The sequence below is a fragment of the Paenibacillus amylolyticus genome (genome assembly GCF_051136285.1).
Taxonomy (GTDB): Bacteria; Bacillota; Bacilli; order Paenibacillales; family Paenibacillaceae; genus Paenibacillus; species Paenibacillus amylolyticus_F.
The window spans coordinates 1,730,146-1,787,816 of record NZ_CP194938.1 but is presented as its reverse complement, the minus strand read 5'-3'; the positions used below and the strand labels follow the sequence as shown (position 1 = coordinate 1,787,816).

The following is a 57,671-nucleotide window of genomic DNA, read 5'->3' as shown; positions in this document are numbered from 1 at the left end:
TTGGAAGTTGGTGAGAGGCTTCTGCTTCAAGTGAAGACGATGTGTATGCAGGAGAACATTCCATTATCGCAATTTTTGCTGGCTGTATATGTGGTAGTCCTTTCCCAATACGGCAAAGAGGAGGAACTCATCGTAGGAACTCTTTTAAATGAGATTTCTGCCAATATTCTACCACTCAGAATGAATTTGGACAGTCATAGCAGCTTTTCCGATACTTTGCGGGAAGTGAAGCTACATCTTGGCAGAGCCCGCTTCAACGGAGATGTTTCTTTCGAGAGATTAGAGGGAATTGTTGCACAGGGGCATAGCAAACGGTCCTTATTCGATGTTGTTTTTGTATATGCTGAGGATCAGAGGAATGATGTGGAGAACAAGCTGATCTTAAGCGGTGAGCCTTGTCCTGGAAATCCGGAAATCGTTCTTGTTTGCGAAAATGCGGGAAATAAGCTGCTGCTACAAATAAGTTACTGCATGGAGCTGTTCGAAGACATAACGGTCCAACGATTAGGCGGGCATTTCATGCGTGGTTTAAATGAGTTTTCGTTGAACATTGGTCAGATTCCGGCGAACTCCACGTTTACCACTGAAGAGGAAACAGCTTGGATAGAGGATGTCATTAACAATACAGGAGCGGTTTATAACGAAGAACAAACCATCATTGATCGATTTATGGAACAGGTTGATAAGCGTGCGAATAGCACGGCGCTTGTCTTTGCAGACAAGAGGCTGACATACTTCCAGTTAAATGAACGTGCCAATAAGCTGGCACATTACTTGGCGGAGAATGGAGTCGGTCCGGATAAGGTTATAGGGATCATGGTGGAGCGAAGTCTTGAGATGGTTATCGCCATTCTAGGTGTACTAAAGAGCGGTGGGACCTACCTTCCGATCGATGTTGATGCTCCAAGAGACCGAATAGAGTATATTCTTGGCCATGCCAGAGCAGATGTCTTGCTGGTTAGTGAAGAGACTGAAAGCGGCAACGCCGGATCATACAAAGAAATACGTATCGATTCTCCGGCAATTGCCGAAAAGAGTGCAAACGAACTTTCGGTTAGGATCAGTCCAGCAAACCTTGCTTATATTATTTATACCTCCGGTTCAACCGGCAAACCCAAGGGCGTAATGGTCAGTCATGGAAACGTAAATAACTTCCTCAACTGGGCTATTCAGCACTTCTCCCTTAATGAGACAGACAAAATGATGCTAATAACTGCAATCAGTTTTGATATTTCGGTGCTGGAAATATTCGGATCCCTGCTGTCTGGAGCTGAGATGCATATTATGAGCAGGGAGCTACTATATGATCCACCTGCATTCAGGGATTACTGCCGGAATAACCTGATTACCGTATGGCACTCGGTACCATCATTAATGATCCAGTACTTGACTGAATTCGATGGCGAGCATATGGAAGCCTTCGAGATTGGAACCTTGAGGCATATCATGCTGGGTGGGGAAGCGTGGAGCAAAGATCTAGCTCGCAGGATAAGAACAGTCTTCGAAGATGTTCAAATTACTAATGTATATGGCCCTACAGAAGCCACAATTTGGGTGACCAGTCACCTTGTTGGCGAGCAAGACCTGGTGGATAACTCCGTTTTGCCAATTGGTAAACCAATACGAAATAATAAAGTGTATATTCTAGATGATGCAGGGAAACTATGTGGTGTTGGAATCCCTGGGGAAATTTGTATTCATGGGGATAACGTCACACGTGGATACTTGAATAACGAAGAGAAGACAAGAGAAAACTTCTCCCTTCACCCCCAATACGGTAATTTGTACAGAACCGGCGATCTCGGGAAATACACAGGTAGCGGGGCCATTCATTATCTAGGACGCAAGGATAATCAAGTGAAGGTCAGAGGTTACAGAATCGAATTAGGTGAAATTGAAAATGTTCTGGCCGAAAGTCAAGAGATACAGCAATGTGCCGTCGTGGTAATAAAAGACGAAGAAGTGAACAGGTTGGTCTGCTACTATGAAGCAAAGGAGAAGCTGACAGTTGAAACGTTGCGGGGGAGATTGGCTGAGAAACTTCCAGACTATATGCTTCCTTCTCAATTCATAAGCTTAACCAAACTTCCTTTAACCCCAAATGGCAAAGTAGACCGCAAAGCACTAACGGCGTATGAAATAACGGGAAGGCCCGCGTTGGAAAGTGAGTACGTCGAACCTGTGACGGACAATGAGAAGATCCTCGCCCAAATATGGAGCAATGTCCTGGATGTCAAGAAAATAGGAATAAAGGATAATTTCTTCGCAATGGGAGGAAATTCAATTAAACTTGTCCAAGTATTGCTTCAATTAAAGGAGTACAACTTGGAAACAACCATAATGGACTGCTTCAAGTACAGAACAATTGAGGAGTTGAGTGAGCATCTAAACATCCTCCAAGAGATAGAAGATCACCGCTCAGCGTCACAACCAGCACTTGAAACGCAGTCAGAGACCAATAGCAACTCTGAACCAGTAGTCGAGTTAGCGAGTATCGAGCCATTTACAAGCATCTTCTATAAAGAGTGTTTTTATAATGCCTATTTCCCAGTCGTTAATCACTTTAAGGGAAATATAGATTTATTCTTGGCCAATGACGTCGTGTCATACAAAACAGGCGAGCTAGGGAACACTGACTTGGATGTCGAGTTTGCGTCCGTTCGGGATTTTAATGAAATACAACAGATGGCCGGTTTATCGGTGGTGGCTTCAAACTGTACCCATCATGTTGGCTATAAAGTGATTCAATCTTTATCCGAAGGAAGACCCGTAATTATTCCGGTTGATTGCTTCTTCGAGACGATTAGGCCAGATTTGTATAATAAAAATCATTGGCCGCATACTCTCCTAATATACGGTTATGACCTGAATAAGAGAGTATTCCAGGTAATCGAGCATGACGATATTAATAGTCTCGCATATAGAAAACAGGAAATTGATTTTAATGTGTTAGAAGATTGCTATAATGGATTTAACAAGTATTTTGGGGCAAGTGGTGAACATAACTACTATGAATTCTTTGCAAGCGAAGAGAGAAAAGTTGGAACAGCTTCATTAGCCAGAGAGATGTATATGGCTAATCTTGTATCGTCCAGAGAGATGATATATAAGGGTCTGTTAAAATTACAGAATTTCAATTCAGCCTTTGCAGAAGTGTCAAAAGAGGAATTGTCGGTAAAAAGCACTAATTTCGATAGGATTCCTTTCGGCATCAACAATATTATCAATTCAAAGAAATCGGAAATCTATAAATTCGACAGATTCTTTGAAGGAGCAACACAGTTAACCTCTCAGCTTGAAGTTCTTATCGCCGAGTGGCTTCAGATAAGATTGCTGCTGGAGAAGTACAAAATAACAATGCAATACAAGAAGAGCTCTTTCGATAAAATCAATCAAAGTCTTGAAAAAATAACGGTGTTAGAATACAAGTATTATGAAAGTTTATACAAGTATATGGACTCGATCATGGAAGCACAGAATAAGGAGGTAATGTATGAGTGATATCGAGTTGAAACTAAGGTGTATCATAGGTGAAATAACAGAGAACAAAGAGGCGGCTTCCGCGCTGGGATTGGAAGAAAATCTTAATGTTACTGTTTTAAACTCAATCAATTTTGTAAAAGTAGTCGTTGCTATAGAATCCGAGTTTAACATTGAATTTGAAGATGAAGATTTGGATATGAATAATTTTGAAAATTTTCAAAAATTAATAAGCTATATTGAGGAGAAGCTCTAGGATACCTGTTGTGCGTCTATATACTCCAGAAATAGGGATTATAGACGCACTTCAACTTGTGCGGAAGCGGCTGCAGATTCACCGATTAAGCCACTTTCCTTCAATTGGAGGAAGAATATGACAAACAATTGCGAAAAAATTAGACCCTACAATGACATGTGGTTGGATTGTGTATCCAATAATTTAGTAGCAATGCTTATCAACGAAAATGAGTCTTATGCCGATTTATCCTGTTACATGGACTCGATGTACTTGAAGAAGGTGTATCAGCAATCCTATAGTTCTGAAGATATTCAAGGGGAACTATTAGCTGAAGGCTTATACTACCCCAAGATCGAATATTCTTTAGAACTGTTGGGAGAATTAATTGACACCAGAGAAGAAGAGTTTGACAGTCTAGATGATGACGTGCACGGATGCATCAAATCAGCACTTGGAGAAGACTGTTTTGTCTTTGTATCGGTGGACCGCTATTTTTATCCGAGCGGATTAAACGCGAATAAGTCCCATCTATACCATCCTACTTTTATTTACGGATATGATTACGAAAATCAGTGTTATAAAGCATTAGAGGATTGTATGGTAATGGGGAGGATTGACTATTTTCGTATACCGTACGGTTCCATCGATGCATCTTGCAAGTTTTTATTGAACGAGGGAAAAAAGATAAGGCTAGGAATTTGTAAAGTGAAGGACACTGCTAAAGAATTTACTCAGAGACTACAGCTGCCTAAGCTGGCAGAGTCATTAGAAAGGCATCTAGCCGGAGGTCAGGTGTATAACAAGGAGTATGATTTATTCTACGACAGTGGAATGGATGCATTATTGACCTATACGAAAGAGTTTAATTACTTGTTCTCGAACTTAAAAGTCGGTCATTTATTTAGTAATCGGGCACTTTCCTATTGTCAGGTGCATATGCGCAATCAAAAGATTGCACAGATTATTCAAGAAAGCTACTGTCTCGATATGGCGCAGATCAAGCATGGTTATTCGGCTCTTTACGAGATGTGGAGACTATTCAAAAATAAAAGCTATTATCTCCTTGAGAAGCAAAAAAAAGCTCCGGGATTGAAACATAGCGATTACTTAGAGTTGAATTCATTGCTGATGGAAATTACTGAGAGAGAGCGGGATACTGCCGATCTGTTATTGCAAGTATGCAGAAGTGTTGGGGGCTAGAATTTACTTATTCTCATGCAGGGGATTGGGTGGTCTGTGCTTTCGATCAGAAGCCAGTCGGCATTGATATCAAGAATATTGCATCTATAAATCTTGATGTGGCGCAGCGTTTCTACACTGAGGAAGAATATGGATATTTTATGCTTAATTGTGATGAAAGATGACACGTGGAACCTCGTGAATGTATTTCTTGATTTAAACGATTCACTTTGCGTAAGCGCTTTCGATTCAAAATCTAAACCTGTCGAGCTAATTTTGCCAAGTTCGTTTCGCTCTTGCCCCTCGTGACTTCACGGATCTCAGGAGGGTGCTTGCCCGATACTGCTGCAAGAAAATCAATGAGGGGGCATTGCTGCCTTGTTAACCTACTAGGGATTGAATGGGTCATATGACGATTTGGATTGGTTTAATTCAAATTGAACGGTGGGCGATATAAAAAAATGGGATATAATGTATTTAATTTCAGCAATGCATGATATTATGAAGTAAGGTATCGTTTAAGCATCATCCTTGGAGTTTGACGACCTAATGTCTAGCAAAACAGACTTTTCATGCATTATATACAGTGGTGATCGTTGTTTTGTTCAAATGGACCTGACAATCTTGTAATTCCGATTGATTTCTTTTTATATAATTACAAACAAAATAGTTTAGGAGGAATCATGAATCTAACAGACTACGGCTTTTTGCCGCAAATGTATTCAACAGACGCAGAGGGAACCTACGCAAGAGTTATAGCTGTACATAAAGGGCATTATAGTCTTTTTACCGAATATGGCGAATGCTCCGCAAAATTGAAAGCCGGTGTCTACTTCAACAATTGTACCGAGGAATTCCCCACTACTGGCGACTTTGTCGAAATTCAATACAACACAAAAGGGGAAAGCCTTATTATAAAAACGCTAAAGCGCAAATCCAAATTTGCGAGAAATGATTCTTCAGGTCATGGAATTGCGTATGCCAAAACAATTAAAGATCAGACGGTTGCTGCTAATTTTGATTTTGTATTCATCATGCAATCCCTTAACCACGATATGAATCGAAAGCGATTAGAACGCTATTTAGCTCTATCATGGCAGTCCGGGGCATTACCGGTTGTAGTATTGACGAAAACAGATTTAATCGAAGACTATTCTGCGACTCTTGCTTTAGTAAAACAAGTTGCTATTGGCGTAGATGTCCACGCTATCAGCGCTAAAACAGGTTACGGCTTAGAAGGACTTGCTGACTATCTAAAGAAAGGTAAGACCGTTGTTTTCCTCGGTTCATCAGGTGTGGGTAAGTCCAGTCTTGTCAACGCTTTGGCCGGTAAAGTGGTGATGTCTGTCCAAGAAATTAGAGAGAATGATAGTAAAGGAAGACACACCACCACGCATCGTCAACTAGTTAGATTGGAGAGCGGCGTAATGGTTATTGATACGCCTGGTATGCGCGAGCTTGGAATGTGGAATGTTTCCGAAGGTTTGGATGAGAGCTTTTCGGATGTTAAGAGTTTTTTAGGACGATGCAAATTTTCGGACTGTAGGCACGAAAATGAGCCTGGTTGCATCATAAGAATGGAGATCGAGAACGGTGGTATTGCCCTTGAACGATGGGAAAGCTACCTTACATTAAAAAAAGAAGCTGCATTTGTTGATGATAAAGCAGCCTATTTACGAGAGAAAGACCATCAGCACGTAACGATGAAAGTGTGGGAGAGGCAGAAGAAAAAGGACGCTCGTAATAACAATAGACATTGATTTTCTCGAGACGTTAAATTAAATTCTTCGAGCACCTCGAAATCCGTCTTTCGAGATGCTCGAAGATGATAAAAATGAAAAACAATTACATAAAATAAAAAGCTTTGTTTGTATGTTCAATATTTTCATAATTACACTCCAGTAATTTATAATGTTGAATCAGTGACAGTGCTGATTTTTCATCCACCCCCGAGCATCCCGCTACTATCGCCAAGTAATGTCTTAACATCCCAGACTGCCAATAAATGAGTTGTTTTATTATCCCTTATCTGATTAAATATTTTCTGATAGAATAATCTTAATGCATCTACATAATGTGAGTAAACAGACCATGTATGGTCGCATTGGAGAAGCGCCTGGATACAGAGACAGCTCCAAAAGAAACGGTGCAAGGGGCAGAGTAGTAGGCAATATTACTGTTCCGTGAAGCAACCTGAAAGTTACACCGCCAGCATGTATATGTTCAGTTCAGTAAGCAAAGCGTCTGAACACCACGCCGAAGGCTAAGAATGTTTTGCTATATGTCAAGAAGAAATCATGGCTGAATGAGGGCGAGAAGCCCCATTTGCCAAAATAAAAGTGGCAGACCGAGACCGGGGCCTCTCGAAAGGAACGATCCTATGACGAAACTAAAAGTATACCAATATGCCAAATGTGGTACGTGCCGTAAGGCTGTGAAATGGCTAGAAGCGAAAGGGCATGAACTGGATCTGATCCCTATTTTTGACACACCTCCATCCAAAGACGAATTAACCGAGCTGATTCAGAAAAGCGGACTCGAAGTGAAAAAGTTTTTTAACACCAGCGGAGAAGTGTATAAGGAGCAAAAGCTCAAAGATAAGCTGCCAGGCATGTCCGAGGAAGAGCAGATTGCGTTACTGGCTTCCAATGGTCGTCTGATCAAACGTCCGGTCGTAACCGATGGAGTAAAAGTCACCGTGGGTTTCAAAGAAGATACGTATGAGCAGGAATGGAACAACGCCTAAAAATTCGCCAGAGCTAAGCCTTGAATTGTTCACAATTCAGGGCTTTTTTTGGTGGAACGGAGGAGTGGCATAATTATGCTCTAAGGAGGGTTGGCGTAACTATGGTATAATGATAGAATGAGTTTCGACATTTAATATACTATTGAAGTTGGTAGCGAAGTTTGTTTATCCAGCTTTCATAGATCAAGGAGAGAATAAATTCAAGTGAATCAACGTAATGAACCTACTTTGTTACTGGTAGATGGTATGGCAGTGTTGTTCCGGGCATTTTATGCAACATCTGCGAGCGGATATATCAGACGTACAAAGGCAGGGCTTCCGACCAATGCAGTCTATGGGTTTATTCGTTATTTTTGGGATGCGGTTCAGACATTTGGACCAAGCCATGTCATCTGCTGTTGGGATATGGGAGGCAAGACGTTTCGCGGTCAGGAGTACGCAGCGTACAAAGGTAATCGTGCTGAAGCACCAGATGACCTTATTCCCCAGTTTGCTCTGATTCGTGAAGTGATGGACAGTTTGAATATTCCGAATATTGGTGCAGAAGGGTATGAGGCTGACGATTGTATCGGGACACTAGCCAAGTATTACACCGAAGAAACCGATATGAATGTAATGGTACTGACGGGAGACCATGATATGTTACAGCTGATTAATGACCGTACAAGTATCATTATTATGAAAAAGGGTCACGGCAACTACATGGTATACAACCCCGAAACGTTGATGGCTGAGAAACAATTGACACCACGTCAGGTTATTGACATGAAGGGCTTGATGGGAGATGCCAGCGACAATTATCCCGGGGTACGTGGAATTGGTGAGAAAACGGCTTTGAAGCTTGTGCAAGAGTATGGATCGATTGAAGGGATTTTAAGCAATCTGGATCAACTCACCCCTTCGGTACGTAAAAAAATTGAGAGTGATCTCGATATGCTGCATCTGTCTCGCAGACTGGCAGAGATTCACTGTGCAGTTCCTGTGGCTTGTACCCTGGAAGGCTGTGAATTGCGTCTGGACCCGGATACGGTGATGGACAAGTTTGAACAACTTGAGATGAAGAGCCTTGGCTCTTGGATGGGAGTGGCGATAGGGTGAGCAACATGATGATGAAAAAAACGAGTAAAAAGTGGTGGACTGGGGCAATGGCCCTCGTCCTCGCACTTCCGGTAGTGCTGTCGGGGGCGGTAAGTGCACCGCAGACAGCGGATGCCAAAGCAGCCATTAGCGTGAAAGTACAGAAAGTGAAAGCAGCAGGACGTAGTTTTAATGTACAGACCGTTTCTATTCCAAAAGGGACACCAGTAACCGTGGGACTGGCTAAGAAACAGGTTGGTCAAACCGCAACATTACCATCTATTGTAAAAGCGTATGGCGCACAAGCAGCAATTAACGGAGCTTTTTTTGAAGCATATCACGGAGCACCAGATCCTTACGGGATGTTAATAGCAAATGGGAAAGTTATACATATAGGAAGATATGGCACATCTATTGGTTTTAAAGCGGATGGATCAGCGATCATGGATTCACTTCAAGTGAGCTTAACGGGCACGGTCACAGATACGGACGGAAAATCACGCAGCTGGTATGCAACATTTGTTAACCGGACACCTTCAGCAGATGCAAGCATCTCGATGTTGTACACTCCAGAACGCGGAGCCAATGTTGGTTTCAAGGGTGGGACAGCAGTGATTATGGAAAAGGGTGTTGTGATCAAAAAAGTGCCTAACACAAATGTAGCGATTCCTAAAAATGGTTCTGTTCTTGTCTTCACAGGTCGGGAGAAGTCCACAGCAGACCGGTTTACGGTAGGCTCAACCGTAGAGATGAATTACAGATATACGAACGCAGCCGGTCAGGAAATTCCTTGGCAGGATGTAGTGACGGCTGTGGGTGCTGGCCCGCGTCTGGTAAAAGACGGTAAGATATCAGTTAATCCGGCAAGTGAGGGGTTCAGAGATCCGAAAATTTTGAATTCGTCCGGCGCGAGAAGCGGAATTGCGATCATGGCTGATGGTTCGGTGATGCTTGCTACAGTATCTGGTGCTACAATAAAAGAATGGGCAGCTGTGATGCAGAATCTGGGAGCCAAACAAGCGATGAACCTGGACGGCGGCGCGTCCTCTGGTATGTATGCGGGTGGCAAGATGCTGACCTCTCCAGGACGATTGTTAAGTAATACACTCGTGTTTGGTGGTTCTGTTCAATAAAAAGTGATTGCAGGAGGTATGATGCGACATGACATTTATACCCGAATCGATAACTGAAGAGGGCAGCACGGCAGTTCTGGCAATTAATGTAGGGCAGCCTAAGCCACTGCCTGGTCAGAAGCATGAAGTGTTGAGTGGTATCGTGAAACATCCTGTCTCCGCCCCGTTGTTTCTGTCATTCACTGGAATGACTGGAGATGCCCAAGCGGATCTGGTGCATCACGGTGGTCCAGATAAAGCGGTCTGTGTATACGATCATAGTCGCTATTCGTCGATTGAACAGCTTATAAATCGTAAGCTGGAGTGGGGGGCATTCGGAGAGAACCTTACCGTTACAGGCTGCACAGAAGAAGAGGTTCGCATTGGTGATGTATTTGAACTTGGCGATGCGCAGGTGCAAGTCAGTCAGCCGAGACAGCCATGCTTCAAGCTTGGTGTAAGATATGATTACAAGGAGTTGCCTGTCTATTTTCAGGAAAGTGGGCATACCGGCTTTTATTTTCGAGTATTGCAAGAGGGAGAGGTGGGGCCAGCATCGCGTTTCAGAAGAATTCGCACAGATGCTGTATGCATGACGATTCTTGAAGCTAACCGGATTATGCATCAAGGGAAGCAGGATGTAGAAGGAATCCGGGCATTGCTGGCTATTCCGGCTCTTTCAGACAGCTGGAGACAGACGTTGTTACAGAGGCTGAGCAAGCTTGAGAGTAACTGAGCCGTACCGCAGAGACTGAGCTATTTTTATTGAGGCATTCGAGTTTCTTTATTTTAAAACCAACGTAGGAGTGAGATCATCATGACAGTTTTAGGTGCGATTGAAGCAGGTGGAACCAAATTTGTATGTGGCCTTGGCACAGAACATGGGAAGGTTCTGGAACGGGTAAGCTTCCCTACGACTACACCGGAAGAGACGATGGCTCAGGTCATTTCTTTCTTCGAAGGCAGAGGCATTGAAGCGCTGGGTGTCGGTTCATTCGGTCCAATTGATCCTATCGAGGAAAGTCCAACCTATGGTTACATCACAACAACACCGAAGCCGCATTGGGGACAGTACAACATGATTGGCAAACTCAAAGAACACTTTGATGTACCCATGACGTTTGACACCGATGTGAACGGAGCTGCTCTGGGTGAAGCCACTTGGGGAGCCGCACAGGGACTGGATAGCTGTCTGTATATAACGGTAGGTACAGGTATCGGTGCAGGTGCTGTCGTTGGTGGTAAAATGGTGCATGGATTGTCTCATCCAGAGATGGGGCATATCATCGTACGAAGACATCCTGAAGATTCATACGAAGGGTTTTGCCCATATCACGGGGATTGCCTGGAAGGTCTTGCTGCCGGTCCTGCCATCAACAAGCGCTGGGAACAACCTGCTTATGAACTGCCAGCAGATCACAAGGCCTGGGAGATTGAAGCGCATTATCTCGCACACGCGCTGATGAATTATGTGTTGATTTTGTCCCCTCAAAAAATTGTGATGGGTGGCGGAGTGATGAAGCAGGAGCATCTGTTTCCGATGGTTCGCAGCAAATTGCAGGAATTACTCGCTGGTTATGTGCAGCACCCTTCTCTTCATGCTGGAATTGACGCGTATGTTGTTCCACCAGGTCTGGGAGATAATGCTGGCTTGTGTGGTTCACTGGCACTGGCGAAATTAGCCTTGGCGAAATAAATGCTTCAGGGATTGACGAATTTTACCAGTGTGGTATGATATGAGTAACAGCATAGTACGGTTAATGAGGAAGCACCTCTCTTGCAATGATTTTGCAGGAGGGGTGCTTTTTTGTGCTGCCTGGACACAGCGACAGAGAGTACTTTTGTTAATCGGACAGGCTGTAACGCCAAAGGAGGGAACAAACAATGGAAGTCATTTTCATGAACAAATTATCCAGAGTGTCGGAGCAGAATGAGGAAATTGCTCAGTTATGGATTGGTGAGGAGGAGAATATCTGGCATCTGGGATGGAGTCAATATGAGGCAGGCGATCGAGAGGATACGATGTGGTATGAAGGAACTTCGTGGGAGGAATTGCTACATATTTATCGTCATCAGCTTGCGATGCAGATGAGCGAAGGATATCGTCCATTAATGCATGGTTTGTATCATGAGAATGAGGATCTGAAACTGCGCAGTTATGCGGGCCAGCGTCTGCATTGTTTTAGTGAATTGTACGGAAACGAGCAATTGTATGAGGAGCTGTGCACATGGCGCAGACAAAAAGCGGCTTCAGATCGAAAGGCTCCTTATTTTGTAGCGACGAATCGTCTGTTGCGGCTAATCAGTGCTTTTATTCCACATACGATGGACGAGCTGATGCAGCTACCGGGTGTTGGTGAGAGTAAAGCCGCAGAATACGGGCTGGAATGGCTGGAAATGACAAGTGGGATCGAACGTTCAAGACCCTTCCCGCTGGACTGGGTGTATACCGTACTGAACGAGGAAGAATATGAAAGCTGGTTATACAAGCAAAAAGAACAAAAATACAAGCAGGAACTGGATAAATTCATCACACGTAAACATGTGCTGGAAGGAATGAAAGAAGGACAAACCATAGAAGCAATCGTGACACGATCCGGATTATCCCGCCGGGAATTAATCGAACTGCTGGAGACGCTGGATCTGGAAGGCTATGATACGGATTCTTTGCTTGATGTAGAACTTGCTGTAATGCCTGAGATTGAACAAGAGGCAGTATGGAATGCATATGAGGAGTTGGGGGATACGTTTCTGAAGCCTGTGTTACATAAAGTTTATGGAGGAGAGCGTCCCGAAGGAGGAAGCTTGGAGCAGGTGTATGAGCGGTTGCGTATGATTCGTATTCGTTTTCGCAGACATGTTGAAACCGAGCGTAATGCAGGTTAGTTTTGAGAAGGATGCTTAAGTAAAAAGACGAAGCGGTTCCTGTGAAGGAGCGCTTCGTCTTATTCAATGAATGGTATGACCTTGCGGATATATCTGGAATTTCAGATCCAATCTTTTTTGCGGAAAATGAAGAACATAGTCAGACCTAGTGTAACCATCAGGCCAATAACCGCATAATAACTATATTTCCAGTGCAATTCAGGCATGTTATCAAAGTTCATCCCGTATATTCCCGTAATCACGGTCAACGGCATGAACACCGTAGTGATGGCGGTAAACACCCTCATGATCTCATTGGCCCGGTTGGCAATACTGGACTGATAGGCTTCTCGCAAGTTGCCCATCAGATCGCGGTATGTTTCGAACGTTTCCGATATTTTTACGGCGTTCTCATAGATGTCACTGAAGTATTTCTGCAGCTGATCATCAATAAGACGCAGATCTTTTTTGTTCAGTGTGTTGATGACCTCTTTTTGAGGACCCAGCACCTTTTTAAGCCACAAAATTTCGCTTCGCAGACCGATAATCTCATTCAGATGTGACTTTTTGGTATGCATCAGAATGTCTTCCTCAAGTTTCTCAATGCGCGCCTCAATTCGATCTCCAACGGTAAAGTAATTATCTACGATCAAGTCAACCAGCAGATAAAGCAGGCGATCAGGGCTGCTGATCTCCTGTTCCCAGAGAATAGGCTTCAATGTACGTAATTCGCTGATCTTTTGTTTCGTAACCGTGATGATAAAATGTCTGCCGAGAAAGAGATTGAGTGCTCTCAGGAAAATTTCTTCATCATCAAAACGAATGCTATTAATAACGATAAAATAATGGTTCTCATAAATTTCAATCTTCGGACGCTGCTCCTCATCACTCAAGCAGTCCTCCACAGCCAGATCATGCATGGAAAAGAGCGGCTGAAGTACAGCCAGATCGTCCACGTCCGCATCAATCCAGTAAAATCCTTCCGCTGGTGGAGTCAGCGCTTGCTGAATGTCATCCACCGGGATAAATACACCATTGTTAACCAACCGGATTTTCATGTTATCTACTCCTTCTGCACCCGCCATCTTGGCGGATTTCTTCATTAATATGGGCGCAAAAGAACAGATCAGCCGGTCGGCAGCGGAGCCTGGTAATCAGGGCTGTACTGCGTTCATCAATCTATAATCAAACGGAAGAAACGTCCCGTTGCCGACATGCTGATGTCAATTCTCTATGCAGTTGTTCGGAATTCGACTGCCAGTTGGGCCTCGGGTCGCCATCCATTTAATATGTCACCTCTCACATAAGGGTTTATAAACACTTGTATAGTATACCCCTGGTCCAGAGTGCTTTCAAGCGCAAAAATGTGTCTATTTCGCGCTCTGAGGCAGTGTATGAAAACAGAGGATGAACGGTTCCGAGTGCAGACCCAAATCAAACAACTGCATCTTGACGTGAGGGCGGTAATGTTTTAAAGTAAAAGTTAATATATTTGAATTATAATTGAATACAGCGAAATCTTATCAAGAGTAGGTGGAGGGACCAGCCCGATGAAACCCGGCAACCGGCGATATAACGCACGGTGCTAATTCTTGCAGCGACCAAGCACCCTTGTGGTGCTGTTGTAACTGAGAGATGAGAGAGGCGCATATCTGTTTACATATGACCTTTCTCGGAATCCGAGAGAGGTCTTTGTCATATGCCCCAACTTCTCAGAGCGTGATTTTGTACCCAATGCGACCTACGAAAAAGGAGGAGTCCACTTACCATGCCAATTAAAATTCCGGATACACTGCCAGCAAAAGAAGTGCTTGAGGGGGAAAATATTTTCGTCATGGACGAATCATCTGCGTACAAGCAGGATATTCGACCGCTACGTATAGCCATACTTAATCTGATGCCTACGAAGGAAACGACCGAAACGCAATTGCTGCGTCTGGTGGGTAACACACCGATTCAAGTCGACGTTGTGCTGGTGCATCCCAAATCTCACACGTCCAAGAACACGTCCCAGGAATATTTAGATCTATTTTACAAAACGTTTGATGAAATCCGGCACCGTCGTTTTGACGGTATGATCATTACTGGTGCGCCGGTGGAGCAAATGGATTTTGAGGACGTGAACTATTGGGAAGAAATTCAGGAAATTTTTGAATGGACCAAAACCAACGTGACCTCGACGATGCATATATGTTGGGCATCACAGGCAGGTTTATACCACCATTTTGATGTACCCAAAGTTCCTCTGGATGAAAAGTGTTTTGGCGTATTTCCACATACGACGAACAAATCTCATGTTGCATTGATGCGTGGGTTTGATGAAGTTTTTAACGTTCCACACTCCCGCCATACCGAGGTAAGACGCGAGGATATTGAGAAAAACGATAAACTTGAGATCTTGGCTGAGTCTGAGGAAGCAGGAGTATTCCTCGTTGCGACCAAGGACGGGAAGCAAATTTTTGCGACAGGACATGCCGAGTATGATCCATTTTCATTAAAATGGGAATATGATCGTGATATTGCCAAGGGATTGGATATTGCGCTTCCGAAGAATTATTATCCAAACGATGATCCATCCCGTGTACCTCCAGCTACATGGCGTGCACATGCTAACTTATTATTCTCTAACTGGCTCAATTACTATGTGTATCAGGAAACGCCTTACGATATTGGCCCACAAATCTAATCGAGATTACAGGAGGATACAGTAATGGATGATAACAAGTTGAAAATGGAAAGCCGTCTAGCTCAAATTGGGTCCATCAATGAACCGGTAACAGGTGCTGTTAACTTTCCCATCTATCAATCCACTGCGTTTCGTCACCCGAAGCTGGGACAAAGCACGGGGTTTGATTACATTCGTACAACGAATCCAACACGTAAAGTGCTTGAGGAAGCAGCTGCGGCGCTTGAGTCCGGAGATGCAGGTTTTGCCTGTAGCTCAGGTATGGCAGCGCTGCAAACGATCTTTGCTTTATTCAGTCAAGGGGATCACCTGATCGTTTCTCTTGACCTGTACGGTGGTACATATCGTCTGCTTGAACGGATTTTGTCCCGGTTTGGTGTAACAGCAAGTTATGTGGATACCAATGATCTTGCAGCACTGGAGGATATTCGTCAGCCGAATACAAAGGCGGTATTCATCGAGACACCAACGAATCCGCTCATGATGATTACAGATGTGGAAGCCGTTGCTTCTTGGGCTAAAACGCACAACCTGCTGACCATTGTGGACAATACGCTTCTAACCCCGTTCTTCCAACGTCCGATTGAACTCGGAGCCGATATCATCATTCATAGTGCGACCAAATATCTGGGTGGACATAATGATGTACTCGCTGGATTAATTATTACCAAAGGTGAGGCCTTGTCTGCTGAGATGGCATTCCTTCATAACTCCATTGGAGCCGTGTTATCGCCAAGTGATTCCTACCAATTAATGAAAGGCATGAAAACGCTGGCTCTACGCATGGAACGTCATGAGTATAATGCACTCACCATTGCAAAATTCCTGTTGGAACATCCGGCTGTTGCCGAGGTGTTTCATCCGGGGTTGTCCGATCATCCTGGATATGAGATTCAGCAGAAGCAATCCTCCGGGAATACAGGTATTTTCTCTTTCAAAGTGAAGGATGCACGCTATGTAGAACCATTGCTGCGCCATATCGAGTTAATTGCATTTGCTGAAAGTCTCGGGGGTGTAGAATCACTCATGACGTATCCAGCAGTGCAAACTCACGCGGATATTCCACTTGAGATTCGTGACGCAGTTGGAGTGGATGATCGTTTGCTTCGGTTCTCGGTAGGCATCGAACATGCAGAAGATTTGATTGCTGATCTGAATCATGCGCTACTGGCAGCACAGCAGGAAGTTGAAGGGGGCGTAACCTCATGAGCGAATCCAACAACAATAAGCCCAATTCGCCCGAACTGAAGTTTGATACTAAGTTGCTTCATTTTGGGGATGAGATTGATAAAACAACAGGTGCTTCCAGTGTACCGATTTATCAGGCGTCCACTTTCCATCATTTTGATATTTTCAATCCGCCGCAACATGATTACAGCCGTTCAGGTAACCCTACCCGTCAGGCGCTTGAAGATTATATTGCGTTGCTTGAAGGTGGGGTTCGCGGATTTGCATATTCGTCAGGAATGTCTGCAATATCCAGTGTGTTCATGATGTTCTCCGCAGGAGATCACGTGATTGTAACGGAGGATGTTTACGGAGGAACGTATCGCCTGTTGACGACTATACTAAGCCGGATGCAGATTGAGACTACTTTTGTGGATATGACTGACATTGAACAAGTCAAAGCAGCACTTAAACCTAACACCAAGGCCGTGTATATGGAGACACCCTCCAACCCGACCTTAAAGATTACGGATATTGCGGCTGTGACGTCCTGGTCTAAGGAACACGATTTGATTACAATTTTGGATAACACATTTATGACACCGTACTATCAGCGTCCGATTGAGCTTGGCGTAGATATCGTTGTACATAGTGCTACGAAGTTTCTCGGCGGTCACAGTGATGTGCTGGCAGGTTTGGCTGTTGCGCGTACAGATGAACTGGGCAGACAGTTGAAACAGCTGCAAAATGGACTTGGAACTGTTCTGGGAGCTCAGGAATCCTGGCTGCTGATGCGCGGCATGAAGACACTTGGCGCACGGATGGCTCATAGTGAACAGAGTACAGCCAAGCTGGCTGCCTGGCTCAACGAACGTCAGGATATAACAGCTGTGTATTACCCTGGACTTGCGGATCATCCGGGTCGTGAGGCACATGAGCGCCAGTCTACAGGGTACGGAGCGGTTGTATCGTTTGACGTAGGTTCAGGGGATCGTGCAAAGGCCCTTCTGAATCAGGTGAAACTGCCCATTGTTGCAGTAAGTCTGGGAGCAGTCGAAAGTATTCTTTCGTACCCAACGATGATGTCTCATGCGGCTATGCCGGCAGAAGTTCGACATGAGCGCGGAATTACCGATGGGTTACTGCGTTTCTCCGTAGGGCTTGAGGATATTGATGATTTGATTGCCGATCTTGAGCAGGCTTTGCAGGCCACTTTATAAGTTGAACGAAATTTAAATGATTTTACATGTCAAAATTTTAAGTGATTTTTGAAGCACCTTTTCATAAGGTGCTTTTTTTCACATGTAACCTGTGTTACGATATGTGGAGTACAGAAATGCGATGTTGCAGCCAGGACTTGCTTTTACAAACAAGCCGGGACGGATTGTCGTATTATTTTCTCTTTACGAGGGAGGCTTTTTACGATGAGTACGGTAGACCGTATCTTAGATAAAGCCCTTCGGGGCGAACGTTTGGACTTGGAAGACACGATTCAGTTATTTGAGTCGGACGAAGTGGATAAAATCGGGGCAGCTGCCAATGTGATCATGAAACGTATGCACCCTGAACCATACAGAACATTTGTCATTGGGCGTAACGTCAACTACACGAATGTGTGCGACGTATACTGCCGTTTTTGTGCTTTTTACCGCAGACCTGGGTCAGAAGAAGGGTATGTTCTGCCCGATGAAGTGATTTTCCAGAAAATTAAGGAAACGGAAGATGTCAACGGAACCGAGATTCTGATGCAGGGCGGAACGAACCCGAATCTGCCTTTCAGTTATTACACGGACTTGTTGAAGGCAATCAAGGAACGTTTCCCGAATATTACGATGCACTCCTTCTCGCCAGCTGAGATTATGAAAATGGTTGAAGTGTCTGATGGTCTTACGCTGGAAGAGGTTGTACGTGCCATTCATGAGGCTGGACTGGATTCGCTGCCTGGTGGTGGAGCAGAGATTCTTGATGACCGTACACGCCGCAAAATTAGCCGTCTGAAAGGCTCATGGCGCGACTGGATGGATGTTATGCAGACCGCTCACCGGATCGGGATGAATACAACCGCTACAATGGTAATTGGTCTGGGTGAATCCATGGAAGAGCGTGCGCTGCATCTGATGCGTGTGCGTGAAGCACAGGATGAGTGTATTGCTAATAAGTATGACTCCGAAGGCTTCCTTGCCTTTATTCCGTGGACATTCCAGCCGGATAATACCAATCTGAAGCTGGAGCGTCAGACTCCACAGGAGTACCTGAAAACGGTAGCGATTAGCCGTCTGGTACTGGATAATATCAAAAACATTCAATCTTCCTGGGTTACTATGGGACCTGAAATTGGCAAGAAATCGCTCGAATTCGGCTGTAATGACTTCGGCAGCACGATGATTGAAGAGAACGTTGTGTCCTCCGCAGGAGCAACGTACAAAGTAAATATTGAATCCATTCTTCGTCTGATTCGGGAGTCCGGTTACATTCCGGCACAGCGTAATACCCGTTATGATATTCTGCGTATGTTTGATGAAGAAAGCATTGTGCCTAAAGATTTCGTAATGCAGAACTAATATTTACACTTATAGTTATTATGAGTCCGTATCGTATTCGAACACTATAATGTGAAATGAATCGTACTCGTTCCGCAAAAAAAGGGATGAAGCAGGTCAAACCTGCTTTGTCCCTTTTTGTCTTGCGTATTCATTGCAGGTACACGTTATCTTGTTGCGGTGTCAACTGTAGTGAAGTAGTTTGTTGTCTTTTTAGTCAGGAACAGAGATCATCAAAGAGTACATATTACGCATTTAACGATATGTTATATTGATTCTTAACTGATACAATGGAGGGACAGTTGTGTAGTCAAACCTGCTGGGAGGAACGAATCGATGAAAATAAGAAAACTTGGAAAGACAGCACTGGACGTACCTGTTTTAAGTTTTGGCGCATCCTCACTGGGTTCTGTATTTCGTGATATTGATCGGAACGAAGGCATTCGTACCGTTCATGCAGCGATCGATGCAGGCATGAATTATATAGACGTGTCGCCTTACTACGGTTTAACCAAGGCGGAGACAGTACTTGGTGAAGCGATCCGAAGTTTGCCGCGCAGCTCTTATATGTTATCTACCAAAGCCGGACGTTATGGCGAAAATGAGTTTGATTTTTCACGCAAGCGTATTCTGGATAGTGTGCAAGAAAGCTTGGCAAGGCTGCATACGGACTATCTTGATATTTTATTTTTGCATGATATTGAGTTTGTAGCTCCTGGGATTATCATTGAGGAAGCTTTTCCGACGCTGTTAGAACTGAAAGAGCAAGGAGTGATTCGTTATGCCGGAATCTGCGGGCTGCCACTGCCTTTATTTGAAAAGATGCTGCCTCAACTGAATGCGGATGCGATTATCTCCTATTGTCATTATGCCTTGAATGATACGTCGTTGGTGTCGTTATTGCCATTGCTTGAGGAAAAAGGGGTTGGACTTGTAAACGCTTCCCCGCTCTCAATGGGACTTTTAAGTACACGCGGAACGCCAGACTGGCATCCGGCAGGTGTCCGGGTGAAAGAGCTTTGCTTGAAAGCTGCACGTTTCTGTGAGGAACAAGGCAGTAATATTGCCAAGCTGGCTGTGCAATTTTCCACAGCGAATGAACAAATACCGACGACACTCGTAAGCAGTGCAAGTCAGCAGAACATTATTAATAATGCGGCTTGGGTTGAGGAGCCTTTGGATCAGCAGCTATTGGAAGAGGTACTACGTATTCTGGCTCCATTAAATAATGAAACTTGGCCGAGCGGACGAGCCGAATATAACGTGCACAGCAATATAACGTCCAACGCATCTAAGGGGGATCAAGGATGAGAGCTATCGTATGTGAAGAAATGGATCGTCTGGTGCTTCAGGAGTTGCCACAGCCAGTAAGAGCTGAAGGAGAAGCGTTAGTCGCTATTCAGCGAATCGGCATCTGCGGTACGGATTTGCATGCATATAAAGGTAATCAGCCATTTTTTACGTATCCTCGTATACTTGGTCATGAACTTGCAGGCATCATTGAAGAGATTGGTCCTAATGAGGCTGGTTTACAGCCAGGAGATCAAGTTAGCATTATTCCTTATCTGCATTGCGGGCACTGTATTGCTTGTCGTTCAGGTAAGACAAACTGTTGTGCATCCATGCAGGTTATGGGCGTACATGTGGACGGAGGCATGAGAGAACGGATCACAGTACCTGTCTCTCATCTGCTGAAAGCGGAGGGATTAACACTGGACGAGACAGCTATGGTTGAACCGCTTAGCATTGGGGCACATGCCGTTCGCCGAGCTGCACTGCAACCAGGGGAGCGTGTTGTTGTTATTGGCGCTGGCCCCATTGGACTTGGTGTAATGGTCTTTGCCAAAGAAGCAGGAGCATATGTCATTGCGGTGGATCGTAATCTGGACAGGCTGCAACTGAGTCGAACCTGGGCTGGAGTAGATGAGACTGTGCAGGCGGACGAACAGGCTTTACAGCGAGTATCCGAGATCACTGGCGGTGACTATGCAACGGCTGTATTTGATGCGACAGGTAATGTGCATTCTATGAATGGGGCTATTCCGTATGTGGCGCACGGAGGACAGTTGATTTTTGTTGGGCTGGTGAAGGCAGATATTACGTTTCATGATCCCGAATTTCACAAACGTGAGATGAGTATGCTGGGTAGCCGGAATGCAACGCGTGAGGATTTTGAACAGGTACTCTCGACGTTGCGTGACAAAAAACTAAGCATGGATGGTTACATCACACATCGAGCACCATTTGATGAGTTGCCAAACGTGATGGACAAATGGCTGTTACCAGAATCACAAGTGGTCAAAGCCATTGTAGAATTATAATTTTCATAATTTAAGGGATAATTGAAGAAACGCTCTCTTCCGAGGCGATGAGCAAATGGAATCCAATCCATCGGTTCATCGGGGATGAGAGCGTTTTGTATTTGTTTTGCTAGTTATTATTATTTTTCTGGATTCGATACAATACCTGCATGGGGGTCAATATGCCGAACAATGGACTTTAACCAGATCATCTCCAGAAAGTGTACTTCGTAATAAAGGGTCCCGGGAATCTGTCCGATCCAGGCTTCCGTCCCGGCGATTGGGGAAGTCTCAAGTGTAGGATCGAGTCTTCCTGGTTCCCTGCGCAGGCGATTGCGTACAGCTTTTTCAACTTGAGTGCTTTGTGTGGTCAGAATGCATATTTTGCGTTTGGGGGAGAACCCCCGGAATGCAAGGTACACCATTTCATAGGCAATCAGATAAGCGATGACAGAATACATGGCCTGATCCCAGCCAAAAACAACACCAGCAGCTGTGAGGATGATCAAGTTAAGCAGCATGATTATTTTTTCGATAAGCATCCGTTTCCCGCTAAAAACACGTTCAGGTGGCCGGGAGGACGGATCACCGATTTCCAGCGTATCCAGTGTCCCTCCATACCGAACAACTAGCCCGATCCCGAGCCCCAGGCATAACCCGCCAAACATGGCAGCAGCCAAAGGGTGCTCGACGAGCGGCGGCATGGGATGTAGCACGATGGCACCGATCGAAAAGACAACCAGACCCAGAACAGTAACCAATACAAACTTTTTCTTCACGATTTTGTAAGACAGGAATATAAACGGAACATTAAATAAGAACAAGAACAGGCCGATTCGAAGCTCAGTCCAGTGTGCAAAAAGGGACGAAATTCCCGTTATGCCGCCAATAATAATTTTATTGGGGTGTAGAAACAACTCAAGTCCCACGGAGGCCAGTACTCCGCCAATGATGACCAGAAATAGATTCAACCAGGGACGGGATGGCGATATGCTGCTTTTAGCAGTGCGTGGCACCGGATTAGCCGATATCAGAGGTGTTTTCACAGGTCATCCTCCTTCAGTGCGGCCTCGAGCCATTCTCCCTGGGTTCTTCACAGAAAGTTCGGCGTGCAGCCGCTCAGTTGCTACGATCAAAGGTCTGCTCAGCACAGACATCTCACTTATCCTTCTTTCTGCAGAACTTTAGGTTCCTCTTTTTTCTTGCGAGGATCTTTGAACTTGAATATTTTATCCAAAATACGGAATACATGTTTGGACTCTTTGGTGAGCAATGGTCCAAGTATAGCCAGAATCAATACATACAGCGCAGCAAACGGTTGGATTAATGGTAACAGTCCACCAGCCTTACCCATGTTAGCCAAAATAATTGAAAATTCACCACGGGATACAATAGTTAACCCGATATTCGCAGATGCTTTTGGTGAAAGTCCTGCACTTCGTCCAGCTAACATACCCGCAAGGAAATTACCAAACAGTGTGATAACGACAGCGATCAACGCGAGCCAGACTGCCTCACCGCCAAGGGACAACGGATCAATGGACAGACCAAAGCTGAAGAAAAAGATAGCTCCAAAGAAATCACGGAACGGAAGAATCAGGTGTTCAATTCGTTTAGCATGCTCCGTTTCCGCAAGCACAAGGCCGACCAGCAATGCACCAATCGCTTCAGCGACATGAATGGTCTCGGAGAAGCCGGCTACAAGAAACAGTGCCCCGAAAACAACTAATGAGAATAATTCATTGGAACGAATTTTGAGCAGTTTATTCAATAATGGTGTCGCTTTGCGTCCGATAATGATAACAACAAGCATGAAGCCAAGAGCAATGAGTGCGGACATAATCACGCCTCCGATAGAGGAGGAATCACTAAGTACAAGTCCAGAAAGGATAGATATATATACGGCGAGGAATACGTCCTCGAACATAATAATACCCAAAATCATTTCGGTCTCGGGATTGGCTGTTCGTTTCAAATCAACGAGTACCTTGGCTACAATGGCACTGGAGGAAATCGTTGTGATCCCCGCGATGATGAGTGCTTCAGCGGCTGGGAAGTCGGAAGCAAAACCGAACACTAATCCGAGTGTGAAGTTAATCCCGATATAGATCGAACCGCCAACAACGATCGAGCGACCCGATTTGACTAAACGGCCAACTGAAAATTCCAGTCCCAGATAAAACAACAGGAACAGAATACCGATTCGACCCATAAAGCTGATGAAAGGCTGACTTTCAATAAAACGGAAATCCAGATGCCAGATTTGCATGGCATGTGGTCCCACAGCCATCCCGATCAAAATATAGAACGGAACAACTGAAAATCTTAGTTTTGCGGATAAAAGGCCGGCTGCTGCAATCAGCACAAGTGCCAGACCCACTTCAAAAATCAAATGATCCATCAAGTTACCCCCTTCCCGTCAGGAGGAGGGACTTGAAAAGCTTCTGCTGGTTGCGTTCGCCAACGGCAACTACTGTAGATTCTGAGCTAATCACAACCTCCGGACCTGGGCTGATGTGTTTTTTATGATTTTTCTCCACAACGGCAATGACCGTTGCGCCAGAGTTTTGACGTACATTTAACTCACCAATGGATTTGCCAATGCATCCAAAGGATGCTTCGATTTTGTACCATTCGATAATCAGATCGTCAAAAGTGACCTCAATATTTTCAAGCTGTTTCGGTTTGTACGTCAATCCGCCAACGATGGCGGCAATCTGTCTCGCTTCATTGTCATCCAGTGTAATCATGGAGATGCTTTGATCTGGATCATCATATTCAAAATGGTACATTTCACGTCGTCCATCGTCGTGAATAATAATGACGATTTTATCACCGCTGCTCGTTTCAATTTGAAATTTTTTGCCGATTCCCGGCAAGTCTGTTTCGCGTACATCCATGGATAGTATGCCTCCTTAGTGATTGAGGCTGGCCATAGAAGGAAGGGCTTATCTTCCCGTAATCAGATCATCTGTTGCTCAGGGTGGAACATCAAATGGTGCGGGTAAACAGAGCCAGTAATTCCTGACACAGCCGAATATATAAAGTGAAATAGAGTTCAGTTGTAAAAATAAAGCACAACAAAATAAGAATCAAACGTGTTGTCTCAAATCTAACGTTTACATAAAGGGTTATAAGTTATGCATGAGAACACCGTCTTCGAAGAGGTGGCTCCATGCGCAGGCAGCCTAACAAATACGACAAAACAGACTCTTATCGAGCGTAGACGTATTTCGGTGCCTTAGGAGAGAGGGATAAATACATGCTGGTAAACTTAATAGGAAGCAGAAATAATCTGCGTTTGAACAGACAATACCACGGTTTGAAAGACAGACCTGCTGTGGGAATTCGCAGCACGATTAACAATGCGAGGACAAGAAATGCAGGTTTGGATTGCTTGATAGCAGCCAGTTTAGTCATGACTTGCAGGTTTTTGCGAATGACAGGTTTCTGCTTAGACTCGGGTATTTGGGACAGTACTTCAAGCCCTTCTTTATTTGAAGTGGCATCGACGGATACACCAACGGCAGATTCCGTCTGCATTGGGATGGGGAAGCACAGCGCCTGAAAGACACACAAAATGATGATAATCGTGTAACGAAGCAGTCTAGGATGTTGTCTCATTATTGGCTTCCCCCCTTCCGTGAACATACTGTTATAAAAATAATAACACATTTTTGCGTGATCTCCAAACCATTCATTCAGAGTTCACTAAACCTTCATTAGAATTCTCGAAACCGTTCAATGAAGCATTCTCCAAACCTTTGTTTCGAAGTATCTCCAAACCTTTCCTTAAGTGCTGAGAAATCATGACACCCTTTCCATCAAACCGCTTCGTATATCCCTTTGGGCCTTGCCATATACTTTGAAGAGAAGGAAAGGAGTGATTCTTATGGAACTGTTTGCAGTATGGACCGATGTGTCCGGGCAAGAGGAGGCAGATCATTTTCACCAATGCATCAAGGAAAAAATCAAAGGTTTACATATAAGCAAAAGAGGCTTTCGGCTCACCTTCAAATATAACGATGGGAGGGCAGTCTGGATGTGCAGAGGGAATGAGAATCACGAAGATTTCCAGCAATGGCTCCCGCGCATCAGTGATTTGCTTTCCTTTGGTTTAGCTGATTTTATTATGGACACACAAGAACGCAAATTGGTAGAAAATATCATTGCCAAAATGTGTTCTGTGATGGATGAGCACGAGGTTGAAAAAGTTCACCGAATTTGTATGCCGCTTCTGATGAACAGTGATTTGGATCAGCCCGGTCTTCGTAACCGCCGCCGTACAACGTTAGCGAAAGGGTTACAGCAGGATTTGGAGGATATCCATTTTTTTCATCTCGAAGGCATTATGAATTTCCGTATACGTTCTTACAAGCAGGAATTGCAGGAACTCGTGGAATACGCTCTCGATGAATTCTGGATGGATCGTCAGTATGAAGAATTCATGGGCCTGCTGAAGTATTTTGTGTTTTTTCAAGAAGCCAAGGTACCCTTGATACATCTGATTCACAAAGGCAAACATGAATTTCAGGTGCTGGATGCAGGACTTAATCTGCTCCCGGTTCAGAAGGATGAGCAAGTTGTTGTGGAGATGCCAGGGTTGGAACTGGAGATGGATATCGAGGACATGATTGTGAGTACGCTCATTTCGATATCACCGGAGAAAGTAATGCTGCACACCAGCACACCGGGGCTGCCCATCATCTCAACGATATGTCAGATCTTTGAGGATAAGGTGCAGATCTGCCATCAATGTCCTGAATGTGAAGTACTACGTTCAGGATTGCTGACAAGTCTTGACGCAGGCGATCTGGGCAATTATAATAACTGTTGATTGAAACAAAAGCGTTGATAAAGACAAGAGCCACACGTTAGATCGGTGCAGAGAGAGGGAACTGGGCTGAAATTTCCTCCAGATATCACGTATGGTTTACCCCTTTGGAGCTGCAATTTTGAAAATAAAACCATTCCACCATTCTTGATGATGACGGTTTTGTGAGTAAGGATTTGCCGGGTCATGCCCGTTACCGACATGCCAACGAGGGCTGTATTCCTGTCATCAGGAACAATCAGCTGAATTAGGGTGGAACCACGAGTATAACACTCGTCCCTTTACTGGGACGGGTGTTTTTTGCGTTCTTTCCGTTATCCTCCGAGGGCAGCGGAAATACGCAATAGATGATTAGTCCATGCAGAAGAATGAAAATGAATGATGTTTATTTAACAGGAGGAATGAGACAAATGGCAGTGAACATTAAACTACCGGATGGTTCTGTACGAGAGTACGCAGATGGCAGCAGTATTGAGGATGTAGCCGCTTCGATCAGCAGCGGACTTCGCAAAAATGCTGCAGCAGGTAAACTGGATGGCATTGTGGTGGATCTATCTACTGCAATTCATGAAGGAGCTTTGGTGGAGATTGTAACGCTGGATTCCGCTGAAGGTCTTGAAGTAATGCGTCACAGTACAGCTCACTTGCTGGCTCAGGCGGTTAAACGTTTGTACGGAAACAAAGAAGTGCATCTGGGCGTAGGGCCAGTCATCGAAGACGGTTTCTACTATGATATGGATCTGGAACATCCGCTTAATCCGGAAGATCTGCAGAAGATCGAGAAGGAAATGGAACGCATCGTTAACGAAAATCTGCCTATCGTTCGTAAAGAAGTTAGCCGTGAGGAAGCCATCAACATTTTCAATGAAGTTGGCGACCCATACAAGCTGGAGTTGATCAATGCTTTACCGGAAGATAGCGTAATTACAATTTATGAACAGGGCGAATTTTTTGACTTGTGCCGTGGACCACACTTGCCCTCTACAAGCAAAATTAAAGTGTTCAAACTGATGAACGTAGCGGGTGCTTACTGGCGCGGGGACAGCAAAAACAAAATGTTGCAACGGGTATACGGTACAGCGTTTGTGAAAAAAGCACAGCTGGACGAGCACTTGCACTTCCTTGAGGAAGCGCGCAAGCGTGACCACCGTAAGCTGGGTAAAGAACTTGAAATGTTCACGTTCTCTCAACTGGTGGGTCAAGGTCTGCCGATCTGGCTTCCAAACGGTGCGAAGCTGCGTCGTACACTGGAACGTTACATCGTAGATTTGGAAGAAAGTCTTGGTTATCAGCATGTGTACACTCCGGTTCTGGGCAATGTAGAGCTGTACAAAACTTCCGGTCACTGGGAGCACTACCAGGAGGATATGTTCCCGAAAATGATTATGGATAACGAAGAACTGGTTCTTCGTCCGATGAACTGTCCTCACCATATGATGGTGTATAAATCCAATATGCACAGCTACCGTGATCTGCCAATCCGTATTGCCGAACTGGGCATGATGCATCGCTATGAAATGTCAGGAGCTTTGACAGGTTTGCATCGTGTACGTGCGATGACACTGAATGACTCTCATATTTTTGCACGCCCGGATCAGATCAAAGAAGAGTTTGCTCGGGTTATCGAACTGATTCAAACGGTATACAAAGACTTTGGCATCCATGAATATCGTTTCCGTTTGTCTTACCGTGATCCGCAAGATACCGAGAAATACTTCCAGAATGATGAGATGTGGGAAATGTCCCAGCGTATGCTGCGTGAAGTTGTGGAAGAGCTTGATCTCCCGTTTTATGAAGCGGAAGGTGAAGCAGCATTCTACGGTCCGAAACTGGACGTTCAGATTAAAACAGCACTGGGCAAAGAAGAAACATTGTCTACCGTTCAACTGGACTTCCTGTTGCCTGAGCGCTTTGAGCTTGAATATGTTGGTGATGACGGACAGAAGCATCGTCCGGTTGTTATCCACCGCGGCGTAATCAGTACGATGGAACGTTTCACTGCATTTTTGCTGGAGAACTTCGCAGGTGCATTCCCGCTCTGGTTGTCTCCGGTTCAAGCCAAAGTTATTCCGGTATCCGGAAACTACGACGAGTATGCGCGTGAAGTGGAAGCGAAGCTGAAACGTGCAGGCATTTCCGCAGAAGCGGATCTGCGCAACGAGAAATTGGGATACAAGATTCGTGAAGCACAGCTGGAGAAAATGCCTTACATGTTCGTTGTGGGCGAGAACGAGAAAAATGCTGCATCGGTATCCGTACGTAAACGCGGAGAGGGAGATCTGGGCATGAAACTGGTGGATGAAATTGTGGCTCAGTTGAAAGAGGAAATTGCTTCAAGACAAGTTTAATTGAGATGAGTGCTCTGTAAAATAAATGAAACGAAACCGCCTGAGAACATGGATGAATCCATTGTTTTCAGGCGGTTTTTTTCGCTTCTCGCTCTGGCTATGTTCTGCACAGAGGTATAGAATGAAAGCTTTTTGGTAACCCTTTGCAAGTGAGGGGGAGGTTATACCATGAAAAAGCATCTTCTAAAATTCAATGAAAACCACAAGTTCATCATCATGTGCTGCTTCATATTTGCCGGGATTTTGATGAGTTTCAATGAGGCTAAGGCCTATATATTTGAAGAGGAAAGCAATGTACCGCATGTGCAGGAATCAAACAGCCATGACGAAAATAATGTGACCAGCGCCGGAAAAGCAGAGCGGATATACAGATTAAACCTAGCTAAACCCATATACACAGATGAGGCTCAATTGACAACTCTCGTTTATATGGCTTTCATGTGGTCTCCACAGCCGATGGTACTGCCAAAACCTGATATGCCGCAGAAACGGGTGATGGGGCAAGTTGATCCTGCTATACCCGTACTGGCTCCACGTTCTGAACAAATTTTGGAGACACAGAAGGTGACCGCAACCGGATATACAGCCGGGATTGAGTCCACAGGTAAAACACCAAAACATCCGCAATACGGTATTACGTATTCAGGAGTAAAAGTTCGGCGGGATAAAGAGACGGTCTCCACCATTGCAGCTGATCCGAAGTTATTTCCGATGGGTTCCATTTTGTATATTCCTGGTTACGGTTATGGTATCGTAGCGGATACGGGGTCAGCCATCAAAGGCAACAAGATTGATTTATATTTCCCCACGACCAAGCAGGTCTACAAAGAATGGGGTAAAAAGGATGTTGAGGTACAGGTGATCAAGCAGGGTGCAGGAAAATGTACCGAACAGATGCTGGCAGAGTTGTCCAAAGCCATTGATGTCTATAAAACGGTTCCGGATTCCTGGCTGGACAAAGCCATCTGATAATGGAATGTTATGCCTGAATAACAAAAAGGCTCTCTTCACATAATATTGACTGGGGACGAACCCCGCACTGCAACAAGCAGTGTAAATATGAAGAGAGAGGTGATTCGTTGTGGCAAAGAAATCCCAAGGTTATCAAACGCCAAACGAGAAGTACAATGAGGAGTTCGGACAGGAAAATGGAACAGGTAGCGCGGCTTCTAAAGTGAAGCAATCCGCTCAAAACAAAGTACAAGACAATTTCCAAACACCTGATGAAAAATATAATGCCGAGTTTGGAGTAGAAAACACAGGTCAAACCGGCCGTGCAGGGAAATACCAAAAGTAAGTTCGGTGAAGATAAAACGGCACACTATGCAAGATGAAAAAAACGATTGTTGATGTATGCACCCTGGGGCGAGCGCTCCGGGGTGTTTTCATGTTCCCTTTTCATAAACGAAAAAAATTACATAATTATCCTCAAGCCTCAGTCTTGAGACTGAGACAACTTCCACCTGTCGGCGCTGTTAACGTTGGCATGTCTGAGGTACACTGGATATAGAATAAAGACAAAGGAGACATGAGTGATGAAACGATCTACGCGGGACCGTTGGTGGGTTGGCATACCTCTTATCGCTATAGGTGCACTGATCTTGTTCAGACAATTGGGATACGACATTGATATAGGGTATTTGTTCAGAACATACTGGCCGGTCTTTTTGATCTGGTGGGGCGTTAAAGGCTTAACCGAAATTCGACGCAACGATGGATATGCTGCGATTGGGCCCGTTGTTGTACTTGCTATAGGCGGTTTTTTCCTGGCTCGTAATTTGGGTGTGATTGGTTACTCGTTCGGAGAATTCATCCGTTACTTAATTCCAATTCTGCTGATTGGCGGAGGATTATATGTATTAATTGGTTCAGGACATCGGGATCGGAAGCATCATAGCAATAAAACGGAAACACCATCTTCACCGCCTGAGCAGCCGTATCAACCTTTGTCCCCGCAGGATTTAGAGATGCCTTCTTCATTCGACGAAGAGTTCGAGAAGACATTTGGCAAACCCAAGCAGGAGCCAGCCTCCGGTAAACATCAAGCCTTTCATTCTGAAGAGGAACAGCATCAGAACATGAAAAGTAAAATGCATGGTCAGTCTTATAAACAGTACAATCAACATTCGGGTGATCAAAACTCCGAAGGTTACGGTCACTACCACAACTATGGGTATCAAGAAGGCAATGGAAAAACATTTAATAAATCAACATTCATTGGTGACTTTCATATGGGCAAAGAAGTGTTCACCCTTAAACCGATGAACATCTCCTCGTTTATTGGCGATACGGTTATTGATTTGACCAAAGCGCAGATCCCATACGGCGAGACCAAAATTGTCATTTCTCATTTTATTGGCGATGTTAAGGTGTTTGTTCCTGAAGATATGGATCTGGGCATCTCGTTAACCACGAGTTCTTTTCTGGGAGACATGAAGCTTCTGGGCACGAAACGTGGAGGTTTTATGGGAAATGCGCAGGAAGAGACTCCTCATTATCGGGAAGCTGGCAAGAAAGTACGCATTATTGTCAGTGTGTTTATTGGCGACGTCAAAGTGAACAAGGTGGGTTAACACATGATTCGAACAATCTTCAAAGCAAACAAGTGGGAACTGATGATGTATTTTGTGTTAACCGGACTAATAACACTCGGTGGATTCTACCTGTTATATGGGGAAGTACTTACAGGCAGTAATTCCAATCGGGCATGGACGTTCATTGCTGTTGTTATTGTAGGGACCGTTGTCACGGGATATATCGCCGCATTGCGGCTTCAACGCAAAATTGATGTTCTGGATCTCAACATGCTGAAGGTGTCTAAAGGCAATTTGTCGGTTCGAATGCCAGAAGCGGATGATGCATCCTTTGGTCGGGTCTATCAGGAATTCAATGTGATGATGGAGTCCATCGAGAAAAAAATGAGGTTGCTCCAGCGGCTTGGTGAGCAGGAAGTGATCGAGAAAGAACAGGCTTCCGAGCGTGCCGTTATCGAAGAACGTAAACGTATGGCAAGGGATCTGCATGACACGGTAAGTCAGCAATTATTCGCAATGCATATGTCTGCTTCATCCTTGCCACGTTTGCTGGAAATGAATCCTGAGCATGGCCGGAATGTGCTGGATCAGTTAATTCAGATGTCTCATATTGCACAGCGCCAAATGCGTGGACTGATCGCCCAGCTCAGACCCGTAGAATTGGAAGGACGTGACTTGGCTGGCGCACTGGACAGCTGGTTTCCTGATTATTGCCGGCAAAATGGTCTAAAAGGCGTGAAAGAGCTGGAACTGGATGGCGGAGTATCAGACGCCATTGAGCACCAGCTGTTTCTCATTATTCAGGAAGCTGTCGCGAATGTTGTCAAACATGCTGAAGCCGGACTGGTTAGTCTGGCCATTCGTGAATCGGAACATCAGATTAGTATGAGTATTAGTGATGATGGGCAGGGTTTCTTGCAACAAGCGGAACGACCGGGATCATACGGGTTGTCCACGATGCGTGAACGTGCAGAGAAGCTGGGCGGACAAGTGCAGATCATATCCAAGCCTGGAGCGGGTACGACAGTGCGGGTGCTCATCCCGAAATTTCAGAACGTGTCAGAGGGGGAAGCGGAATGAACAGCAAAATAAACGTAATGATTGTGGATGACCACGATATGGTACGAATGGGTTTAAAGACATATCTGATGTTAGAGCCTGCTTTTCATGTGATGGCAGAGGCAGGAAATGGACAGCATGCACTGGATCAACTTCGTCAGATGAAAGGAGCGGATATGCCGGATCTGATTCTAATGGATCTGATGATGCCGGTAATGAACGGGGCTGAGGCAACAAAAGCTATTATGTCTGAATTTCCGAGCATGAAGATTGTAATGCTGACCAGTTTCCTTGAAGATGATCTCGTGGTTCAAGCCATTGAGGCCGGAGCAGTTAGTTATGTGCTGAAAACCGTATCAGCCGAAGAGCTGATCTATGCTTTACAAGGGGCTAACAGAGGTATGCCTGTGATGACAGGAGATGTTTCACAGGCATTGACGCGGGGGATCCGGCAGCGGACGGCAAGAGAGAGTGAGTCTGGACTCACGGAACGGGAGAAGGAAGTACTTTTGCTCATTGCCGAAGGGAAAACCAACAAAGATATCGGAGAAGAATTACATATCAGTATCAAAACCGTTAAAACACATGTAAGCAACCTGCTGATGAAATGTGAAATGGATGATCGAACACAGCTGGCTATTTATGCTCATCGACAGGGCTGGGTAAAGAAGTAGGACTGGAAATGTTGTTATGGCGGGAAAAAACATGAATTATTGCATGCTTTTATCTCCTTTTTAATTGTTTTTAAGGTACGATTAAGGTTCAAAGTACAAAATAAGGACAGTTAAAGAATATCTCTTGCAAATAAGAGATTGGGAGGTAGAGAGGCATGGACGAACGTAATTATAGATCTAATCGACAAGATGAGGAAAAGGAAACCAATCAAACTGAGAATCGCAATCCTGCCGGAAATGAAGACTCCTCGTATTATTATTCTTACGGGCCTTTCCAGTCCGTGAATCAGGAAGATACAGCAAGTCGCAACGGTACACGTCAAGAAGGAAATGTAGAGATTACGAGACCCGATCCATTGAAACCCGTACCGTCTCATTACAATAGTGAAAGTCCTGAACAGGCGGGAAGAGTCTCTGGTGGCAGTGGTCCAGGTCAAGGCGGAGGTCAGGGGAATAACAATGGTAACTGGAATTACAACAGCCGCAGACCCCGTTCTTCTGTAAGATCACTTCTGTTCTCCTTTATTGCCGGTATGCTGGTGATCACGGTGTTGATGTACACAGCAGACAGAACGAATATGTTCACACCGCAGACTGCGCTGACGAATAACGGAACAGAGTCTGCTCAGGGAACTTCGAGCAATACAGGCGGTGGCAACAATGTGACGGCATCCTTGCTGCCAACAGGTAAAGAGGATGTATCATCCGTGGTAAAACAAGCGAGCCCGGCTGTTGTCAAAATTGAAACATTAGCGAAACAGTCCTCCAGTAATGGTGCAGGACAGGGTGGAGCGAATACAAGTGATCCTTTGTACCAATATTTCTTTGGTGGCGGACTGGGTGGACCTAACGGAAATCAAGAACAAGGTCAAGATCCTCAACAACCTCAAGCTAGCAATCAACTCGTACCTATGGGGATCGGTTCCGGTTTTATTTTTGACAAAGAAGGTTACATTCTGACGAACCAGCACGTTGTTCAAGGTGCAGATGTCATTCAGGTAACACTTGAGAACAATAGCAAACCGTATGAAGCTAAATTGCTGGGTAGCAGTTTTGACCTCGACCTTGCCGTATTGAAAATTGAGAAAAACAGCGGAGATAAAGATTTCCCTGTTGCCCCGCTGGGCAATTCAAACAACACACAAGTTGGTGAATGGCTCGTAGCGATTGGTAACCCGGAAGGGTTTGAGCATACAGTAACTGCAGGTGTTCTTAGCGCCAAAGAACGTACAATCAGCATCCCGGATAAAGAAACAGGTAAAACACGTGAATACAGCCATTTGTTGCAAACAGATGCTTCCATTAACCCGGGTAACTCGGGTGGTCCATTGCTTAATTTGAACGGGGAAGTCATCGGTATGAACGTTGCCGTGAGTGCAGATGCGCAAGGTATCGGTTTTGCGATCCCGTCCAGTGTGATCTCTGAAGCGGTGAAATATTTGAAGGAGAACAAAGATGTTCCAAAAGAACCTGTACCTTTTATTGGTGCTTCTCTGATGAATCTCACCCCGGAAGTGGCTAAACAAATGGGAACAGATATTAAAGAAGGTTCAGTTGTTGCGAGTACAGTTTATCAATCACCAGCTTATCTGGCTGATCTAAGAGCATATGACATTATTACTGGTGCAAACGGTACACCATACGCTACAAGTCAGGAACTGATCGACTTTATCAAAACCCAGAAAGTGGGCGGTGAAGTCACGCTCAATGTGGTTCGTGACGGTAAGAAAATCGATGTGAAAGTGAAGGTCGGTAACAAGAATGATTTCAATACGTCACAAACACAACAGCAATAATTGCAGTTAAGAGATGAAGGATAAGAACGGAAGGGTTTGAGACCCTTCCGTTTTTTTTGCACGATATCTCTATTTTGTTTGCACAGCCTCTCTATCATGGATTATGGAGAAGATGCGAATCAGGCCTTGGCCTGTTACAATGGGGATACAACGATAGGGTAAAGGAGAAAGACCATGCGCTCAACGATTTTGATTGTAGATGACGACGAGAAAATTGTGTCTATGCTGCGCCGAGGCCTGGCATTTGAAGGATATGAGGTACAGACAGCTTCTAACGGGGCAGAGGGCCTGAGCAAGCTGATGGATAAGGAGCCGGATATTGTGGTGCTCGATGTGATGATGCCGCAGGTTGACGGCTTTGAGGTCTGTCGCAGATTGCGAGAAGCAGGTAGCAAAGTTCCGGTGCTGATGCTTACTGCGAAAGATGAGGTTCAGAGCAGGGTAACTGGACTGGACACAGGTGCCGACGATTATTTGGTGAAGCCATTTGCGCTGGAGGAATTGCTCGCTCGTGTCCGTGCTTTGCTACGCCGCAAAGCCGATATCTCTAACGTAACGGACAATCGCCTGATGTATGAAGATATCATTTTGGATAACGATTCTCGCGAAGTGCTTCGAGATGGCAAACGTCTTGAACTGACGGCAAAAGAGTTTGAATTGCTTAACCTTTTTATGCAGAATCCGAGACGGGTACTCTCCCGTGATCTGATTATGGATAAAATATGGGGATACGATTATAGTGGAGAATCTAATGTGCTTGAGGTCTATATCGCGATGCTAAGACAAAAAACAGAAGAGCATGGTGGCAAACGTCTGATTCAGACCATCCGGGGAGCCGGCTACATTTTGAGAGGTGACTCGTAATATGTCCATTCGGTTGAGACTAACCGCATGGTATTCGGGGATTCTGGCAGCCGTGCTGATTTTTTGGGGTGTGGTCATTTATGCTTTTGTTTATTTTAATACGTACAACGAAGTAGAGCAGCAGCTAAGGGAAAAGAGTTTGAGGATCACGGAGCAGATCGGCGTTAATCCGTTATCACAGACGCTTGACCTGGAGCCTTTTGCAGAGAGTCAGCTTCAAGAAGCTCAAATCTATATTCAGTTGGTCGATTATCGGAGTGGATCATATAAGCGTTCGGACAATTTAGTTAAATCCGGAATTTCTTTTCCTATTGCCAAGATTCAAAATATACGTGAAGAAATAGGGATTACTAAAATAGTTGTGGAGGGCATTCCTTTTCTTGTTAATCAACAAGCTTTGTCACTTCAGGGTACTAATGAGATCAGAGGACTTCTTCAGGTTGGTGCGAATGTAAGTTCACAGGAGCGTTTGCTGGAGGCATTACGGAATATCCTGGTGTTTGGTTGGCTTGTAGCTATGGCGCTTGCCATTACATCTGGTTTGATTCTGGCCCGCAAATCCATGCGGCCGCTGGTTAATGTGATTGATGCCGCTAATCAGATACAGTCTGGTGATGATCTGAGTGTCCGTATCCAGTATACAGGTCCGAAGGATGAGATTGGTCGTCTGATCGAAACGGTGAATAACATGCTGGAGCGTACCGAATTGTCCTTTCGCGGCCTAGAGGAGACCAATGCGGCACAGCGCCGATTCGTATCCGATGCTTCCCATGAGCTGCGGACACCGCTGACTACGATTCGAGGAAATGTGGATTTCCTGAAGAAGCTGTGGGATCAAGAGAGCAATGATCGGTCCAATCTGGATGAAGAAACGATCAAGCACATGTCTTTGGAAGCCATCGAAGATATGGCTGATGAAGGCAAACGTATGAGCCGTCTAATCAGCGATATGTTATCCCTTGCCAGAGCGGATACAGGACAGAAAATCGAACTTAATCCCATTCCGCTGCAGATTCTAGTGCAGGAAGTCGCACGAAGATCCCAGTTTCTGGATCGTCAGGCCGACTGGCGTCCCGGAGATTTGTCGATCCTCAACGGCATTTACGTGAACGGAAGCAAAGATTATTTGCAGCAGATGTTGTTTATTTTTATCGAGAATGCGTTTAAATACACACCGGGTGGCTCGGTTACGCTGGATGCTTTGTTATACAAAGGGCAGGTTGGGCTGCGTGTCAGCGATACCGGCATTGGCATGGATCGGGACGAAGTACCCTTTATTTTCGACCGTTTCTATCGGGCAGACGAATCCCGCGGAGCAACGCCAGGCATTGGACTGGGGTTATCCATTGCTAAATGGATAATAGAGGAGCATAACGGCTCGGTTGAAGTGGTAACGAGACGAGGAGAAGGAACCACTTTTATCATCTGGTTGCCTGTAGTCTTTGCCCCGCCTATCGAATAAAGGTATAATAGAAGAAGACTGCAATTACATCGGCTTTTACAGCCGAAAAGAAAGCGGGTGGCAACCTAGTGGAAGTACTGCGAATTTCGCCGCGGGGATATTGTTACGGAGTTGTAGATGCCATGGTGCTTGCGCGTCAGGCGGCACGCAACCTGGATTTACCACGGCCAATTTATATATTAGGTATGATTGTGCATAACAAACATGTGACCGATTCTTTTGAAGATGAGGGCATTATTACGCTGGACGGTCCTAATCGGATGGAAATTCTGAATCAGGTGGAAAGTGGCACGATTATTTTCACTGCTCACGGTGTATCACCGGAGGTGCGCAAGCTGGCTAGGGAGAAAGGACTTACTACAGTGGATGCAACATGTCCGGATGTGACGAAGACTCATGATCTGATCCGGGAGAAGACGGCTGAAGGTTATGATATTATCTACATTGGTAAGAAGAATCACCCGGAGCCGGAAGGTGCGATTGGTGTTGCACCAGACCGTGTTCATCTGATTGAGAAGGAAGAAGAGATTGAAGGTCTGAGTGTGCCTGCCGGGAAAATTTTGATTACCAATCAGACGACAATGAGTCAATGGGACATCAAACACATTATGAGCCGGTTGCTGGAGAAATTCCCAGGAGCTGAAATTCATAATGAAATCTGTCTCGCTACACAGGTACGTCAAGAAGCGGTAGCAGAGCAAGCTGGGCAGGCCGACCTTGTTATTGTTGTAGGTGATCCACGCAGCAACAACTCCAATCGTTTGGCACAAGTGTCCGAGGAGATTGCGGGCGTGACGGCATATCGTGTATCAGACGTATCTGAAATTCAACAAGACTGGTTGAAAGGTGTGCAGAAAGTGGCTGTGACATCAGGCGCTTCAACACCAACACCAATCACCAAGGAAGTTATACAGTATCTGGAGCAGTATGAGCATGATCAGCCAGAAACATGGGAAATTAAACGTACCGTGAACATGAGCAAATTGCTGCCTCCGGTTAGAGAGAAGACACGTACCACATAATTTTAAAATTAAAAGGTTTCAATAGAATGATAAGAAACATCCTGTCTGTGCAGATTCTCGTTTGGATATGGCATAGCAGGGTGTCTTTTTATCTATATTTTGCGTATTGAGAGGGGCGGTCGGACATGATATGACTTCTTGACGTAAGGAGAAAACTGTGATATATTTACTTTAGTGATTAAAAGCTTAAAAGCGAACAAGCGTTTAAGTGCGACAGGATTTTAGGATACTGACAAACAGACAACAATCAGATGCACGAAATAAACGAGTGCTCTTATACAAGGAAGGATGGGACAATTTATGATCGTAATTGCAGGCAAAGCTACCTCGGAGGATCAGATTCAGGATATCGTTGGTGTTATTGAAAAGGAAGGGTTACAAGCACATGTATCCCGCGGAGAGGATCGCACTATCATTGGATTGATTGGTAAAGTAGAACCTAAAATGCAAGAACACTTGCGCCAAATGAAGGGCGTCGAGAATGTGGTGAAGATTTCGAAATCTTACAAATTGGCAAGTCGTGACTTCCATCCGGAAGATACGGTTATTTCTATCAAAGGTGTAGATATTGGCGGGAAAGAGCTTGTTGTGATGGGCGGACCTTGTGCAGTTGAATCCGCAGCACAGATTGATGAAATTGCCGGACTTGTTAAAGCGGCTGGTGGTCAAGTGCTTCGTGGAGGTGCCTTCAAGCCACGTACAGGTCCTTACAGCTTCCAGGGAACGGGTGTGGAAGGTCTGATCATGATGGCAGAGGCGGGTCAGAAACATGGCTTGCTGACGATTACAGAGGTTATGACGCCTGAATATGTGGATATCTGTGCGGAGTACGCAGATATTCTGCAAGTGGGTACACGTAACATGCAGAACTTTGATTTGCTGCGCAAGTTAGGTGAGTGTGGTAAACCAGTATTGCTGAAGCGTGGATTCAGCGCGACCTATGATGAATTACTTAACGCAGCCGAGTACATTTTGGCAGGAGGTAACCCGAATGTAATGCTGTGTGAACGCGGTATCCGTACGTTTGAATCGTACACTCGGAATACACTGGATCTGTCAGCGATTCCTGTTTTGCAGTCTCTGAGCCATCTGCCAGTCATCTCTGACCCGAGCCATGGTACGGGACGCCGTGAACTGGTAGAACCAATGACCAAAGCCTCGGTAGCCGCGGGAGCTAACGGCTTGATCATTGAGATGCATACAGATCCGGACAACTCCATGACGGGAGACGGTGTGCAGTCTTTATTCCCTGACCAGTTTGCAAACTTATTACAGGATCTGGAGAAACTAGCTCCGATTGTAGGAAAAACATTTAACACGGCTAAACAGCCGGCTGCATTTTTCCCGGCACGTGTGGGCGTATAATTAACGTAGCCATAAAGATTTGAAAGTAAAAACCGGATTTCTTACTCCGATTGTTTCTTGTGAACAATTAGGGTGGATGTCCGGTTTTTCGTGTATTTTGGACATATGAACATATTTATTATCAAAGGTGATAAGAAACATTTATGATGTCACGTTTTTTCCATCATATAGGTTATTTTAGGGGTCGCTTTACCGCATTAAACCAGTCAAATAATGATGATTAACGTTGTTATATGAAATTTTGTATATTATAAAATGTAAGTATACCTAACATGCTCGCAAAAAATACCTTACATAAGTATTGACGATGTAATGTTTAAGAAATTATAATGACGACAGAAAAAAATTCGAATATATAGACATTTTCTTCGTGGGGTTGTTTAATGTTCGGAATATTTGGGAGGACGAATACATGTCGGTTGAAAACGTATTGAAATCAATTCAAGAGAATAACATCGAGTGGGTAGATTTTCGTTTTGTAGATTTGGCTGGTCGTGCGCATCACATCTCTTTGCCAGCTTCGGCTGTTGATGCAGACACGTTCGTAAATGGAGTAGCGTTTGATGGTTCTTCTATCCAAGGTTTCCGCGGTATTGAAGAGTCCGATATGGTTATGATGCCAGATCCTGAAGCGACTTATGTCGATCCGTTCACTGCACACCCTACATTGAATGTTATGTGTGACATTTTCACACCGGATGGCGAGCGTTATGAGCGTGACCCACGTAGCATCGCAGTTAAAGCTGAAGCTTTCCTGAAAGAAAGTGGCGTAGGTACTGCAGCGTTCTTCGCACCAGAGTCCGAGTTCTTCATCTTTGACGATGTTCGTTATGAGAGCGGAACGAACAGCTCTTCTTATTTCGTAGATTCCGAAGAAGCATCATGGAACACAAACCGCAAAGAAGAAGGCGGTAACCTGGGCTTTAAAGTTCGTACTAAAGGTGGATATGTTCCAGTAGCTCCAGTGGATACTCAACAAGATATCCGCAGCGAAATGTGTCGTTTGTTGGAAGAAGCCGGTTTGTCCATCGAGCGTCATCACCATGAAGTAGCAACTGCCGGTCAAGCTGAAATCAACTTCCGTTTTGATACGTTGAAGAAAACAGCAGATAACCTGCTTGTATACAAATACATCGTGCACAATACGGCACGTCAATATGGCAAAGTAGCAACATTCATGCCAAAACCATTGTTCGGTGACAACGGTAGCGGAATGCACGTTCACCAATCCATTTTTGATGGTGATTCCCCATTGTTCTATGATAAAGGTGGATATGCAAACCTGAGTGAAATGGCTCTGCACTACATCGGAGGTATCTTGTACCACGCTCCGGCTTTGATCGCTTTGACGAACCCAAGCACAAACTCGTTCAAACGACTCGTGCCTGGTTACGAAGCACCGGTTAACTTGGTATATTCCAAAGGTAACCGTTCCGCAGCTGTACGTATCCCGGTAGCTGCTGTAACACCTAAAGGCTGTCGTATCGAATTCCGTACACCGGACTCCACAGCTAACCCATACTTGGCATTCTCCGCAATGCTGATGGCGGGTCTGGATGGAATCAAACGTAAAATCAACCCTACTGAGCTTGGATATGGTCCACTCGACAAAAACATCTATGACCTGTCTGATGCAGATAAAGAAAACATCCGCAGTGTACCAGCTTCTCTTGAAGAGGCACTGGATGCACTCGCAGCTGATAATGAGTTCTTGACTGAAGGTGGCGTGTTCACCAAAGAATTCATCGAGAATTACATCAACCTCAAGCGTGATGAAGCTAAAGCTGTTGCAATCCGCATTCATCCGCATGAGTACAGCCTCTACTTCGACTGCTAATCGGTCGGAGTCGGAACGGAAATTGTTCTAACTCAAAGCCTCCGGGACTCGATCTCGGAGGCTTTTCCTTGAAACAAACCGTGTAGCGCTTTAACTTTTTAGGGTGATAAAGGAATTTGATGGCTTTTAACGGATATTCAGTGCATATTGCCCTTGAAGCGGTCAGGGAATACTGATATCATAGCGATAATATTTACTTCATATGTCAGTTAAGGATGGAAAGGGCGGGGAAGTTTGTGACTAAGCGAGCGTATAACTTTAATGCAGGACCAGCAGCGCTTCCACTAGAAGTGTTGGAACGTGCTCAGGCAGAATTTGTAGATTTTCGTAATACAGGTATGTCGATTATGGAGATGTCCCACCGTGGGGCAGTGTACGAGTCTGTACATAATGAAGCTCAGGAGCGCTTGTTGTCGCTGTTAGGTAATCCCAAAGGATATAAAGTTCTTTTCCTACAAGGCGGCGCAAGCACACAGTTCGCGATGCTGCCGATGAACCTGCTTGGGGCAGGTCAGACAGCTGGTTACATCATGACAGGCAGCTGGGCCAAAAAGGCTCTGTCAGAAGCAAAGTTGATTGGAGAGACACAGATTGTTGCTTCTTCGGAATCCGATAAATTCATGAAATTACCGGATGTTTCGAATCTGAGTTTACCTGAACGTACGGCTTATGTGCATATCACTTCCAACGAAACGATTGAAGGTACACAGTTCAAGGATTTCCCTGATACCGGATCGGTACCGCTGATTGCAGATATGTCCAGTGATATTTTCTGTAAACCGTTTGATTTGAATCAGTTCGGCATGATCTATGCAGGCGCACAGAAAAACCTTGGACCTTCGGGGATTACAGTTGTTATCGCACGGGAGGAACTAGTGAGCGAGTCTCCTAAGACGATTCCAACGATGTTCCGTTACAGCACCCATGTAGATAATAATTCTCTGTATAATACACCACCATCCTTCTCGGTATATATGGTGAATGAAGTGTTGAAATGGATTGAAGAACAAGGCGGCCTGGCGGGTGTGGAACAAAAGAATACTAAAAAAGCAGAGCTTCTCTACAACACGATCGATTCCTCAGGAGACTTCTACCGTGGTTGCGTTGCATCAGCGGACCGTTCCTTGATGAATGTGACGTTCCGACTTGCTTCCGAGGAACTGGAGAAGAAATTTATTAAAGCCTCTGAGCAGGAGGGTTTTGTGGGTCTGAAGGGGCATCGTAGTGTAGGGGGGCTTCGTGCTTCCATCTATAACGCAGCTCCATACGAGAGTGTTAAGGCACTTACCGACTTCATGAAGCACTTCCAGCAAGCAAACGGATAACTTTAAGAATTCATGACCGAGTATAGCAGTAGTAAGCCCTTGACGAGCCCTACTACTGCTGTGGCAAAGCCTTCCACATTGACGTGTGGAGGGCTTTTCTTTAGAATTAGAGGATTGTTGTATACATGAACATGAAATAAAAAGGAGATCAAACACATATGGCATTACACATCGTTCTTGTTGAACCCGAGATCCCCGCTAACACCGGTAATATCTCGCGGACTTGTGCAGCGACAGGTACGCATCTGCATCTCGTGCGTCCTCTGGGATTCCGGACAGATGATGCAACCTTGAAGCGTGCTGGACTGGACTACTGGCATGCAGTTCACATCGAATATCATGATTCTTTTGATGAAGTTCAGGCGAAGTACCCGGACGGACGTTTTTTCTACGCAACAACGAAAGCCAAAAACCGGTATTCAGATTTCGAATTCCAGGATGGAGATTTTCTGGTGTTTGGCAAAGAAACGAAGGGGCTTCCACCGGAATTAATTGCTGCAAATCCGGAAACTTGCATGAAAATGCCAATGAGCGGTGATGTCCGTTCCTTAAACCTTTCCAACTCAGCAGCAATTATCGTATATGAAGCACTCCGCCAGCTGAATTTCCCAGGGTTGGATTAATAAATTACTTCCGAAAAGACGGATAGAATTCGCTAAATAAACATTTTTCAAAAAAAAGGACAAAAAATGTTTATTTCCAGCAGGATTCGACAAAATTTTGGCGAATCTATAGATGTAGTACTAATGTACCTAGAAATTCAGAGTAAGATAGGAGAGGTGTGCCGTAGCTATGAAGCCAGCAGGAGTAGTTCGCAAAGTTGACCAATTGGGTAGGATCGTATTACCTAAATCTTTGCGCAAAAGGTATCAAATGAATGAAGGAGATCCTGTAGAAATTTTAGTTCAAGGGGATCATATTATCTTGGAAAGATACCGTCCGAAATGTATTTTCTGCGGATCAATGGAAGATGTCAATGACTTTAAAGAGCGTTACATATGCGCACAATGCTTGGAAGAAATGACTCAGCTTTCATAAAAAAACAAGTACACAAAAACGTCATGGTGTTCATAAACTCCATGGCGTTTTTGGTTTGTTTATCGTTAAGCAAGTACAGGCAAGATCTGCTCCCAGACCGCGTTCAGAATACCTTGCATGTTCTCTTCTTCACTATTGATGCTGATGACAGCTTTTTTGGAAGGCAGGACAATGCAAAATTGACCAAAAGCTCCATCTGCGCGATAAGCATTATGGGAGCACATCCAAAATTGATAACCATAGCCTTGTCCCCAATCCCCATCTCCGCTTGTTTCAATCTGTTTACGCGTAGCTGCCCTAATCCACTCATTAGGAACCAGTTGTTTGTTGTTCCAACGGCCTTCCTGAAGCAAAAACTGTCCAAACCGGCTTAATTCTTCATTGCTCAGCCAAAGGCCTGCACATCCAAGAGTGATTCCGAGTGGAGAAGTCTCCCATTCTATATCAACCATGCCTAGTGGTTCAAAAAGCCGTGGTATGAGGTAATCTTTAACTGTCTGACCAATAGCTGCTTGCAGCATGGCCGAAATCATGAATGTATCCCCGCTACTATATGTGAAATGATTTCCTGGCATTCGATCCAATGATAAAGACATGTAATGTTTCACCCAGTCCTTTTCCTTTAAGGAGGCTCGTTCGTCCGCCCATAGAGGAGGGGAATCGTGACCCGAAGACATGCAAAGCAGATCTCGCAGTGTAAGCTCTCGTGCAGGCGGCAGTTGTGTGGAGTTTAGCTGTGCTTGATCACATGGGAAGTAATCTCCCAGAGTGTCATCTAACTGAATGAGTCCTTCCTGAACGGCCAGTCCAACCGCCATGGAGGTAAAGGATTTACTTACCGAATGTTGCACACGGCGGCGATCTCCGTCCGAATGCCATTCATCCAGAAGCTGCCCATTGTGTAGAACACGTACAGAGTGTACATGAAGTTTCTCTGCTCTGATTGTATCGATGAATCCTTTGAGATGTTTAGACATGATAACCCTCCGGTTTGAGGCTTTTGCCTGAATGAATTCAATCTGGTGAAACGTTTCCGTAATTGGAACACAAAATTAGAACTCATGTTAGTATAATCTTTGTTTGATGTCAATTCAGGCGGAATAACGATGGCTAAACCTTAATGTACGCACAATAAAAGTGTCTTTTAGATCAAAATTGAAACGTGTAAGTCACTTTTTTAATGAAATAACGCGAAAAATGTAAAAAGGTTATTGACAGGATTTACTCATCGGGATTATGATTTATTCGAAACGATTCGAAGAAATCGCTTCCAAGTAAAACATTGATATTTAATCTTCAAGTAAATCAATGTGGATTGTTTTTGAAACGATTCGAGAGAATCGTTTCGATAACAGAAGCTAGTTATGGGGAGCATGTTGAAAGAAGAAACGGTACACAGAGAAGACAAAACAAGCAATCCGCAGTTAAAAGCAGCAAAGATGAAAGGGGTTACGATCTTGGCGCATATTACGATCGAAACCGGATCACCCACATTATGCATGAACACAAGCATACATGTGGTGTCCAGTGACTCCGGAGAGACTTCAGGCGGTACACTATATCTGCTTCACGGGGCAGGAGACAATGCGAGTACGTGGCAGCGTCTGACCACAATTGAGATGTACGCAGCCCAATACGGCTGTACCGTCATCATGCCGGAAGCCAATCGCAGTTATTACACGGATATGGAATACGGCCTGAATTACTTCCACTACATCACAAAGGAATTACCTGAAATATGTGAAAGGCTGCTACGGTTGAACTCCGATCCAGCTAAAACGTATGTTGCCGGCTTGTCCATGGGCGGATACGGGGCGTTGAAATGTGGGCTGACCTATCCTGAGCAGTACAGCAAAGTGGTGTCTTTATCCGGTGTAACGAACATTCAGACACGTCTCCGTGATCCTCATATGCCAGAAGGTATGATCAAGGAAATGAAAGCGGTTTTTGGTGAACGGTTACAGGTAAAGGCTGATCAGGATATTTACGCATTGTCAGCCAGATTGCTGGAGCAGGGAGGAACCTTGCCGAAGATTCTGAGTTGTTGCGGAGATCATGATCCTTTCGTGGAAATGAACCGGGAGTATGCCGAGTACATGCAGGGAACTGCATTTGATTTTCGGTATGTTGAGACCCCTGGAACACATGAATGGAGATTTTGGGAGCAACATCTGAAAACGATGTTTGATTTTCTTTATAACGACAACACCATAGTAGAGTGAGGAGATGCAAATTGAAACCTGCAGCCGAAGGACCTGACAAAAAGCTGAAGGCAAACATGAGAGGCAAGTCGCTCTGGACTGAAGTCTGGAAGCACCGAATGACGTATACCCTGCTTGTTCCGGGACTAGTCTGGTTGATCTTGTTTGCTTATATGCCGATGGGCGGCCTGTCACTGGCGTTCAAAGATTACAAAGCGAACCTTGGAATCTGGGGAAGTCCGTGGAGCGGATTTGAAAATTTCAAATACGTTTTCCGTGATCCGACCTTTATTGATGCCGTATGGCGGACGCTTTACATTAACATTCTGAAACTGATTATTCAGTTCCCGTTCCCAATTATTCTGGCACTGTTGCTGAATGAACTGCGGATGCGCAGAGGGAAAAAGTGGTTCCAGACCGTCCTGACATTCCCGCACTTCCTATCCTGGATCATCGTATCCGGCGTAGTCATCAACGTGCTTGCCTATGACGGACTAGTGAACAGTGCACTTGGATTACTTGGATTGCCAACGATTAATTTCCTAGGCTCCGAATCCAATTTTGTTCCCATGTTGCTGCTGACTGACATCTGGAAATCGAGCGGTTGGGGCGCAATTATCTTCCTGGCAGCGATCTCCGGTATCGATCAGGATCAATATGAATCTGCACAGATCGATGGTGCATCCCGGTTGCAGCAGATGTTCCGCATTACGCTGCCAAACATTATGCCAACGATCACAGTTATGTTTATTTTGTCGGTGGGCGGATTGATGTCTTCTGGTTTCGACCAGATCTTCAACTTGGCAAATGCCGCAACGAAAAATGTATCTGAAGTACTCGATGTGTATATCTATCGGATTACATTCCAGTCATCAACCGACTTTTCATTCTCGACAGCGGTCAGCTTGTTCCGTTCCCTGGTAAATATGGTGCTGCTGCTTCTGGCTGACAGATTTGCCAAGTGGCTTGGCGGAGACGGTTTGTTCCGATAAGAGAGGAGGAAAATAAGATGAGCAAAAAGACTGGTAGAAAGCCGAAAATTGGCACCGAACGAATGACGATTCTTGATTATTTTATATTTGCTGTTTTGTTAGTGCTTGCGCTGATGATCCTGATTCCGTTCTGGAACGTGATTATGATCTCGTTTGCAACACAAAAAGAATATGCTGAAAATCCGTTCCTGATGTTCCCGAAAGAGTTCACGCTCGATTCCTACAAAGCGCTGTTCGCTGACGGAAGCATTCTGTCGGGTTACAAAAATACATTGATCTTGCTGGTTATTGGTTTACCGCTCAGTTTGTTCCTGACAACAAGTATGGCTTACGGCTTGAGCCGCGGCAATTTCCCGTTCAAAAAGTTTCTCTTTTTCCTGGTACTGTTCACGATGATCTTTAACGGAGGTATTGTTCCTCTGTACCTGATTATGAAATCACTGCATCTGACAGGTACATTATGGTCTGTTATTCTGGCAGGGAGTTTCAGTGCCTTTAACATGATTCTGATGATGAACTATTTCTACACCTTGCCTGAATCACTGATGGAATCCGCACGACTTGATGGTGCTGGAGAGTGGAGAATTTTGTTCTCTGTCGTTCTTCCGCTGGCAACACCAATTATGGCAACCATTACACTCTTCTATGGGGTAGCCTATTGGAACAGCTGGTATGATGCGATGATCTTCCTGCGAAAAGCAGATCAATTACCACTGCAAAACGTGCTAAGGAACATCATTGTAACTTCTACAACGAATGCATCCAATGCATCCAGTGTGGATGCAGTGAAACTGAGCAGCTTCTCTATGGGTATGAAGATGGCTGCAGTATTTGTCACGATGGTACCAATTATGTGTTTCTTCCCAATGCTGCAAAAGCACTTTGCCAAAGGGGTATTAACAGGGGCTATCAAGACCTGATGTACACATAGGATTTCAATGCAAAAGAAATTCGACTAAAAACATGGGGGTAAAAGCATGAAAACGGGTAAAAAGTCGTCAGTCAAAACGTTATTTGCGATCACACTCTGTCTCTTGATGTTGGTAGTATCCGCTTGTTCCAACAGCAGCAAAGGCTCAGATGGTGGTAACGAAAAGGATGCGGAAGGAAATTACAAAGATAACCTGACCATTTCTGTAGCGAATCTGACCGAAGTGAAAAACGGAAATATGGACAATGAGTTCCACAAATTCTGGCAAGACAAATTTAATATCAAATGGGATTACAACTATATTGACTGGGATTCATGGGGTGAGAAGCTTCGCCTGTGGATTAACTCTGGTGACCTGCCGGATGTAGCGGTATGGAACTATGTACACGGCGATGCTATCAATAACATCGATCAAGGCTTGTTCTACAAATTCCCTGATGATTGGAAAGAGCGCTGGCCAAATGTTGCTGCGGCTTACAAACTGACTGGTCTTGGCGACAAGCTGGAAGAACTCACAGGCGGTACGTATGTGCTTCCTAGACCAATTTATTTTGAAAACAAACCGGCTGATCCACTGACGAACCAAATCGGTGTTATCGCTCTTCGTAAAGACTGGGCCAAAGCTGTTGGTTTTGAACTGAAAGATGCATACACCACTTCTGAATTGAACAAGTTCGCTGAACTGGTGAAAGAAAAAGATCCAGGCAAGGTGGGTAATAAACTGGTGCCATTGTCTTACAATGCTGCCGATGCAATGACAAACATGATTATGCCGAACAGCGTTCATGCGATGACAGACGTTCCGTTCTACAAAGGTGAAGATGGGAAGTTCCATTGGGGTCCTGCAGACCCCGAAACACTGACAGGTTTGAAGTTGATGCAAAAAGCCTACAAGGAAGGACTGCTTAACCCGGAGTTCTACACTTGGAAAAACAATGAAGGACAAAATAACTTTAAAGTTACAGGTACTGCGGCTGTAACCAGTCTTGGTGGACTGGCTTCTTACAGACAAGGTCTGGATTCCGATATGCGGAAAAATCTTGGTGTTAACAGTGATGACCTCGTTCACACAGCGATCGTTCTTGGCGATGACGGTAAATACCGTAACATGGAACAAGCGAACTTCTGGTCTGCCTTGATTTTCAATCCGAACATTAGTGATGAGAAATTCGAACGGATCATGGATCTGATCGATTACTCTGCCACGAAAGAAGGACAATTGCTAATCAATATGGGCTTTGAAGGAAAAGACTGGAAATACGATGATAAAAAAGAACTGGTAAACTTGTTGCCTGAGGGAACAGTTTTGGAAGACAAATACCCTGCACGTTTTGAAGGACTTTATCTTCTGGGCGATGACTTCAGTGTGGTAAACCCTGCAATCAAAAAAGATTATCGTGACAGAGCCGTGGAACTGTTCCAAGAGAAAGCGAAATTGGGTACAGAAACTAAATCACTGGCACCATACGATTGGGATGTTAACTTATACGATTCCAAAGCGAAAAGTCAGGCTTCGTTTGATTATCAAAACGAATATGCCAACTTGATCCTTAAAGGTGGCGACTTGGAAGCTAACTGGAAAGAGTGGGTTAACAGCAAAAAGTCTCTGGTTCAGCCTTATCTGGACGAACTGAACGAGAAGTTCAAGTAAACGTAATAAAATTATGAACAGAATGGGGATGGCAGGAGCGTTCTGTCTCCCCGTCCGATTGAACCCGGTGCGCGGTCTCTCCCCGAACGCAGCCGGGTTCTTTCTATCAATAAACATGTAGTGGAGGATGATAACGTGAATAATCAGAAGTTGATGGATTTGTTGAATCAGATGACGCTGGAAGAGAAAGTGGCACAGCTGTTGCAGTTGACTGCCAATTTTTACGAAGGAACAGATACGCAAGGACAGATTACAGGTCCGATGGAAGAGATGGGCATTACGGAGCAATCTGTACGAGCGAGCGGCTCCATTCTTGGTTTATCGGGTGCACAGGCTATTATCGATGTACAGCAGGCCTATTTGAAAAAAAGCCGACTAGGCATTCCGTTGCTGTTTATGGCAGACGTGGTGCATGGCTTCAAGACCATCTTTCCGATTCCGCTGGCAATTGGGTGTTCATGGGATCTGGAGCTGGCAGAGAAAAGTGCCGAGATTTCGGCACGTGAATCCGCTGTATCCGGTTTGCATGTAACCTTTGCACCGATGGTGGATTTGGTTCGTGATCCGCGCTGGGGTCGTGTGATGGAAACAACAGGTGAAGACCCTTATTTAAACAGTTTATTTGCGGCCGCTTTTGTGCGCGGTTACCAAGGCGATAACTTGACAGATGAACTGGATCGTCTTGCTGCCTGTGTAAAACACTTTGCGGCGTATGGTGCAGCAGAGGGTGGCCGTGATTATAACACGGTAGATATGTCAGAACGACAACTGCGTGAATATTATTTGCCAGCATACAAGGCAGCACTGGATGCTGGCGTGGAGATGGTGATGACTTCATTTAATACCGTAGACGGTATTCCGGCCAGCGGGAATGAGAAGTTAATGCGTGGTATTTTGCGCGATGAATGGGGGTTTGACGGCGTGCTGATCTCGGACTGGGCTTCCATCCGTGAGATGATTGCCCATGGTGCAGCCGAGGATGACCGTGAGGCGGCATATCGCGCTATTCGTGCGGGCGTGGATATGGAGATGATGACACCATGTTACGTCAAACATTTGCCTGAACTGGTTCAACAGGGCGAAGTGGAAGAGAAGCTTGTAGATGAAGCAGTTTTGCGTATTTTGCAACTCAAAGACAAGCTTGGACTGTTCGATAACCCATTCCGAGCCGCCGATCCGGTACGTGAGCGTGAGATTGTTTTTTCCAGGGAACATCGTGAGGTATCACGGGAACTTGCTGCGAAGTCTGCCGTGCTGCTCAAAAACGAAGGGCAGGTTCTTCCGCTCCAACCGGATGCGAAGGTGGCATTAATTGGACCGTTTGCTCAAAGCGAGGATATCCTCGGCTGGTGGTCTTGTGAAGGCGTCAAAGCGGATGCGGTGAAGCTGGGAACAGCCTTGCAGGAGCGTCTCCCGCAAGGGAAGGTTATTGTAGCTCAAGGCAGTCATGTGCACACGATAACGGATGAGCAGATTGCCGAAGCACTTGAGGCTGCAAGTCAGTCTGATGTCATCGTACTAGCACTAGGCGAAGATTCCGAGATGAGCGGTGAAGGTGGTTCACGGACAGACATTCGTTTGCCAGCAGCGCAGTTGCAGTTGGTACAGGCGCTCAAGGCAGCAGGTAAACCGATCGCCAGTGTTATTTTCAATGGCCGTCCACTCGATTTGAACGGTGTTATCAGCGAATCTCATGCTGTACTTGAAGCATGGTTCCCCGGAAGTGAAGGCGGAGCAGCGATTGCCGATGTGCTTACAGGCGCAGTCAATCCATCCGCCAGACTCACGATGTCTTTCCCGCAATCGGTTGGACAAGTGCCGGTATATTATAATCACTTCAATACAGGGCGTCCGATCAACCCGAATAATACTGAAAATCGTTATGTTTCCCAATATATTGATAGTCCCAATGAACCGTTATTCCCGTTTGGATATGGTCTTTCCTATACGACATTTGCATATGGAGATATTGAAGTCTCAGGCCACGAGATGACTGCCAATGACACTCTGACGATTCAGGTGTGTGTAACCAATACGGGGGATCGTGTTGGTGTGGAGACCGTACAATTGTATGTTCGAGACGTGAGTGGTGAAGTGGTTCGTCCGATGCGTGAGCTGAAAGATTATGTGAAGCTATCTCTTGCACCAGGTGAGACGGGGAAGGCAACTTTTACATTAAATGAAACGCAGCTGCGTTATCACCATGCTGACCTGAGTTATCACAGTGATGGCGGAGAGTTCCGTGTGATGGTTGGACCAAACAGCAGGGATACACAGAGCCACACATTCAGACTTATTTGAAACAATTGATTCTGTGACAAGCCACACGTTTCTTCAGATCTAATTAACCATCAGGTCTTTCGTAATGAGAGGCCTGATCAACATAACAGAGGAGCAAAGAATATGGTCAGTATCAAGGATATCGCCAAAAAGGCGGGGGTTTCCATCTCGACCGTATCATACGCGCTGAATGGAAGCAACAAAGTGACCGATGAGACCCGTTCGAAAATTCTGGTCATTGCCAAAGAGTTAAACTATGTTCCCAATGCGGCTGCCAGAACATTGAAAAAGAGAGAGTCACGGATTTTGGGTGTATTTCTTACTGATTTCAGTGGTGATGTATACGGAGACTTATTAAGTGGCATGAAAGCGATTTGTAATGCCCAAGGGTATGATCTCATTGTATGCAGCGGCAAACAGTCCCATCGAATGTTGCCGGAAAGAATGATTGACGGCGCTATTATTCTCGATCATACGTTTTCAAGCGAGGAACTTATGCAGTATGCGGATCGAGGACACAAAATTGTAGTGCTTGACCGTGAGTTAAAACATCCCAATATTAATCAGGTTCTGCTCGATAATAAGGCTGGAGCCACACTGGCGATGGAATATTTGATTGAACATGGTCACAAAAAGATCTATGTGGTCACAGGTCCGGAAGGTTCGTTTGATTCTGAGCAGCGATTGAAAGCCGTAAGGCAGGTTGCTGAGCGGGTGGCGGACGTAGAGTGGATAGAAGTCACGGGAGATTTCGAGAAAAGCGGAGGGGAACGAGCCGCAGATCAAATTATTCAAACGTATAATGGACCGGCAGCTGTTTTTAGTCTCAATGATGAGATGGCTATCGGTTTATGTGATCGTCTTGCAGACAGTGAACTCCAGGTGGGCAAGCACATCGATGTAATTGGCTTTGATCATATTGAGCTTAGCAATTACGTCCAGCCCAAACTGGCAAGCATCGATTATTCCAAACGAAAATGGGGAGCGATCGCAGCTGAACAATTAATTAAAATTATTGCTGGAGAACCCGTTGATCACGAGCGAATATATGTCACTTTGGTGGAAGGGAAGTCTGTGACAGGGCCGGATCAGGCTGAGGTTATGCTGTCCCTACCAAATGAACGTGCAGTCAGCTACTAATCACGCCTTAGCATCATTGTTGGCAGGTTACCTTGCATACATCTTTCGTTATAACAAGAGACAAGCTTTGGAAGGATGGGAACGTCCTTTTAAAACTTGTCTTTGCTGTACGCGATAACATGAAAAAAAAGCCTCTCCAGGGAGAGGCTTGGCCTTACAGACCTTTTGTTTTGTCGTGGTTGTAGGATGAAGTGAGAATACCTGTGGTAAATAGCGTTAATACAACTGCAATAATCCAAAATGTCAGTGAAAACGACATACACTTCGCACCTCCTGCACAAGCTCATTTACTTCTATTATAACCATATTAGTTAGAAAAGGAATGCCCCGCCCCATCATTTGTAAAATAAAAAGTGGGTAGGTACAGGTCTCAGACTGCCATCCGAAGGGTGGTTAATCACCCGGTTATTCAGAATCAGCGATGAGGAACCACCGCCATCCAGATTATAGGCGTCCATCACGCCCAGTTTAAGCATTCTGCCTTGCATTTCTTCGAGGGTGGCACCCGAACTCCCACTCTCGTTGTAACCATCGACAACCATGATGAGTAATTGATCATCCTTGTAGTTGCCAATGACAGTTCGTGGAGCACGTTTGGGTGAAACCTTCCATTTGTCTGGAATAATTGTTTTCTGTCCATTTTTCATAAGAACCGGGACAAAAGTCGCTCCAAATTGCGGGCGCAGACGATCCAGAGAGTTTTTATCGAAAAACTTGCCTCCTACCAGCTGACCGGCATCGTTAAGTCCGACAAAGAACAGGTCTTTGAAACTGGCTTGAAAACCATTGATGTACTCACCGTTCATAACGGTTGTACTGAGGGGATAACGTTTGCCGCCACTGTCAGCAAATCCGCCAGCATTAATCCCGGCAATGGCTCCGCTACGTTTCACAGCCTGCATCGTCGTTTCTGATCGTCCAAGCTCGCTATTTAATGCCATTTGCATCGCGCTGTGATCTTTCAGTTTGATCTTCATGGCATATCCCGTGTAAGTACCTGGATTAACTCGATACATCTCGATGGTGATCCGATCACTGTCTACACGTTCAAAAGGAACACCAAGTTTAGCCGTAATTCGTTTGTTGTAGATGGTTTCCGGACGAGAGGCTTGAACGGCAGTCTTTTGTACAATGGTAGACATAGTGCTGGTAGTTTTGTTGTAGAGCTGTGTTGTTCTTTTAATAGAAGAAGAAGTTTGAACAGCGGCCTCCTTTGCTCCTGCAAGCTCTTTACTGATTGCTTGGGTCTGAGAGGTTACACGATCCTCAGGCAAGTTAGAAGGAATTACGGTTCCTGCTTCAAACTCTGGACGAAACAGTAGCATACATATGATTAATCCTATAAAAGGAGCGAGTGCAAGCATAAAAAAACGATTAACCTGTTTCACGGGTGTAATCATTTGAGCAAGTCCATCTTTTTCTGGAGAGCCTCCAGTTGTTTCTTCACTTCGCTCAGTTGCGTATACAATTTATTACTGTTGTCCGTTTTGCTGCTTGCATTATCCTTGGTGAAAGTCAGCAGTTCATTGAAAGACTGAACTTGTCCCTGCAATGCTGTAACTTCCGATGATATCGTTGTTAGCTGCTTTTCGTAGTCGGTTTTCAGTGCGTCAATCTGCTGCTGAGTATGGACCTGAAGCTGGTTGATCATCTGTTGCTGGAGGTGGTTACTATAATAGTAGGTTCCAGTGACTCCTAATGCAATGAGAACGATCCACATGACCAGAAACCATTTAACGGATGATCTGATCTTGCCTTTGGCGCTCCGGGTGTGATGGGTGTCAGAAGACGGGTCGGATAGATTCATAACATCACTCCTGGTTCAATAGAATAAAGATTAAAAATACCAATCCTCATTCTACCATGCTGCATTTATTTACGCAAAAATGAAATTCTTTAAATAATAGATGAAAAAGAGATTGCATCGGAAGGAAGTCCTAGGATACAATTTCTTATAGATGCAATAAGTAGGAACTTTGGATGGGTTTTTCGACTTTTTTAGATAGAAATGCAGGAAATTTATACTAGGTTTTGATCATTTCAGGCATGGAAAGAGGCCCATCTTGCCGTCTTTACAGTGAAATATAGTCAGAAAACAGAGCTTTTGAGCGTCTGAGACCTATATTTGCTCTTTATTCGACACAATCCGACCTTTGCTTCTTCTATACTCGGACTGTCGCATAGACTGTGTAAAGGATATGGATGGAAACAGAAGTCAATTGCCCAATACATAACAGGGGGAACCACAATGAAAAAAGTATGGCAGGTGGTCATCGTTGATATCCACCCCACCAGCATGCTGGGAACAAAATTAATCTTGGAAGAGCAAGAGGATTTGACGGTACGTGGTATGACTTCGACGGGAACAGAAGGCCTTGAACTGGTGAGTGTGCACAAGCCCGATCTGATTCTGATGGATTATCGTCTTCCGGAAGGACAGGCAGATCAATACATCGCCCAAATAAAAGGGCTATCGAATGACACGCACATTATTATTCTGACAGATGAGGATAACGTAAAGTTGTTTCGTCATCTGATGAGCCTTGGGGCTAGCGGCATGTTATCCAAACAGGCTTCACCAAGCCAACTGATTCATCTGATCTCCGGACTAAGGGAGGGCTACGTTTCTATTCCAATGTCCTGGTTGAAAAGTGAGGATTGGGGTCATCCTGCCGATTCACCGGCAGAAGAATGTATAATTGAACTAACCGAAACAGAAACTTTTATTATGGAAAGAATTGTTCAAGGAGTAACCTATGATAAAATAGCGAGTGAGATCAATGTGAGCAGACGCTCAATTGACAATTATTTACGTAAAATTTATGTGAAGCTGGAAGTAAACAGCAGAGCGCAGGCCATCGAACGTTATGCCTTGCATGCAAGGCAGGCCAAGACGCTGTCCTGATTAATACCTTCGCTTGCCCTGTCAGGTTAAGATCAGATGGGTCCAGTCAGGTAATCATTCAGGTATTTGTCCAATTAGTTATATTTGGTGTCCGGCCGGAATAGGTTGTAGGGCGGCTGCGAGAACAGTTTCGGATTAGGGATAAAGGGGGATCTATCCATGAAATATTTCTTTGCTTCCCGTACCAACAGGCTTTTGTCTTCACCGCTGAGGGATATACGTGAGATGTCTGGCAAGGAGTATTTCATTTCTCTCGCTGAAGAATTGCCCGCGGAGGAACTGTTTCCATTTAAACTGTTGGAGGAAGCGGCACTGTCTGTATTCAGTTCAGGGCCTTCTGCTTTGCAATATGGTGAGCCAGGAGGGTATGCCCCATTAAGGGAATGGCTGAACAATGATTGGAATATGCGCAAGGGTATCCGAACCGTATCCGATCAGATTCTGCTGACCACAGGTACCCAACAAGCTATCGATCTTGTAATGCGTCTGTTGCTGGAGCCGGGAGACTCTGTGCTTGTCGAACATCCGACTTCTCCCGGCTGTCTTGAAGTACTGGAAATGCAGGGAGCGGCGATTGTACCCGTTGCTGGAGATCAGGACGGCATTCTGCCGGATTTATTGGAACAGCACATGCAGCAGGTGAGGCCGAAGCTGCTTTTTGCTGCACCCAGCTTTTCCAATCCCACGGGAATCTTGTGGAGCATGGAGCGACGAGAAGCCGTGCTTGATCTGTGCGCGCGATATGGTGTGTTACTTGTGGAGGATGATTCCTATGGCGAGTTGCATTTTGATGGTCTGGAGCCAGCTGCCTTCTACCGCAAGTATCCTTCACTCTTCGCACTGGACACCGCAGATCAGGGTGGACATGTCCTCCACATTGGCTCCTTTAGCAAAACGGTCGCACCAGCACTTCGCACAGGGTGGGCTGCCGGACATCCGGCACTAATAGAGGCGATGACATCTGTTAAACGGATTGCAGATGGACAGTCCAGTCCGATGAACCAGCGTCTGTTGTACCAACTGTTAGCACAGTCTCCCTTCCGATGGAGCGATCACTTGTCTATGCTGAACAAGGAGTACAAAACAAGACTTAAATTGATGCTTGAATTATTGAAAAGACCAGGCTGGAAAGGATGCAGCTATAACATTCCTGAGGGTGGAATGTACCTGTGGGTCCAGCTGCCTGAAGGGCTGAACAGTGAGGCACTGCTCAGGGCAGCTTTATTAAAGGGCGTATCTTTTCTACCCGGAACGTTATGCTCCACAGGCACACTGGATCAACAATACATTCGGTTAAACTTCAGCCGTCCAGGGCGTGATGAGTTGTTACTTGGCATGAATCTGATTAGCGAAGCCATCTCAGAATTTACCGCTCGTAGCTAGAGATAGAACGATTGCATCCACAGAAATTTTAATTTAGTTTATAAATCATAGAGATTACCTTATTGCATCCACTAACATTTTTATATATAATATGAATTAATGAGTTGTTGATTTCTTTATACTAGGCAACAACGGTTGCGAGTTGAGGATATGCACTCATATATTTTAATTATTGGGGGAAATTTCAACATGTCTAATGTTCTTTTTATTAAAGCTAATGACCGTCCTGCAGATCAAGCAGTTAGTGTTCAATTGTACGATGCATTCCTGAGCGCATACAAAGAGTCCCACCCAGGTGATACAATCACTGAGCTGGACCTCTACAATACAGACCTTCCATACTACGGCAACACTGTAATCACTGGTGGTTACAAAGCAGCTAACGGTATCGAAGCAACTCCAGAAGAGCAAAAAGCAGCAACACTGGCTGCACAATTGCAAGATCAATTCCTTGCAGCTGATAAAGTGGTATTTGCGTTCCCACTGTGGAACTTCACTGTTCCAGCACCACTGGTTAACTACATCTCTTACCTGAGCCAAGCGGGCAAAATGTTCAAATACACTGCTGAAGGCCCAGTAGGTCTGGTAGGCGGCAAAAAAGTAGCATTGCTTAACGCACGTGGTAGTGTATATTCCGCAG

At 45.0% G+C, this 57,671-nt stretch carries 49 protein-coding genes and 1 riboswitch (2 of these 50 only partly in view); of the genes, 41 read left to right on the top strand and 8 right to left on the bottom strand.

What is annotated here, in order from left to right:
• The 10 genes from ACR8BL_RS07870 to ACR8BL_RS07825 all read left to right on the top strand — a co-directional run.
• A protein-coding gene (locus tag ACR8BL_RS07870) for an amino acid adenylation domain-containing protein (protein WP_434752090.1) crosses the window boundary here: on the top strand, nt 1-3,501 show its end. It extends 6,186 nt beyond the left edge of the window; the window shows 3,501 of its 9,687 coding nt (coding positions 6,187-9,687); the start codon falls outside the window, past its left edge; the stop codon is at nt 3,499-3,501.
• Entirely contained in the window at nt 3,494-3,736 is a 243-nt protein-coding gene (locus ACR8BL_RS07865; RefSeq protein ID WP_434752089.1) for an acyl carrier protein, read from the top strand. The genes ACR8BL_RS07870 and ACR8BL_RS07865 overlap by 8 nt, the downstream gene beginning before the upstream one ends.
• Nucleotides 3,737-3,853: 117 nt before the next feature.
• Nucleotides 3,854-4,918, top strand: coding sequence for a hypothetical protein (locus ACR8BL_RS07860; RefSeq protein WP_434752088.1), 1,065 nt, complete (start codon nt 3,854-3,856; stop codon nt 4,916-4,918).
• A 662-nt stretch (nt 4,919-5,580) separates the two neighbouring features.
• Nucleotides 5,581-6,657, top strand: coding sequence for a ribosome small subunit-dependent GTPase A (gene rsgA, locus ACR8BL_RS07855; protein WP_434752087.1), 1,077 nt, complete (start codon nt 5,581-5,583; stop codon nt 6,655-6,657).
• Between the two features lie 620 nt (nt 6,658-7,277).
• Nucleotides 7,278-7,643, top strand: coding sequence for an arsenate reductase family protein (locus tag ACR8BL_RS07850; RefSeq protein WP_434752086.1), 366 nt, complete (start codon nt 7,278-7,280; stop codon nt 7,641-7,643).
• Between the two features lie 204 nt (nt 7,644-7,847).
• Nucleotides 7,848-8,741 carry a 5'-3' exonuclease gene (locus tag ACR8BL_RS07845; protein WP_123065056.1) on the top strand — a complete coding sequence of 298 codons (894 nt, stop codon included), beginning with the start codon at nt 7,848-7,850 and terminating at the stop codon, nt 8,739-8,741.
• A gap of 5 nt (nt 8,742-8,746) precedes the next feature.
• On the top strand, nt 8,747-9,853 hold the full coding sequence (locus ACR8BL_RS07840) for a phosphodiester glycosidase family protein (RefSeq protein WP_434752085.1): 1,107 nt from the start codon (nt 8,747-8,749) through the stop codon (nt 9,851-9,853).
• 28 nt (nt 9,854-9,881) lie between these two features.
• Nucleotides 9,882-10,568 (top strand): MOSC domain-containing protein, encoded by a 687-nt coding sequence (locus tag ACR8BL_RS07835; RefSeq protein ID WP_434752084.1) that lies wholly within the window; start codon nt 9,882-9,884, stop codon nt 10,566-10,568.
• A gap of 81 nt (nt 10,569-10,649) precedes the next feature.
• Entirely contained in the window at nt 10,650-11,528 is an 879-nt protein-coding gene (locus tag ACR8BL_RS07830; protein ID WP_434752083.1) for an ROK family protein, read from the top strand.
• 188 nt (nt 11,529-11,716) lie between these two features.
• A complete protein-coding gene (locus tag ACR8BL_RS07825) occupies nt 11,717-12,718 on the top strand; it encodes an HRDC domain-containing protein (protein WP_434752082.1) in 1,002 nt (333 codons plus the stop codon).
• Nucleotides 12,719-12,819: 101 nt separating this feature from the next.
• Here ACR8BL_RS07825 and corA read toward each other — a convergent pair whose 3' ends face one another.
• Nucleotides 12,820-13,755 (bottom strand): magnesium/cobalt transporter CorA, encoded by a 936-nt coding sequence (gene corA, locus ACR8BL_RS07820; RefSeq protein ID WP_434753047.1) that lies wholly within the window; start codon nt 13,753-13,755, stop codon nt 12,820-12,822.
• A 459-nt stretch (nt 13,756-14,214) separates the two neighbouring features.
• Nucleotides 14,215-14,339, top strand: a riboswitch (SAM riboswitch).
• Nucleotides 14,340-14,465: 126 nt separating this feature from the next.
• On the opposite strand from corA, the gene metA reads away from it, so the two are divergent.
• The 6 genes from metA (at nt 14,466) to ACR8BL_RS07790 (ending at nt 21,411) form a co-directional block, all read left to right on the top strand.
• A complete protein-coding gene (gene metA, locus ACR8BL_RS07815) occupies nt 14,466-15,383 on the top strand; it encodes a homoserine O-acetyltransferase MetA (protein ID WP_434752081.1) in 918 nt (305 codons plus the stop codon).
• A gap of 24 nt (nt 15,384-15,407) precedes the next feature.
• Nucleotides 15,408-16,592, top strand: coding sequence for an aminotransferase class I/II-fold pyridoxal phosphate-dependent enzyme (locus ACR8BL_RS07810; protein ID WP_434752080.1), 1,185 nt, complete (start codon nt 15,408-15,410; stop codon nt 16,590-16,592).
• Complete coding sequence (locus tag ACR8BL_RS07805; protein WP_434752079.1) at nt 16,589-17,770, top strand: trans-sulfuration enzyme family protein; 1,182 nt, start codon at nt 16,589-16,591, stop codon at nt 17,768-17,770. The genes ACR8BL_RS07810 and ACR8BL_RS07805 overlap by 4 nt, the downstream gene beginning before the upstream one ends.
• Before the next feature lie 204 nt (nt 17,771-17,974).
• Nucleotides 17,975-19,111 (top strand): cyclic dehypoxanthinyl futalosine synthase, encoded by a 1,137-nt coding sequence (mqnC, locus tag ACR8BL_RS07800; protein ID WP_090919848.1) that lies wholly within the window; start codon nt 17,975-17,977, stop codon nt 19,109-19,111.
• 315 nt (nt 19,112-19,426) lie between these two features.
• Nucleotides 19,427-20,401 carry an aldo/keto reductase gene (locus tag ACR8BL_RS07795; protein ID WP_434752078.1) on the top strand — a complete coding sequence of 325 codons (975 nt, stop codon included), beginning with the start codon at nt 19,427-19,429 and terminating at the stop codon, nt 20,399-20,401.
• Entirely contained in the window at nt 20,398-21,411 is a 1,014-nt protein-coding gene (locus ACR8BL_RS07790; protein ID WP_434752077.1) for a zinc-binding alcohol dehydrogenase family protein, read from the top strand. Before ACR8BL_RS07795 ends, ACR8BL_RS07790 begins: the two co-directional genes overlap by 4 nt.
• 119 nt (nt 21,412-21,530) lie before the next feature.
• Here the strand turns inward: ACR8BL_RS07790 and ACR8BL_RS07785 are convergent, their stop codons facing one another.
• From ACR8BL_RS07785 to ACR8BL_RS07770, 4 genes are all read right to left on the bottom strand, one after another.
• Entirely contained in the window at nt 21,531-22,436 is a 906-nt protein-coding gene (locus ACR8BL_RS07785) for a YitT family protein (RefSeq protein ID WP_434752076.1), read from the bottom strand.
• A 116-nt stretch (nt 22,437-22,552) separates the two neighbouring features.
• Complete coding sequence (locus ACR8BL_RS07780; protein WP_434752075.1) at nt 22,553-23,791, bottom strand: cation:proton antiporter; 1,239 nt, start codon at nt 23,789-23,791, stop codon at nt 22,553-22,555.
• Between the two features lie 4 nt (nt 23,792-23,795).
• Entirely contained in the window at nt 23,796-24,290 is a 495-nt protein-coding gene (locus ACR8BL_RS07775) for a cation:proton antiporter regulatory subunit (RefSeq protein ID WP_434752074.1), read from the bottom strand.
• A 313-nt stretch (nt 24,291-24,603) separates the two neighbouring features.
• Nucleotides 24,604-25,014, bottom strand: coding sequence for a hypothetical protein (locus ACR8BL_RS07770; RefSeq protein ID WP_434752073.1), 411 nt, complete (start codon nt 25,012-25,014; stop codon nt 24,604-24,606).
• Nucleotides 25,015-25,282: 268 nt separating this feature from the next.
• On the opposite strand from ACR8BL_RS07770, the gene ACR8BL_RS07765 reads away from it, so the two are divergent.
• The 16 genes from ACR8BL_RS07765 (at nt 25,283) to ACR8BL_RS07690 (ending at nt 43,548) form a co-directional block, all read left to right on the top strand.
• The gene (locus ACR8BL_RS07765; RefSeq protein WP_434752072.1) at nt 25,283-26,227 is read left to right on the top strand and encodes a putative sporulation protein YtxC; all 945 of its coding nucleotides are present in this window, start codon (nt 25,283-25,285) and stop codon (nt 26,225-26,227) included.
• Nucleotides 26,228-26,634: 407 nt separating this feature from the next.
• Nucleotides 26,635-28,572 (top strand): threonine--tRNA ligase, encoded by a 1,938-nt coding sequence (thrS, locus tag ACR8BL_RS07760; protein ID WP_434752071.1) that lies wholly within the window; start codon nt 26,635-26,637, stop codon nt 28,570-28,572.
• A 168-nt stretch (nt 28,573-28,740) separates the two neighbouring features.
• Nucleotides 28,741-29,541 (top strand): 3D domain-containing protein, encoded by an 801-nt coding sequence (locus ACR8BL_RS07755; protein ID WP_434752070.1) that lies wholly within the window; start codon nt 28,741-28,743, stop codon nt 29,539-29,541.
• Between the two features lie 112 nt (nt 29,542-29,653).
• On the top strand, nt 29,654-29,869 hold the full coding sequence (locus ACR8BL_RS07750) for a hypothetical protein (RefSeq protein ID WP_434752069.1): 216 nt from the start codon (nt 29,654-29,656) through the stop codon (nt 29,867-29,869).
• Nucleotides 29,870-30,107: 238 nt separating this feature from the next.
• A complete protein-coding gene (gene liaF / locus ACR8BL_RS07745; protein WP_434752068.1) occupies nt 30,108-31,145 on the top strand; it encodes a cell wall-active antibiotics response protein LiaF in 1,038 nt (345 codons plus the stop codon).
• 3 nt (nt 31,146-31,148) lie between these two features.
• A complete protein-coding gene (locus ACR8BL_RS07740; RefSeq protein WP_434752067.1) occupies nt 31,149-32,186 on the top strand; it encodes a HAMP domain-containing sensor histidine kinase in 1,038 nt (345 codons plus the stop codon).
• On the top strand, nt 32,183-32,839 hold the full coding sequence (locus tag ACR8BL_RS07735; RefSeq protein WP_434752066.1) for a response regulator: 657 nt from the start codon (nt 32,183-32,185) through the stop codon (nt 32,837-32,839). The genes ACR8BL_RS07740 and ACR8BL_RS07735 overlap by 4 nt, the downstream gene beginning before the upstream one ends.
• 155 nt (nt 32,840-32,994) lie before the next feature.
• On the top strand, nt 32,995-34,635 hold the full coding sequence (locus tag ACR8BL_RS07730; protein WP_434752065.1) for a S1C family serine protease: 1,641 nt from the start codon (nt 32,995-32,997) through the stop codon (nt 34,633-34,635).
• Nucleotides 34,636-34,809: 174 nt separating this feature from the next.
• The gene (locus tag ACR8BL_RS07725) at nt 34,810-35,499 is read left to right on the top strand and encodes a response regulator transcription factor (protein ID WP_434752064.1); all 690 of its coding nucleotides are present in this window, start codon (nt 34,810-34,812) and stop codon (nt 35,497-35,499) included.
• Nucleotide 35,500: 1 nt separating this feature from the next.
• Nucleotides 35,501-36,961, top strand: a complete 1,461-nt coding sequence (locus ACR8BL_RS07720; protein WP_434752063.1) for a sensor histidine kinase — start codon at nt 35,501-35,503, stop codon at nt 36,959-36,961.
• 68 nt (nt 36,962-37,029) lie between these two features.
• Entirely contained in the window at nt 37,030-37,983 is a 954-nt protein-coding gene (locus ACR8BL_RS07715) for a 4-hydroxy-3-methylbut-2-enyl diphosphate reductase (protein ID WP_434752062.1), read from the top strand.
• 300 nt (nt 37,984-38,283) lie between these two features.
• Entirely contained in the window at nt 38,284-39,348 is a 1,065-nt protein-coding gene (aroF, locus tag ACR8BL_RS07710; protein ID WP_434752061.1) for a 3-deoxy-7-phosphoheptulonate synthase, read from the top strand.
• 412 nt (nt 39,349-39,760) lie between these two features.
• Nucleotides 39,761-41,185 carry a type I glutamate--ammonia ligase gene (gene glnA, locus ACR8BL_RS07705; protein ID WP_434752060.1) on the top strand — a complete coding sequence of 475 codons (1,425 nt, stop codon included), beginning with the start codon at nt 39,761-39,763 and terminating at the stop codon, nt 41,183-41,185.
• Between the two features lie 215 nt (nt 41,186-41,400).
• Nucleotides 41,401-42,510 carry a 3-phosphoserine/phosphohydroxythreonine transaminase gene (serC, locus tag ACR8BL_RS07700; protein WP_434752059.1) on the top strand — a complete coding sequence of 370 codons (1,110 nt, stop codon included), beginning with the start codon at nt 41,401-41,403 and terminating at the stop codon, nt 42,508-42,510.
• Nucleotides 42,511-42,668: 158 nt separating this feature from the next.
• The gene (gene trmL, locus ACR8BL_RS07695) at nt 42,669-43,133 is read left to right on the top strand and encodes a tRNA (uridine(34)/cytosine(34)/5-carboxymethylaminomethyluridine(34)-2'-O)-methyltransferase TrmL (protein WP_434752058.1); all 465 of its coding nucleotides are present in this window, start codon (nt 42,669-42,671) and stop codon (nt 43,131-43,133) included.
• A gap of 169 nt (nt 43,134-43,302) precedes the next feature.
• Nucleotides 43,303-43,548: an AbrB/MazE/SpoVT family DNA-binding domain-containing protein gene (locus tag ACR8BL_RS07690; RefSeq protein ID WP_090919903.1), complete on the top strand. Its 246-nt coding sequence runs from the start codon at nt 43,303-43,305 to the stop codon at nt 43,546-43,548.
• Between the two features lie 65 nt (nt 43,549-43,613).
• Here ACR8BL_RS07690 and ACR8BL_RS07685 read toward each other — a convergent pair whose 3' ends face one another.
• Nucleotides 43,614-44,525 carry a serine hydrolase domain-containing protein gene (locus ACR8BL_RS07685; RefSeq protein ID WP_434752057.1) on the bottom strand — a complete coding sequence of 304 codons (912 nt, stop codon included), beginning with the start codon at nt 44,523-44,525 and terminating at the stop codon, nt 43,614-43,616.
• Between the two features lie 396 nt (nt 44,526-44,921).
• Here ACR8BL_RS07685 and ACR8BL_RS07680 point away from each other — a divergent pair, with 396 nt between their 5' ends.
• The 6 genes from ACR8BL_RS07680 (at nt 44,922) to ACR8BL_RS07655 (ending at nt 52,743) form a co-directional block, all read left to right on the top strand.
• Complete coding sequence (locus tag ACR8BL_RS07680) at nt 44,922-45,770, top strand: alpha/beta hydrolase (RefSeq protein WP_434752056.1); 849 nt, start codon at nt 44,922-44,924, stop codon at nt 45,768-45,770.
• Between the two features lie 11 nt (nt 45,771-45,781).
• A complete protein-coding gene (locus ACR8BL_RS07675) occupies nt 45,782-46,741 on the top strand; it encodes an ABC transporter permease (protein WP_434752055.1) in 960 nt (319 codons plus the stop codon).
• A 17-nt stretch (nt 46,742-46,758) separates the two neighbouring features.
• Entirely contained in the window at nt 46,759-47,661 is a 903-nt protein-coding gene (locus ACR8BL_RS07670) for a carbohydrate ABC transporter permease (protein ID WP_434752054.1), read from the top strand.
• A 57-nt stretch (nt 47,662-47,718) separates the two neighbouring features.
• Complete coding sequence (locus ACR8BL_RS07665) at nt 47,719-49,323, top strand: ABC transporter substrate-binding protein (protein WP_434752053.1); 1,605 nt, start codon at nt 47,719-47,721, stop codon at nt 49,321-49,323.
• Between the two features lie 153 nt (nt 49,324-49,476).
• Nucleotides 49,477-51,624 carry a beta-glucosidase BglX gene (gene bglX / locus ACR8BL_RS07660; protein ID WP_434753046.1) on the top strand — a complete coding sequence of 716 codons (2,148 nt, stop codon included), beginning with the start codon at nt 49,477-49,479 and terminating at the stop codon, nt 51,622-51,624.
• Nucleotides 51,625-51,726: 102 nt separating this feature from the next.
• Nucleotides 51,727-52,743: a LacI family DNA-binding transcriptional regulator gene (locus ACR8BL_RS07655; RefSeq protein WP_434752052.1), complete on the top strand. Its 1,017-nt coding sequence runs from the start codon at nt 51,727-51,729 to the stop codon at nt 52,741-52,743.
• 335 nt (nt 52,744-53,078) lie between these two features.
• On the opposite strand, the gene ACR8BL_RS07650 is transcribed toward ACR8BL_RS07655, so the two are convergent.
• Together ACR8BL_RS07650 and ACR8BL_RS07645 are read right to left on the bottom strand one after the other, a co-directional pair.
• On the bottom strand, nt 53,079-54,143 hold the full coding sequence (locus ACR8BL_RS07650) for a phosphodiester glycosidase family protein (protein ID WP_434752051.1): 1,065 nt from the start codon (nt 54,141-54,143) through the stop codon (nt 53,079-53,081).
• A complete protein-coding gene (locus ACR8BL_RS07645) occupies nt 54,140-54,550 on the bottom strand; it encodes a hypothetical protein (RefSeq protein WP_434752050.1) in 411 nt (136 codons plus the stop codon). The genes ACR8BL_RS07650 and ACR8BL_RS07645 overlap by 4 nt, the downstream gene beginning before the upstream one ends.
• Nucleotides 54,551-54,991: 441 nt before the next feature.
• On the opposite strand from ACR8BL_RS07645, the gene ACR8BL_RS07640 reads away from it, so the two are divergent.
• From ACR8BL_RS07640 to ACR8BL_RS07630, 3 genes are all read left to right on the top strand, one after another.
• Nucleotides 54,992-55,648 carry a response regulator transcription factor gene (locus tag ACR8BL_RS07640; RefSeq protein ID WP_434752049.1) on the top strand — a complete coding sequence of 219 codons (657 nt, stop codon included), beginning with the start codon at nt 54,992-54,994 and terminating at the stop codon, nt 55,646-55,648.
• Nucleotides 55,649-55,807: 159 nt separating this feature from the next.
• Nucleotides 55,808-57,031 (top strand): PLP-dependent aminotransferase family protein, encoded by a 1,224-nt coding sequence (locus ACR8BL_RS07635; protein WP_434752048.1) that lies wholly within the window; start codon nt 55,808-55,810, stop codon nt 57,029-57,031.
• Nucleotides 57,032-57,181: 150 nt separating this feature from the next.
• On the top strand, nt 57,182-57,671 hold the 5' portion of the coding sequence (locus tag ACR8BL_RS07630; RefSeq protein ID WP_434752047.1) for an FMN-dependent NADH-azoreductase. The gene runs 176 nt beyond the window's last position; only the first 490 of its 666 coding nucleotides appear in the window; its start codon is at nt 57,182-57,184; its stop codon lies off the right edge, out of view.

What these genes read in the sequence shown, in the direction of transcription:
- glnA (WP_434752060.1), top strand. Translation starts at nt 39,761, where the DNA reads ATGTCGGTTGAAAACGTATTGAAATCAATTCAAGAGAATAACATCGAG.
- rsgA (WP_434752087.1), top strand. Translation starts at nt 5,581, where the DNA reads ATGAATCTAACAGACTACGGCTTTTTGCCGCAAATGTATTCAACAGAC.
- ACR8BL_RS07735 (WP_434752066.1), top strand. Translation starts at nt 32,183, where the DNA reads ATGAACAGCAAAATAAACGTAATGATTGTGGATGACCACGATATGGTA.
- corA (WP_434753047.1), bottom strand. Translation starts at nt 13,755, where the DNA reads ATGAAAATCCGGTTGGTTAACAATGGTGTATTTATCCCGGTGGATGAC.
- bglX (WP_434753046.1), top strand. Translation starts at nt 49,477, where the DNA reads ATGGATTTGTTGAATCAGATGACGCTGGAAGAGAAAGTGGCACAGCTG.
- thrS (WP_434752071.1), top strand. Translation starts at nt 26,635, where the DNA reads ATGGCAGTGAACATTAAACTACCGGATGGTTCTGTACGAGAGTACGCA.
- ACR8BL_RS07805 (WP_434752079.1), top strand. Translation starts at nt 16,589, where the DNA reads ATGAGCGAATCCAACAACAATAAGCCCAATTCGCCCGAACTGAAGTTT.
- ACR8BL_RS07670 (WP_434752054.1), top strand. Translation starts at nt 46,759, where the DNA reads ATGAGCAAAAAGACTGGTAGAAAGCCGAAAATTGGCACCGAACGAATG.
- ACR8BL_RS07730 (WP_434752065.1), top strand. Translation starts at nt 32,995, where the DNA reads ATGGACGAACGTAATTATAGATCTAATCGACAAGATGAGGAAAAGGAA.
- ACR8BL_RS07640 (WP_434752049.1), top strand. Translation starts at nt 54,992, where the DNA reads ATGAAAAAAGTATGGCAGGTGGTCATCGTTGATATCCACCCCACCAGC.
- ACR8BL_RS07725 (WP_434752064.1), top strand. Translation starts at nt 34,810, where the DNA reads ATGCGCTCAACGATTTTGATTGTAGATGACGACGAGAAAATTGTGTCT.
- ACR8BL_RS07850 (WP_434752086.1), top strand. Translation starts at nt 7,278, where the DNA reads ATGACGAAACTAAAAGTATACCAATATGCCAAATGTGGTACGTGCCGT.
- ACR8BL_RS07780 (WP_434752075.1), bottom strand. Translation starts at nt 23,791, where the DNA reads ATGGATCATTTGATTTTTGAAGTGGGTCTGGCACTTGTGCTGATTGCA.
- ACR8BL_RS07775 (WP_434752074.1), bottom strand. Translation starts at nt 24,290, where the DNA reads ATGGATGTACGCGAAACAGACTTGCCGGGAATCGGCAAAAAATTTCAA.
- ACR8BL_RS07865 (WP_434752089.1), top strand. Translation starts at nt 3,494, where the DNA reads ATGAGTGATATCGAGTTGAAACTAAGGTGTATCATAGGTGAAATAACA.
- serC (WP_434752059.1), top strand. Translation starts at nt 41,401, where the DNA reads ATGGAAAGGGCGGGGAAGTTTGTGACTAAGCGAGCGTATAACTTTAAT.
- ACR8BL_RS07665 (WP_434752053.1), top strand. Translation starts at nt 47,719, where the DNA reads ATGAAAACGGGTAAAAAGTCGTCAGTCAAAACGTTATTTGCGATCACA.
- trmL (WP_434752058.1), top strand. Translation starts at nt 42,669, where the DNA reads ATGGCATTACACATCGTTCTTGTTGAACCCGAGATCCCCGCTAACACC.
- liaF (WP_434752068.1), top strand. Translation starts at nt 30,108, where the DNA reads ATGAAACGATCTACGCGGGACCGTTGGTGGGTTGGCATACCTCTTATC.
- ACR8BL_RS07755 (WP_434752070.1), top strand. Translation starts at nt 28,741, where the DNA reads ATGAAAAAGCATCTTCTAAAATTCAATGAAAACCACAAGTTCATCATC.
- ACR8BL_RS07825 (WP_434752082.1), top strand. Translation starts at nt 11,717, where the DNA reads ATGGAAGTCATTTTCATGAACAAATTATCCAGAGTGTCGGAGCAGAAT.
- ACR8BL_RS07680 (WP_434752056.1), top strand. Translation starts at nt 44,922, where the DNA reads ATGTTGAAAGAAGAAACGGTACACAGAGAAGACAAAACAAGCAATCCG.
- ACR8BL_RS07790 (WP_434752077.1), top strand. Translation starts at nt 20,398, where the DNA reads ATGAGAGCTATCGTATGTGAAGAAATGGATCGTCTGGTGCTTCAGGAG.
- metA (WP_434752081.1), top strand. Translation starts at nt 14,466, where the DNA reads ATGCCAATTAAAATTCCGGATACACTGCCAGCAAAAGAAGTGCTTGAG.
- ACR8BL_RS07740 (WP_434752067.1), top strand. Translation starts at nt 31,149, where the DNA reads ATGATTCGAACAATCTTCAAAGCAAACAAGTGGGAACTGATGATGTAT.
- mqnC (WP_090919848.1), top strand. Translation starts at nt 17,975, where the DNA reads ATGAGTACGGTAGACCGTATCTTAGATAAAGCCCTTCGGGGCGAACGT.
- ACR8BL_RS07645 (WP_434752050.1), bottom strand. Translation starts at nt 54,550, where the DNA reads ATGAATCTATCCGACCCGTCTTCTGACACCCATCACACCCGGAGCGCC.
- ACR8BL_RS07840 (WP_434752085.1), top strand. Translation starts at nt 8,747, where the DNA reads ATGATGATGAAAAAAACGAGTAAAAAGTGGTGGACTGGGGCAATGGCC.
- ACR8BL_RS07860 (WP_434752088.1), top strand. Translation starts at nt 3,854, where the DNA reads ATGACAAACAATTGCGAAAAAATTAGACCCTACAATGACATGTGGTTG.
- ACR8BL_RS07770 (WP_434752073.1), bottom strand. Translation starts at nt 25,014, where the DNA reads ATGAGACAACATCCTAGACTGCTTCGTTACACGATTATCATCATTTTG.
- ACR8BL_RS07690 (WP_090919903.1), top strand. Translation starts at nt 43,303, where the DNA reads ATGAAGCCAGCAGGAGTAGTTCGCAAAGTTGACCAATTGGGTAGGATC.
- ACR8BL_RS07720 (WP_434752063.1), top strand. Translation starts at nt 35,501, where the DNA reads ATGTCCATTCGGTTGAGACTAACCGCATGGTATTCGGGGATTCTGGCA.
- ACR8BL_RS07835 (WP_434752084.1), top strand. Translation starts at nt 9,882, where the DNA reads ATGACATTTATACCCGAATCGATAACTGAAGAGGGCAGCACGGCAGTT.
- ACR8BL_RS07765 (WP_434752072.1), top strand. Translation starts at nt 25,283, where the DNA reads ATGGAACTGTTTGCAGTATGGACCGATGTGTCCGGGCAAGAGGAGGCA.
- ACR8BL_RS07635 (WP_434752048.1), top strand. Translation starts at nt 55,808, where the DNA reads ATGAAATATTTCTTTGCTTCCCGTACCAACAGGCTTTTGTCTTCACCG.
- ACR8BL_RS07685 (WP_434752057.1), bottom strand. Translation starts at nt 44,525, where the DNA reads ATGTCTAAACATCTCAAAGGATTCATCGATACAATCAGAGCAGAGAAA.
- ACR8BL_RS07795 (WP_434752078.1), top strand. Translation starts at nt 19,427, where the DNA reads ATGAAAATAAGAAAACTTGGAAAGACAGCACTGGACGTACCTGTTTTA.
- ACR8BL_RS07830 (WP_434752083.1), top strand. Translation starts at nt 10,650, where the DNA reads ATGACAGTTTTAGGTGCGATTGAAGCAGGTGGAACCAAATTTGTATGT.
- aroF (WP_434752061.1), top strand. Translation starts at nt 38,284, where the DNA reads ATGATCGTAATTGCAGGCAAAGCTACCTCGGAGGATCAGATTCAGGAT.
- ACR8BL_RS07650 (WP_434752051.1), bottom strand. Translation starts at nt 54,143, where the DNA reads ATGATTACACCCGTGAAACAGGTTAATCGTTTTTTTATGCTTGCACTC.
- ACR8BL_RS07655 (WP_434752052.1), top strand. Translation starts at nt 51,727, where the DNA reads ATGGTCAGTATCAAGGATATCGCCAAAAAGGCGGGGGTTTCCATCTCG.
- ACR8BL_RS07810 (WP_434752080.1), top strand. Translation starts at nt 15,408, where the DNA reads ATGGATGATAACAAGTTGAAAATGGAAAGCCGTCTAGCTCAAATTGGG.